The following is a 57,355-nucleotide window of genomic DNA, read 5'->3' as shown; positions in this document are numbered from 1 at the left end:
GCCGATGATCAGATCGAGCGCGCGGTCTTCCATCGCCGGATAGAGCACTTCCTCGACCACCGGATTGAGGCGGTGGATCTCGTCGATGAAGAGGACGTCGCCGCTCTCCAGATTGGTGAGGAGGGCAGCGAGATCGCCCGCCTTGGCAATGACCGGGCCGGAGGTGGCGCGGAAGTTGACCCCCATCTCGCGCGCGATGATGGCGGCGAGCGTCGTCTTGCCGAGACCGGGCGGGCCATAGAACAGCACATGGTCCATCGCCTCGCCGCGCTGCTTGGCGCTTTCGATGAAGACATGCAGGTTTTCGCGCGCGGCTTCCTGCCCGACGAATTCAGCGAGCGACTTCGGGCGCAGCGCGGCGTCGGGGTCTTCCGTCTGGCGGCGGGGGGTGAGGATGGGGTTGTCGGTCATGGCTCACCCTTGCCGAGCGGCTCGGTCCGCCTTGAGGAATGGAGGATGCGCTGGATGGAAACGATATCGGCCTCAAAGCGATAGAGCACGAGGTAGGGTGCGCGCAGGCAGCTGCGGACGTTGCGGCCGTATTCCGGGCGCACTCTCCCGACGAGCGGATACATCTTCAGCCTGGCGAAAATGTCGTCGAAGCCTGCCATGAAGGCGCGCGTGGTGGGGGCTCCGAACTCGGTCAGGCTGCGCAACTGGATTTCTTCAAGATCAGCCTGCGCCTGCCGCGAAATCCGAACTTCATGCATCAGGCAGTTTCGCCATGATCTCCCTGAGCACGTCGCGCGGATCAGCATCCAGATAGCCCGATGCCTCACCCTCCGCCAGCCGCGCCCGGACCCATGCGGCATCCTCGTCCGCCTCGGCCAGATCGCGCCGGATGAGATCGCGCAGGTACTCGGCGGCATCAAGATAACCGCCATCGGCGATGCGCTGGTCGATGCGGCTTTGCAGCGCGGTGGGGAGGGGGAAACTGAGGTCGGTCATACTCCGATTATCCTCCAACAGGGCGGGGGCGGCAAGCGGGTTCGCGGACTGGCGCTCGGTGGCGAGAAGGAAGTTATCTGACAATCTCATCAAACTCTACATGCGTCGGATGTACGCTCGAGCACGCCATTATCAACGCACATTTCCCGTGGAGCATCGCGACATCTGCCGCTCCAAAGCCTGTAGAACCGACAGAAAAGCTGGTTGCTGGCCCTTGCCCTGCTCTGACTAAAAGCGATGTGCCATCGGCAAAGATCAATTTCATAACCGACCTGAAATCTTTGCCTGCAGGCATAAAATTCAAGGATTTTTTTGTAATCTGGCTAAACAGCATGATCTTTTTCACGCCCTTTGCAAGGCGAAGTCTATTTTTAAATTGAATCAATTCGCCTTCAATATTCATCAATTGATTTGGAGGAATTTTAAACCAATGGTAGAATGACTTCCATGAATCAATCACATACCAAGAACATGCTGCAGACATCGCGAATCCTAGTAACGAGCGTTCAGCAATGGCCGCGACCGCCAGAATTGCAGTTGTCAACGCGTAAATCGCCAGCAGGACTAGGCCGGTCCTAAAGCCTGGGCCGGGGTAGAGATGCATCACCCCGTCGCCCGCTTTAGCGCGACGCGCACCAGATCATTGAGCGGCGCATCGTCGCCCAGTTCCTTGACCGCCGCCGCGACGGCCATGCTGGCGGTGGCGGGTTTGAAGCCGAGGTTCTGGAGCGCGGAGATCGCATCGGCGCTGGTGGAGCCGGCGGGGGCGGCGGCGAGGCCTTCGAGCGGCGGGGTGCCGGGACCGGCGGCGATGGGGCCGAGGCCGCCGGCCTTGTCCTTGAGTTCGTTGACGATGCGGCTGGCGAGTTTCGGGCCGACGCCCTGCGCGCGGGCGACCATCGCGGCATCGCCGCTGGCGCAGGCGCGTTGCAGGTCTTCGACCGAGAGCGCCGAGAGGATGGCGAGCGCGACCTTGCTGCCGACCCCCTGCACCGCGGTCAGCAGGCGGAACCAGCCGCGTTCGGCGGCGCTGGTGAAGCCGATCAGGCGCTGGTCGTTTTCCGAGACCTGAAGCTCGGTGTGGATGACCACCTTGTCGCCGCGGATGCCGAGCCGGTCGAGCGTCTTGGCCGAGCAGTGGACGAGGTAGCCGACGCCGTTCACGTCGATGATCGCCCAGTCGGGGCCGAAATCGTCGAGCAGGCCGGTGAGCTTTGCGATCATGGTTTGTTCTATGGCAGGCCTGCGTTTGGTGAGCAAGCTTGCGCGAGCATCCTTCGACAGGCTCAGGATGAGCGGGCTTTGTTCATCCTTCGAAACCCCGCTCAGGCTGAGCTTGTCGAAGCATCGACACCGCGTTGGCCCTAGCGGTGGCTGCCCATCATGTTGGCGTGGGTGATGGCGACGGCGAGGGCATCGGCGGCGTCCGCGCCCGTGAGCGCAACACCGGGGAGCAGGACCTTGAGCATGGCCTGGATCTGCACCTTCTCTGCGCCGCCGGTGCCGACGAGCGCCTTCTTGATGACCTTGGTCGGATACTCGGCGACCGGCAGGCCTGCGCGCGCCACGGCCAGCAGGGCGACGCCGCGCGCCTGACCAAGCTTGAGCGTCGACTGCGGGTTGACGTTGACGAAGACTTCCTCGACCGCGCCCGCATCGGGGTGGTGCTGCGCGATCACGGCGGCGAGGCCAGCGTCGAGTTCGACGAGCCGCTCGGCCATGCCGGCCTTGGCATCGGTACGGATCTGGCCGTTGGCGACGTGGCTGAGGCGGCTGCCGGACTTGGAGACAATGCCCCAGCCGGTGCAGGTGAGGCCGGGATCGATGCCGAGGATGATCATCGTCCGTCCGTGCCCTTCCACCATCCTGCGGATGGTCCCCCTCCCCGGTCCGGGGAGGAACGAAGGATCAACCCAGCTTCTCCATCACGTCGTCGGGGATTTCGTAGTTGCCCCAGACGGTCTGGACGTCGTCGTCATCCTCGAGCACGTCGATCAGCTTGAGCAGCGTCGCGGCGGTATCGGCATCGACGGTGGTCGTCATGTTGGGCTTCCATGCGAGCTTGACGCCCTCGGCTTCACCCAGCACCTTTTCGAGTTCGCGCGCGACGGGATGGAGCTGCTCGATGGCGACCCATATCTGGTGGCTGCCGGGGTTCTCGTCGCCGTCGCCGGGATCGCTCTCGACGTCTTCGGCGCCCGCTTCGATCGCGGCTTCGAGGACCTTTTCCTCATCGCCGACCTTGCCGGGATATTCGATCAGACCAAGCCGCTCGAACCCGTGGCTCACCGCGCCCGAGGCGCCGAGGTTGCCGCCGTTCTTGGCAAAGGCGGTGCGCACGTTGGTGGCGGTGCGGTTGCGATTGTCGGTGAGCGCCTCGACGATGATCGCGACGCCGCCCGGGCCGTAGCCTTCGTAGCGCACTTCCTCGTAGTTATCGCCTTCGCCCTTGCTGGCCTTGTCGATCGCGCGCGCGATATTGTCCTTGGGCATCGACTGCGCCTTTGCGGCGTTGACGGCGGCGCGCAGGCGCGGGTTCATGTCCGGATCGGGCATGCCCATCTTGGCCGCGACGGTGATTTCGCGGGAGAGCTTGGAAAACATCGCCGAGCGCTTTTTGTCCTGCGCGCCCTTGCGGTGCATGATGTTCTTGAATTTGGAATGGCCTGCCATGGTGTGCTGCTCGAAGGCTTGGGTTTGCTTTGGCGGCTCCCCTAGCGGACAGACGGGCATGGGGCAATCCTGCGCCCCGCTCCCGCTACTGCCCACCCCCGACCCCTCCCGCGTGCGGGAGGGGAGAACCGGCAAGCGCACACCCCGTCTTAACCGGCAGTGGAGCATCACGCGTGCGATGAAAACGCTCTATCAAGACTTCGCCGACTGGCTGGCCCGGCCGCACATGCTGAGGCCTTCAGGCCTGCGCGCGCCGTATGCCGCGCAGGCCTTGGGGTATATGCTGGCGCTGCACCTTGTCGTGCTGCTGCTGGTGCTGCTGCCGTTGCTGGGGCTGTGGCAGGCGGCGATGGGGCTGCCTTCGCCGGAAGCCTTCGATCAGGTCTCCAAGGCGATGCTGGTGCCCTTCGTGGTGCTGCTGGCGCCGGTGGCGGAGGAACTGGCGTTTCGCGGCTGGCTGACGGGCCGGGTGCGCGCGGTGTGGCTGGTCGGCTGCGGCTTTGCGGCGGCCGGGTTCCTCGCGATGGTGAGCTATCATGTCTACGAGGTGCCCGCGAGCTTTGCCGTGCTGGGCATGGGGATCGTTGCACCGGCGGGCTGGTGGTGGCTGCGGCGGCGAGGGGTGGTGCCGGGCTTCGAGCGCGCGTTTCCGGTGCTGGTGTGGCTTTCGATCCTGGTCTTCGGGCTCTCGCACCTCAGCAACTATCCCAGCTTTTCGTGGGCGCTGCTGCCGATGGTGCTGCCGCAGGTGTGGGCGGGGATGACGCTGAGCTATACGCGCATGCGGATCGGCATTTTCGGTTCGATGCTGATCCATGCGGCGGCCAACGGCATTTCGGTGAGCCTCGCGCTGCTTGGGGTCTGACGAAAAATAGGTACTGTGCCTATTTTTTAGAGCACCCGCTGCCACCAGCCGACATCGCGCCACGCGCCCATTTTCCAGCCGACTTCGCGGTACACGCCAACGGGGGTGAAACCGCAGGCCTCGTGCAAGGCGACGCTGGCGGGATTGGGCTGCGCGATGCCGGCAAAGGCGGCGTGAAAGCCTTTCGCTTTCAGCCGGGCGAGCAGTCCGCCATAGAGCGCGCGGCCGATGCCGGAGCGCGGGGCGGCGGCGCTGACATAGATCGCGACGTCGCAGGAGGAGGCATAGGCCGCGCGGGTGCGGTGCGGGCTGCCATAGGCATAGCCGAGTAGCTCGCCATCACGTTCCGCCACCAGCCAGGCGTGGCTGGCGCCATAATCGGCAATCCGGCGGGCCATTTCGGCCGCGTCAGGGGCTTCGAGTTCGAAGCTGACCCAGCTGCCGGTCACATGCGGTGCGTAGATCGCGGCGCAGGCCGCCGCGTCTTCCGGGCGGGCGTCGCGGATCGTCAGCGCGTCCGCCATGGGGTCACTGCTTTACCACGGTGCCGCGCTTCATCACGAAATCGACGTGTTCGAGACGGGTGACGTCGGTGAGCGGATCGCCGTGGACCGCGATGATATCGGCCGGCATGCCCGGAGCGATGCGGCCCACGCTGTCGCTGCGGCCCAGCGCTTCGGCGGCGTTCACGGTGGCGGCAGCGATGGCGGCGGCGGGGGTCATCCCGGCCTTGACCATCAGCGCGAACTCGCGGGCGTTGTCGCCGTGCTTCGAGACGCCGGTGTCCGTCCCGAACGCGATCTTGACGCCCATGCGGATCGCGAGTTCGTGCGACTTGCGTTCGGCGGCAGCGGCAGTTTCGGCCTTGGGGATCGTCGCGGGCGGTAGCAGCCCGGCGCGGGCCTGCGCGAGCGCGGCGACGGGCGCGAGCATGGTCGGCACGAGCCAGGTGCCATGCGAGAGCATCGCCTTGATCGTCAGCTCGTCGAGGAAGGTGCCGTGGTCGATCGTGTCGACCCCGGCATTGACCGCCGCCATCGTGCCTGCCGCGGCATGGCTGTGCGCCGCCACCTTGCGGCCGAAGCTGTGCGCGGTGTCGATGACAGCCTTCATTTCCTCGTCGGTCATCTGCTGGCCGAGCCCGCCCGCGACGTTCGAGAGCACGCCGCCGGTCGCGGCGAACTTGATGACCTGTGCGCCGAGCCGGATCTGTTCGCGCACAGCGCGGCGGCAATCGTCGGCGCCGTTGCAGAGGTTGTTGTAGTCATGCGGGAAGAAGGCGCCGTAGCTTTCCTCATTCAGACCACCGCCATCGCCATGACCGCCGGAGACCGAGATCATCGTCCCGGCGTTGATGATCGTGGGCCCGGGCACTTCGCCTGCGTCGATCGCATCGCGCAGCGCGCGGATGCCGCGCGGCGGGGCGCCGAGATCGCGCACCGTGGTGAAGCCGGCTTCCAGCGTCTGCCGGGCATGCTGCGCGGCGAGATAGGCATAGTCCTCGCGGTCGCGGGTCGATTGCTCAAGCCGCTCGCGCAGCGGATCGCCATCGCTGAACAAGTGGACGTGCATGTCGGTGAGCCCGGGCAGCACGAAGGCGTCGCCGAGTTCGACCGTGGTGGCACCGGCGGGGGCGGGCAGCGTGCCATCGCTGACGCTGGTGACGACGCCATCGGTGATCACCACGGTGGAGGCACCGCGGGGCGGCTTGCCGGGCTGGTCGAGCAGGCGTCCGGCGTGGAGATAGGTGATCTTGGGTTGCGGCTTGGCCGGGGTGTCCGCTGCGGCAGCGGGTGAGGCGACTGCAATCAGGGCAGCGAAACCGGCAAGCAAGGCGGGGCGGGCAAGACGCATCAGGGAAACTCCGGCAGCAACGTTTCGTCGCAGCCTAGCGCCTCTCCGCCCCGCGTCCAGTCCTGCTACTCGATGCCGAGCGCGTTCTTGTAGGTATCCAGAATCATTTCCATTTCGCGGCGATCGTCGGGCTTCAATTTCCGCAGGCGGACGATCTGGCGCATGATCTTGGGATCGTAGCCGACCGCCTTGGCTTCGGCGTAGACGTCCTTGATATCGTCGCCGATGCCCTTCTTTTCTTCCTCGAGGCGTTCGATGCGCTCGATCAGGAGGCGCAGGCGGTCGTCGGCGGCTTCGGCCATGGTCAGAAATCTCCGGTCAGAAAGGGTTGCCGACGCGTTAGGGCGCTCGCCCCGATTCGCGCAAAACCCTGCCTGTGGAAATGTTGTTCGGGATCGCCGCCTTGGAGGCAGCGCGTGTTCCCCTCTCCCAACCCTCTCCCCTCGAGGGGAGAGGGCTATGGGGTGGGTTCGATATCAGCGCGCCCCTTGAAACCTTGGGCGATCACGTACCACTCGGACGAGTCCTTGCGGCTCGCGGGGGGCTTGGCGTGCTTCACCGTCCTGAAGTTGCGCTTGAGGATGGTGAGGAGGTCGCCGTCGGTGCCGCCGGCGAAGACCTTGGCGACGAAGGCGCCGCCGGGGGCGAGCGTCTGCACCGCGAAATCGACCGCGGTTTCGACGAGGCCCATGGTGCGCAGATGGTCGGTCGCCTTGTGGCCGACGGTGTTGGCGGCCATGTCCGAGATGACGAGATCGGGCGCGCCGCCGAGCGCGCCGGTGAGCGCGGCGGGAGCCTCGTCGGCCATGAAGTCCATCTGGAAGATCGTCACGCCCTCGATGGGATCGACGGGCAGCAGGTCGATGCCGACGACTTCGGCCTGCGGGGCCTGCTTGCGCACCACTTGCGCCCAGCCGCCCGGCGCGATGCCGAGATCGACGACGCGGCGCGCGCCCTTGAGCAGGCCGAAGCGGGTGTCGAGCTCGATCAGCTTGAACGCGGCGCGGCTGCGCCAGCCTTCGGCCTTGGCCTGCTTGACGTAAGGATCGTTGAGCTGGCGCGCGAGCCAGCGGTTGGACGAGGCGGTGCGTCCCCGCGCCGTCTTGACCCGTGTGCCCGGGTCGCGGCCGCTTCTGCTCATGACCTGGGGCTCATGCCTGGGCGCCCTTGGCTTCCGCCGCCCGCCGGTCGCCCAGCCCGCCCGCCGCCATCAGGCTGCGCAGGATGCCTTCGCGGATGCCGCGATCGGCGATGCCGAGCCGTTCGGCGGGCCAGATATCGAAGATCGATTCGAGGATCGCGCAGCCCGCGACGACCAGATCGGCGCGCTCGCGGCCGATGCAGGGCACGGCGACGCGCTCGGCCGGGGAAATCTGGGCGAGGCGCTGGCTGATCTCGCGCATCGAGGCGGTGGGCACGATCAGGCCGTCGACCGCGCTGCGATCGTATTGCGGCAGGCCAAGGTGGAGGCTGGCGAGCGTGGTGACCGTGCCGCTGGTCCCGAGCAGGCGGAGGCCGCCCTGCTGGTCAGCGGCTTCGCGCGCGGGGGCGACGCGTTCGGCAAACCGCGCGAAGCCTTCGGTGATGCGGCGGCGCATTTCCCTGTAGGCGGCGGCGCGGGCTTCGGCGGTGAGCTCGATGGCGCCGATGCTTTCGGTGAGCGAGACGACGCCCCAGGGCACCGATTGCCAATCGAGAATGCGCGGCACCGCGTCGCTGGTATCGACGAGCACCATTTCGGTCGAGCCGCCGCCGATATCGAAGATCATCGCCGGGCCGCAGCCGGGTTCGAGCAGGATGTGGCAGCCGAGCACGGCGAGGCGGGCTTCTTCCTCGGCGGTGATGATGTTGAGCCGGATGCCCGTCTCGCGGTGGACGCGCTCAATAAAGGCCTCGCCATTGGTGGCGCGGCGGCAGGCTTCGGTCGCGACCGAGCGGGCGAGATGGACGCCGCGCTTGCGCAGCTTGTCGGCGCAGATGTGAAGGGCACCGAGCGCACGGTCCATCGCCGCGTCGGACAGGCGGCCCGATTGCGCAAGCCCTTCACCAAGGCGGACGACGCGGCTGAAGGCATCGATCACCATGAAATGATCGCCAGAAGGGCGCGCGATAAGGAGGCGGCAGTTGTTGGTGCCGAGATCGATCGCGGCATAGGCCTGGCGGTGGAACGGCAGCGACTTCTGCCACGGCGCGCGCGAGGCTTCGACGGGCTGGGGCGGTTCGGAAACCGTGGGCGAGGGCGCGCTCATGGCCAGGTTGGCTGCCAGCTTCGGCTCGGGCCGAGCGGCTGGCTCGGCAGGGGTGCTGGCCGACGCTGCAGAGGCCGGACGGGCCCCTCTGGACTTGCCGCGGGACGCCGATTTGCGTCCGCGCCGCTTGCCTGGCCGCGTCTTGCGCTGCTGCGCCGGCGGATCGAATTCCGCCATGTCTACCAATCGCTTATGTTTTCCCGCCAAGGGCATACCCGGCAGGTACTTGACATGCACTCTAGCGTTCCTGCGGCTCTGGAGCAAGTACGGCGCCGGAATGGGTCTGCTCGCCTTGACTCGGGCCAAACCCGCGCTTAAAGGCGCGCGCTCATTGCCCCGTCGTCTAACGGCAAGACTACGGATTCTGATTCCGTCTATCGAGGTTCGAATCCTCGCGGGGCATCCATTTTCTGATAAATAATCGTTCTAGATCAGATTCTTGTGGTCCAAGATCGGTTCTTTTTCCCACAGAACTCCCAACAATTAATGCCGGACGGTAGTTTACGCGAGCGGACGAGTACGGCGTAGTTGGCAGGTGTGACAATCGACTTGCCTGCTTGGCCGAGTAGGCGGTCCGATCCATGAGGCCTTCGGCGGTCATTTGCGCAATCCGAGAAACCTCTGGCATTTATGGGAAACGGTCCTGCCAAGGGTGCGAAGTGGGACGAAGCTGCCCTTTAGGTTCAGCCCGCCAAATGTCGGCTTCAGCCGAAAGCAGCCTTCGTGCAGGCTACGTCGGTTGGGATCACCGTGTCTGCTGTCAATAGAAATGAAACTGGATTCATTTTCATTGACAGGGATGACCTGGTAGGATTAGTCCCAGCGCATGCAGAGCGCCGAATCTCCTCCCACTCCTATTGGCACCAAGGCCGAACGCACGCGCCGCCGTCTTCTCGATGCGGCGCTGACGTTGCTGGAGCACCACGGCTACCACGACCTCAAGGTCACCGACGTAGCCAAGACGGCGGGTGTGGCAGCCGGCGTTTTCTACATCTACTTCAAGGACAAGAACGCGCTGGTGCTCGATCTGCTCGACGAGCTGAGCGAAGCCAATGTCGAGGCCGTATTCGGCGGCCCGCGTGCAGATGACCCCTTCGAGGCGGTGCTTGCCGCCAATCGTGCCTACGTGCACCGCTTTGTCGGTGGCGGTGGGCTCAATCGGGCGCTGGCGCAAATCGTCGATGCTTTGCCCGAAGCGCGGCAGCGCTGGCAGGTGGTGAATGCGCGGGTGGCGCAGCGCATCGCGGCCGGCATAGCGCGCCGCGCGCCGGACTCCACCGCCCACGAAAGTGCGCGCGTGTTCGCGGCGCTGGCGCTGCAGGCCATGCTCGATACCGTGCTGCTGCAGACCTTCGCCTACCAGTTTCCCGATCTTGCGGACTTGCGTGGCGATCCCGAACGGCTGGCGCAGGCCATCTCCATCCTGTGGTACCGGGCCCTGTTCGGCTCCAGTCCCCGCGCCGAGCAGGTCCCGCGGGCGACGGATTTTCTCACCTTCAACCTCGAACCTTCCGGATTGCCGCAATGAACCAGCCCCCGGTCCCGCCCCATGAGCCTGGCACCGAACTCGGTGTGTCGCCCTGGCATGTGATCACGCAGGACGACATAGATCTCTTCGCCCGTGCCACCCACGATCATGATCCGATGCACGTCGATCCGGACTGGTGCGCCCGGAAGGGGCCCTTTCCCACGACCATTGCGTTCGGCTTCCTGTCGCTGGGGCTGACCACGCATCTCAGCCACGAGGCCGGCATCTGGCCGCCCGATGCCTATGCGCTCAATTACGGGTTTGACCGCGTGCGCTTCGTGGCGCCGGTTCCAGTCGGAGCCCGCGTGCGTGGCCGCTTCACCTTCCTCGGCGCAACCCCGCGCGTGGATGGCACGGTGCTGACCCGCACCGGCGTGGTGATCGAGATCGAAGGCGAGGAGCGTCCTGCTGTATCCGGCGAGTGGCTGGGCCTGATGTTCCCCCCGGAAGCACAGCGCCGACTGGTCGCCTGAGAAGTGGATACACTCTTCGGGATAGTGCTCGACTGGGCGCGGCGGGACGGCGGGCGCGAGGCGCTGGTGGATGGACCGCTACGGCTCACCTATGCGCAGCTCGCGGAGCGCATTAATGCGCTCGCTGAGGTCCTGTCACAGCAGGGACTGCGCGCCGGGGACCGGGTCGCCTTCCTCGGCGCACCCGGCGCAGCTTTCCTGATCAGCGAACTTGCGACCCACAAGGCAGGTGGCGTCTGGCTGGGACTCAATCCACGCTACACGGCGCGTGAGCTGCTGCATGTGGTTGCCGATTCCCGCCCTGCGCTCATCGTCGCGGAGGGCGCAAACGATCTGACGGCGCTGCATAGCGCATTGGACGACGTCGCCGATCTGCCTTCGCTTCAGATCATCGCCTCGGCCGATGATCTGCCGCAGGTGTCGCGGCTTTGCGCAAGCGCGCAGCTGCTCGATCCGCGCATCGCCTTGCTGGTCTACACCTCCGGCACCACCGGCGTGCCGAAGGGCGCGATGCTGACGCATGAAGGCACGGTTGCGGCGGCGCGGCTTTATGCGGCGCGGTATGGGCACGAAGGCCTGCGCACGCTGCTCAATCTGCCGATCAACCATGTCGGAGCGCTGATCGATCTCGTCTCGCCCGCGCTGGCCTGCGGCGGCACGCTGGTCACCATGCCCACGTTCGATCCGGCCGGCATCCCGGCCATACTGGAGGCCGAACGGATCAGCATCCTCGGGCAAGTCCCCGCTATGCATCTCGCGATCGATGCGGCCGGGGGATACGATCTCGCTCGCCTGCCGCACCTGCGCCATCTGGTCTGGTCGGGCGCGGCCATGCCGCGCAGCTGGATCGAGGCGCGGATGAGTGCACCGGTCGAGCTTTCGACCTGCTACGGCCAGACCGAATGCACCGGCTCGATCACGTTCACCCGGCCCGGCGCGTCAGTCGAGGAACTGGCGGACACGGTCGGCGCGCCGGCCGAACCTGGCGATCTGCGCGTGGTTCTGAGCGACGGGTCCGCAGCGCCGAGCGGTGAAGTCGGCGAGATCCAGCTACGCGGGCCGCTCCTGATGGCAGGGTACGCCGGGCTTGACGCGGCAACGCGCGAGACCATCACGCCGGAAGGCTGGCTGCGCACGGGCGACCTCGGCTGCCTTGATGAGGAAGGACGCCTGCGCCTCGTCGGCCGGCTCAAGGAAATGTACAAGTCCGGCGGGCACAACGTCTACCCACGCGAGGTCGAGACCGTGCTGGAGGGGCATCCGGCCGTCGCCGCCGCGGCCGTGATCGCGATGCCGGATGCGCGCTGGCAGGAAGTGGGCTGGGCCTTCATTATTGCGCGCGCCGAAGTCACCGCGGACGAGCTACTCGCCCATGCGCGCGAACGCCTTGCCAATTACAAGGTCCCCAAGCAGATCGTGGTGCGCCCCGAACTGCCGATGCTGCCGATCGGCAAGATCGACAAGCGCGCGCTGCGGCAGGCAGCCGAGCAGGGCCTCTATGCCTGAGCGGGCGGATGCTGGCGAAGCGCGCCACAAAAATGAATATGAAGCCATATTTCGCGATAATCCGCGTGTGCCGCCACTTATCCTGCTGCTCTTTGCGGGCGGATCGTTTGGAGCGGCATCATTCATCGTCGCCCCCCAATTGCTGCTCCTGTTCTTCATGACAGAACAGCTAGGGATCCCGCCGGTCTGGGCCGGAGCGGCGCTGTTCGTGCCCAAACTCTGGGAACTCGTGCTCGATCCGGTGATCGGCGTGTGGTCGGATGCGACATCGAGCCGCTGGGGGCGCCGCCGTCCATTCCTGCTCGCGGGACTGGTCCTGCTTCCCCTCGGTCTTGCCCTGCTGTTCGCGGTGCCATCCTTTGCCGCATGGCCGATGCGGCTAGCCTGGGTCAGCCTTGCCTTCCTTGTCGCGACCACCGGCTATTCCTTGTTTGCCGTCCCCTATGTGGCGCTGCCCGGCGAACTCGCGCCCGATCCGGTGGAGCGGACCCGGCTGATCGCCTGCCGCATGGTCTTCGTCGCCCTGGGTATCCTTGCCGCAGGAGCGGGCGCTCCTCTGCTGATCGAAGCGCTTGGTGGCGGGCGCGCCGCCTATGCCGTGACCGGCGGCATCTTCGCGGTGCTGGCGGGCCTCTCGCTGTTCGGCTCGTTCATCGCCGCCGGCCACGCGCCGATCGAGCAAGGTCGGCGCGAAATGGGCGTGCTGGCCAGCCTGCCGGGCGCCACCTTGCGGGCTGTGGAGTTCCGGGCCTTGCTGGTCACCTATGGCCTTCAGATGGTCGCGAGTGGCCTCAACGCCGCGATGCTCGCCTATGCCGTGCGCTACCTCCTGCATGCGACGGAGAGCCTGACTGGGCTGATCTTCGGTCTCTTCACCCTCGCAAGCCTTGGCGTGACGCCAGTGGCAGCATGGTTTGGCGGCAGGATCGGCAAGCGCCGGGCGCTGGTGCTGTTCTCGCTGATCTATGCCGCCGGGCTGGCGCTGTTCTGGTTCTCCGCACCGAGCAGGCTTGGCGCGCTCTGGCTCGCAGCAGTGCTGTCGGGCGCAGGCAATGCCGGAACGCAGGTCTTCGCCTTTGCCTTGCTGCCCGACGTGCTCGAGCGCGAGCGCGCGCGGACCGGAGAGGACCGCACCGCCGCATTCACGGGCATCTGGACATCGTGCGAGAAGCTGGGGCTCGCGGCGGGCGGCGCCATCGGCGGCGTAGGGCTGTCGATCGCGGGGTTTGTCGAAGGTGCCAGCGAGCAGAACGCGGCGACACAAACCCTGATCGCCGTTCTCCTCTCGCTCGCCCCGGCAGCGCTCATGCTCGTCAGTCTGCCGCTGCTTGGCGCGGTCGAATCTCGCCGTCTTCATGGGAGGTTTGTATGAAAACGGGTGCCAAAGTGCTCCTGCTCGGAGCGGGTACGGTTGGCCATGCGGCGGCGCGGTTCGCGGCGGAACTGGATGGCATCGGCCAGTTGGTCGTAGCGGACCGCACTCTGGATCAGGCCCGCCGCGTCGCTGGCGAGCAGGCCGAGGCAATCGCTCTTGATGTGACCGACCGTGCCGCACTGGATGCGGCAATGCAGAGCGCGGACTTCGTCCTCAACTGCGTCGGCCCGTTCTTCCGCTTTGGCCCGCCGGTCCTCGCCGCCGCGATCGAGGCCGGTTGTGCCTATCTCGACATCTGCGACGATCCCGAACCCACGCTTGCCATGCTCGAACTCGATGCCCGCGCGCGGGCAGCCGGGGTCACCGCCGTGGTCGGACAAGGTGCGAGCCCTGGCAGTTCGAACCTTCTCGCCATGATGGTCGCCGCGGTCGTGCCAGGTTGCAACAACCTGATCACCGGCTGGAGCCTTGATGACGATCCCGGTGATGCGGGCGGCGCGGCGAACGAACACTGGATCGAGCAGGCCACCGGCCAGATCCTCGTCTGGCGCGAAGGGCGGCAGATCTCCGAAAGGCCGCTGACCGAATTCGAAGTAGCCTTGCCCGGCTTCCCGTCGCGCCCGGCGCTGACCATCGGCCATCCCGAAGCGGTGACCTTGCCGCGCGTGATCGGCGGGCTCGAAACCTGCGTCAACGTCATGACGCTGCCCTCGGCCCTGGCTGCAACGCTCAAGCGAGCGGCGAGGGCCGTGGCGGTCGAAGGTCTCGCGCCAATGGAAGCCTCGCGCCGCGAACTGGCCCGGCACCGGCCCGGCAGCGGTGAGCCGGTGCCTGAGTATCCTGGCGTCTGGGCGCTCTCGCGGGGGCCTGATGGTTCCGCCGGGGCCTATATTCCCGACTATGGCCGCATGACCGACATGGCGACGACGACCGCCGCGCCGCTGGTCGCCGGGCTCGCGCTGCTCATGGCGGGCAAGGCGGCGCGCACGGGTGTGCTGGCGCCTGAAGAAGCGTTCAACCCCGCCGACTATTTCGCCGCGCTATCGCGCATCGCGGGCGTCGAGGGCGAATTCGTCCGGCTGGTGCGCGCGTGAACGAGGGCGAGGCGATCATCGCTGGCCTTGTCGGACGCTGGGAGGAGCAGGCCGGTCCGCCGTTGGCCACGGAGCCGGGCAATGATCCGTTCGGCGCCGTTGTCTGCGCGTTCGATCTGCCGCCTACCGCCACGGGCCCGCTTACCGGCAAGACACTGGCCGTGAAAGACAACATCGCCGTGGGCGGGGTTCCGTCGGCGCTGGGTACCGGGCAGGCAGGGTTCATTCCGGCGGCGGACGCGGCCGTTGTCGCCCGCGCGCGGCGTGCCGGGGCCCGGATCATCGCCAAGGCGCAGTGCGAGGCCTTCCTGCTTGGCGCCAACAGCTTTTCCAGCCGTCCGCGGCCCGTGCGCAATCCGCATGACGTCACCCGGTCGGCGGGCGGTTCGTCGTCCGGCTCGGCAGCGATGGTCGCAGGCGGTCTCGCTGACCTTGCGCTGGGTACGGATTCAGGCGGCTCAATCCGGGTTCCGGCAGCCTATTGCGGGCTTGTGGGATTCAAGCCGAGCCGAGGGCGCGTCTCCTATACCGGCATTGCCCTGCTCGAACCGTTTCTCGAACATGCAGGTCCCATCGCACGCAATGTGACCGATGCGGCCGCGCTGTTTGCGGCGCTGGACGGACCCGATCCTGTCGATGTCCGCACCGCATGGCGCAGGGAAATCGTGGCGCCGACACAAGCGCCACAACGCCCCTTGCGCCTCGGCATCCTGACCGGCGCGGTGGCGATGGCCGATGCGGCGGTTGGCAAGGTCATGGGCACGGCCCTCGATCGGCTCGCCGGCGGCGGTACCGAACTGGTGCCCATTGACTGGCCTGCTCTGCTCGAGGCCGGCGAGCTGCACCTCGTGCTGTACGGCATTGGTCAGGCGCTCATCGCCGGAACCGCAGGCGCGGTTCCCGGCCTCGCGGCCTCGCTGCCTTCCGGCTGGGTGCAGTGGCGCAGGGCGATAGCCGAAATCCCGCATGTCCTGCAGGAAGCCATCGCGCTGGGCCAGGCGCTCGCCGCCGCGGACCCGGAGCTATATGCGCGCGGTGTGCGGCGCGCTCTGGCGCTCGGCGATGCGCTCGATGCAGTGCTCGCTGGGGTGGATGGGCTGGTCCTCCCCACCACGCGCAGCTTGGCGCCCCCGATCCCCAAGGGAGCGCCAACCGCTGAAGAGATCTACGGCGACACCGCGTTCACCGCGCCGTTCAATCTCACCGGCTCTCCCGCGCTGTCGCTGCCTGCAGGAACGTCCGGCGGCCTCCCGGTCGGCCTGCAACTGGTCGGCCGCCGTGGTGACGATGCCGCCCTGCTCGCCGCCGCGCTGCGCGTCGAAGCGATCCTTTCTTCCTCCTGTCAGGAGCCCCTGCCATGACCGCCCGCATTGCCCCCCTGCCGCCCCGCGATGCCGCACCGGCTGCTGCCGCGCACCTCGATACGGCCAAGCGCAAGACGGGGATGGTACCCAACGCCTACCGCGTCATGGCCCATTCACCGGCCCTCCTCGGCGGCTATCTGGCTCTCGCGGAATCGCTTGACGGGGGCGCTCTCCCGCGTCGCCTGCGGGAGCAGATCGCGCTCGCCATCGCGGCCAGCAATGCCTGCGACTATTGCCTTGCCGCGCACCGCATCGGCGGCCGCTTCGCGCGCCTTTCCGCAGCGGAAATTGCCGCTGCCGAGGCCGGTCAGGCAAGCGATGCGCGCGGAGCAGTTGCCCTGCGGCTGGCTCTCGCCCTGCGCGAACGCGTCGGCGATGTCGACGATGCCTTGCTCGAAGAGGCGCGCGCGGCCGGGTTCAGCGATGCCGATCTGGTCGAGATCGCCGGGCATGTCGCGCTCAATGTCCTCACCAACACCATCAACCGGTTCGCACGCACCCCCAACGATTTCGAGAGCCGCACGCTGAAAGTGGCCACCGAAGTCATGGTCCGTCTGGGAGCAAAAGGATGATCCGCCTGCCCTGCAAGTCCGCCCTCCATGGCCTCACCCTTGCCGCCGCGCTTCATGGCGGAACGGCAGCCGCGCAGGAGGCTGCCGCCGATCAGCCCGAGGCCGGACAGCTCGAAGAGATCGTCGTCACCGCGCAGAAGCGGGCGCAGACGCTGGCCGATGTGCCGATTGCCGTGGCTGTCTTTGGCGAGAGCTTCATCACCCGCAACCGCAGCGCCAATGTCTCGGACCTCGTCGCCTTCACGCCGGGCGTTTCAGGAACCGCGGTCGCTGCAACCACACCGCGCATCACCGTGCGCGGGGTGAGCACCGAGGACTTCGGCGTCGGGTCGGATCCCGCGCTCGGCATCTATGTCGACGACGTCTACCTTGGCCGCGGGGTGAGTTCGATCATCGACCTGTTCGACATTGCCCGTGTCGAAGTCGTGCGCGGGCCGCAGGGCACGCTGTTCGGCCGCAACACGACGGCGGGCGCGATCAGCATTTCGACCAACAAGCCCTCACCGGCGCAATTCGCCGCCAATGGCGAACTCACCGTGGGCGATTACGGACTGGTCTTCGCCCGCGCGGCGGTCAATCTGCCTATCGGCGGGGATTGGGCGCTGCGCATCGCCGGGGTGAGCCGCCAGCGCGACGGTTATGTCCGCAACACACTGGGCGGCCGGATCGGCGCCTTCGAGAGCCGCGCAGGACGCGCCACGCTGGGCTATGACGGGGCCGGGCTCAAGGCCTACCTCAGCGGCGAGTACCGCCGCACGCGCGCCCAGCCCGGGCCTTACATCAGCCCTGTACTCGTTGGCACGGACCCCTATGGCCCCGTCTCCTCCGATCTGATCGACGGCACCGCCGATGCCGCACGCGACAATATCGACACCTACCGCGCCACGCTGCGCATCGAGGCGGACCTTGGCGAAACGACCAGGCTCACTTCGACAACCGCGTACAACGGCTTCCGCAATCACTACCTCGAAGACACCGACGCCTCGCCGGAGACCTATCTACACTTCGGTACGGACGGTTATCAGGACAGCTATAGCCAGGAACTGCGCCTCAATGGTCGCACCGGGCGGCTGACGTGGTTTGTCGGGGCCAGCGCGGCGCGCGATGACATCGGCTCGAACCAGTTCGCGCTTTACGCTGAGGAGGCCTATTGCGGCGTGCTGTTCGGCAGCGATTGCACCACAGCGCTCGGCGCACCGGGTGCCGACCGGGTGCGCGAGAGCTCGCTCGGCAGGAGCAGCAACACGAGCTACGCCGCTTACGGCGAAGCCACCTACGCGCTCACCCCGCGTCTCAACCTCACCACTGGCCTGCGCTGGAGCCGCGATCTCAAGCGCTTCGAGGTCCGCTTCCCGGCGGCCGGCAATCTGCTTGGCCCGGTCGTCCTCGTGCCACCAAGCCTCGCGCTGCTTGCGACCTACGGAACCGTCGCCGCCGATGGCACCTTGCGCCAGCGCTACGCCACCTCGAGCTGGCAGCCCCGGTTCGTGGTCGATTACAAGCTGACGAAGGGTCTCTCCACGTACCTTTCCGCCTCGCGCGGTTACAAGGCAGGCGGCTTCAACCAGCTGTCGCCGGGCCCTGCGTTTCGCCCGGAGACGATCTGGAACTACGAGTTCGGCATCAAGGGTGAAACGCCTGACCGCCGCCTGCGCTTCGATCTCGCCGCGTTCCATTTCAAGTACGATGATCTGCAGGTGCTGGTCGATTTCGGCCCCTCAGTCATCACGCGCAATGCCGCTACGGCATCGGGCGAGGGTATCGAGGCTTCGCTGACCGCCCTGCCGGTTCGGGGCTTGACCCTCTCCGGCGGCTTCTCGTGGCAGGACGTGAAGTACGGCCGCTTCATCGCGAGCGGTGGTCAGGACTATTCCGGCAACCGCCTGCCGCGCGCGCCGCGTTTCTCCGCGTTCGGGATCGTCGACGGCGAACTGCCGCTCACCGCTTCGCTGAAGGCACTCGGCCGCATCGAGTTCAGCTATCGTTCCAGCCAGTACTTCAATCCGTCGAACCGGCCGTTCCAGCTCCAGGGCGGCTACTCGCTCACCAACGTGAGCGCAGGGCTGGGCATAGGCGATCATCTGCAGGTCAAAGGGTGGGTGCAGAACCTGTTTGGCGCCCGCTATCTGGTCGATGCGAACATCACGGTGCCGGGCTTCCTCGAGTACACCCAGCGCGGCGATCCGAGGACATGGGGGCTCCAGCTCACGGCGCAGTTCTGACGCGGATTCGATCCGCTTCAACAAGCAAATCGATTGCGATTGCCGGATTGGGGAACGACGGTTTTTGGCGGACAGCGGACGTTCCTTGGAGATACTGAGGGCGTCTTGATCTGCTCGCAAGCAGCCGCGCAAACGAGAGGATCGACGACTACGCCTGCAAGCCGTACCTCAAAGGGACGGGGCAACGAAGCGCCCCAAAGCTTCCATAAGGATGCGCCGCATATCTCTCAGATCACTGCGCAGATAAGCCTGCTCGGTTGCTGTGCCGACGCGGTGTGCCAGGGCCATCTCCGCGACCATCGGTGGAATAGTCGGCATCCTCTCGGCAGCCGAATCCCGAAATGATGAACGGAAGCCATGCACGGTTTCGGACCGGCCTGCGCACCGCAACGCCTTCGTGAGTGACATGTCCGACAACGGCCCGCCCCGCATCCCGAGGAAGATTAGGCCCTCGCGCAACTCCTTGGGAGCATAGGCATCAAGCAGTGCAATCGCCGCATCGGACAAGGTGACCACGTGCCCCTCCTTCATCTTCATGAGCGATGCAGGGCGCGTCCAAGTTCGAGCATCAAGGTCGATTTGCTCCCATCTCGCCCCGCGGACTTCGGCTGATCGCGCACACGTGAGGATCGCGAACAACACGGCGTATCGGCCGGCGCTTGCTCCCTTGGCAAGCTCGGCTGCTGCAAAGGCCGGTACTTCTGGAAATGGCATCGCTGCGAAGTTACCGCCGCGTGCTTGCTGCGAAAGGCCGGTGCGTAGTTCGCGTGCATCGGGGAGCGCTTCCGCACGCCGGCCTCGTGCCTTGGCAAAGGCGAGGACCTGTCCGATCCGGGTGCGCACCTTTCGGGCCATGACCGGCTTGTCGGTCCAAATGGGGGCGAGCGCCGTGATAACGTCCGCGCTGCCGATCGCATTCACCTTCAGCGCGCCCAGCTTAGGCTTCGCCAGGCATCCATTTCCAGATTTCTTATGCTTTTAGATCAAGCGTTAGCGGAGAATTCCGCTTTCTTTCCCCGCTTTCCCCCCAGGTGACGCGGAGTGTGCGCGCGGGGCGGGTCTTTGCGCGTTCGATCGGTGGGGAGACACCTTGCTGCCGGGTAGCGCAGTTCCTCCTCCCCAAGCGCCAGACCTGATGCACGCAACGGTCAGAATTTGCTCCCTGCTTGTCCAGTCCCGCCAAGTAGTCGGCATTTCCGGGCGCGACCGATGTACCAAGAGCGCGGCAATCGCCCATCCAAATGGTCCATAATGGAAAGCAACGGCTGGTGGCCAAGTCAAGAATAGCGGATATTGCTGATCCGGGCCTAGCGCCGGTGCCTTTCGGGAGGGGCATGTTTCACTGTGAGTGAAAGGCTGGAATCGGCAAGAGGCAAGGGCAGGCATGCCTTGCCCGTCGCGCCCACGCCGTTCTTGCGGCTGAGCACGTCCGACGGGTCGGCAAAGGACCGCTTCGAGCGCTGGCGCAGCCTCCATACCAGCATCGCAATCGAGGTTGCCGAGCGCGGCGATGCGCTGCGTTTCGAGGGCGAGATGCGCGCGGTGACCGGAGCGCAGGGCGTCATTTTCGGGGTATCGCGCTATACCGCAAATCTGTGCCGGTTCGGTGAGCACAAGCAGGACATGCTGCTGATTTCGTTGACGCGCGAGGGTTCGATCGGCCTTTTGCGCAAGGGCCACACCAAGGAGTTGGTGAAACCGGCAGACGGCCTCGTTCTGGTCCGCGGCGATGCCGGCACTTGTTCGGTGACCGAGGGGCATGGGCATATCTATCTCAGCCTGCCGATGGAGCTGGCCCGGCAAGCCGTCGGCGGCGATCCGGTGCGGCATGACGAGGCGCTGCGCCGGATCGGCGATGCGCCGCTGGTGCCGTTCCTGACGGCGCAGCTGGAGCAGTTGGAAACTCATCTTGCGGCGCTGGACGGCCCGGCGGCGGAAACCGCGATTGCGACGGCGACCGACCTTTCCTTGGCGCTGCTGCGCAGCCTCGGCGCGGACCGACATCCGCTGGCGAGCATGGCCGACCGTTCGCTGTTCGATGCGGCAACGCTGCTGATCCAACAGCGTCACGGTGATCCCGAACTGACCGCTACCAGCATCGCGGCGGCGCTGGGCTGTTCGCGCACGCATCTTTACGGCGTGTTCGCGCGGCTTGGCCATGCGGTGGCGGACCATGTGCGCACGATCCGCATGGACAATGCGCGCCGCCTGCTGCGCGGCACTATCCTGCCGGTTTCGGTGATCGCGTTCCGCGTCGGATACGACAGCGACACCGCCTTTTCGCGCGCGTTCCGGGCGCTCCACGGCGAAAGCCCGCGCGACTATCGCCTCCGCTTCCGGTGCGAAGAGACCTGATCAGCATAAGGCGGCGGACAGGCGGCTAGGCAGTCCTGAACGTTCTGCGCGGGGCAGACTGCTAACCCGTTTGGTGATCGCGCGTCCCGGCGTGTGGTCCTTGAACCGCAGCGCTCGTCAACGATGCTGAGCGCTACGTGTCGGTATCGACCGGGCGCAACGGTGGTGATGCCAGAGTGCGTCACAAGACGGGGGACGACATGTCAGTTAATCTCACTATCGGTACCGGATATCCAACACAAACATTCTCAACCGATGAGAATGATGTGTTCTTGGGATTCCTTGACGCAGATACATTGATAAAATCTGGCGTTATATTTACAATTACAGGTGGAGATGACGCTAGCCTTTTTAAGATAGCTGGAGGCGGACGGGGCAATCCATATTTAATTTCGAAAGATACATTTGATTATGAAAACAAAATTGACGCAAATCGGGATGGTATCTATGAGGTAACAGTCGGATATGGATACAGTCCGGATATTATTCTTAGCAATACAAAATTGTTTGTTAAGATAAACGATGTTGATGATCCGCCTCAATTTGTTGATCCCATACTTTATGCCCGCGAAAACACATTGGTTGCATCGCCGGTTGTGGCCTTCGATCAGGATGCCGGCACTGTACTCACTTATCGCATCACGCAACCATTCGGCGGTGATCCTTGGCTTGCGGACGGCGACAAGTTTACGATCGATCCCGTTACGGGTCGTTTGAGCTTCATCAACGCCCCAAATTTCGAGGCGCCGGGCGATGCGAACGGTGACAACGTCTATAACTTGCAGATTGTCGTCAGTGACGGTGTTTTTGCGCCGATAAGGGAGTTTTTTCAGGTCAAAGTTGTCGACGTAAACGAGACGCCGATCATCACTTCCTTCGGCGGGGCTACTGCGGCGAGTCTGGTGGTTCCTGAAGTCAATAGCGTTACGACCATTACAGCAGTGGATGACGATCCGGGCACAACGTTGATCTATTCGATTGTCGGCGGTGCGGATGCTTCGGCGTTTTTCATCAATCCAAGTACCGGCAGGCTCCAATTCATCACGAGGCCCAACTTTGCCGCACCGACCGACGTCGGCCGCAACAATGTCTATGACGTGATCGTCCAGGCGTCGGATGGCAATTCGGCCGACCAGCAGGCTCTGGCTGTTCGGGTGACGGCAAACATTCCGCCGGCGATCATCGAGCCGGGCGGTGGCACGACTGCAGCCGTTTCAGTTCCCGAGAACAGTGCCAACGCGGCGACCGTTCTGGCGGTCGACGATCCGGGAGCGCAGTTGCGCTACAGCATCATTGGCGGCGCCGACGCTTCAAAGTTCACCATCAACGCCGCCACCGGTCTACTTTCGTTCGTGACCCGGCCAAACTTCGAATTGCCCACCGACAATGGCGGCAACAACGTTTACGATGTGGTCGTCCAAGTCTCGGATGGCGAGCTCACCGATCAGCAGGCCATCGCCGTTTCGGTCACCGACGCAATCGATGCGCCAGTGATCGTGTCGGGCGGAGGCGGCCCGGCCGCATCGTTTTCGATTGCTGAGAATACTCTTGGTCTACCCCGGGTTGCGACGGACACGGCCGCATCGTTGGTTGTCTATTCCATTGCGGGCGGCGCAGATGCCGCACAGTTTAGAATTAATCAGGACGGAACACTATACTTCCGCAACGCCCCCAATTTTGAGGCTCCGACCGACGTTGGTGCCGATAATGTCTACAACGTCGTTGTTCGCGCCAGCAATGCCGCTGACGGGACCAAGTATACCGAACAGGCCATCGCTATTGCTGTTACAAATGACAATGACCCGCCGAAATTTGTAACACAGAATCCTCTTATAATTCCTGAAAATACGCGCTCATTCAATATTAGTGCTTCTGATGAAGATGGTCAGGCAGTAAATTATTCTCTTCCGCAATATCTATTGTCAATTACCACCTTTACTGGCCAGCTGATTCTTGGGGATCCAGCAGGTAGACTTGATCCTGGGACCATACAATACCAACAACTCAACATTCCAGCCTACGATAATTCAAACTTTGTCTACAATTCCAATACACGTGAAATTCGGTTCAAAAATCCACCAGACTATGAGAGTGGGGAAAAAGATTATAAGGTCTACATCAGGGCGTCCGATGGCATAGATACTACAGTTGAGGTGTATACGATCAAAATTACGGACGTTAATGACAATCCGCCTGTCATCACTTCCAATGGTGGCAATACTCTTGCCAACCTCACAGTCTCCGAGAATGCGACCGCGGTTACCACGGTAACAGCGACCGATGCCGACGAGACGTCGGTGGTCACCTATGCGATCAGCGGGGGCAACGATGCCGCACGCTTCAGCATCGATTCCGCGACCGGAGCGCTCAGCTTCATCAAGGCGCCCGATTTTGAGGCACCGGGCAGTGCTGCGGGCACCAATTCCTATGTCGTCAACGTCACGGCCAGTGACGGCACGTTCTCCGACGTCCAGACGCTGGTTGTTGCCGTCACCGACGCCAACGATGCCCCGGTCATCGCCTCGAACGGCGGCGGCGCCAATGCGGCAGTCACGGTCGCCGAGAACAGCACAGCCGTCACGACCGTCACCGCTTTCGATCAGGATCCGGGCACCAGCCTGCGCTATTCGATCAGCGGGGGTGCGGATGCCGCGAAGTTTGCGATCAACGCCACCACCGGGGCGCTGACGTTCCTCACCGCGCCGAACTTTGAAGCGCCCACCGATGTCGGGGCGAACAATGTCTATGATGTCGTTGTCCGGGCCAGCGACGGCACCCTGACCGATGATCAGGCGTTGGCGGTCACTGTCACCGACGTCAACGAATTCGCGCCGAGGTTCCCGACCACCAATCTCGTCACGGTCACCGTCGACGAGAACAGGACCGCCGTCACCACGCTCACCGCGACTGATGCCGATGGCAGCGCGGTCCTTGCCTATTCGATCAGCGGGGGTGATGACGCGGCCCGGTTCGCCATCGACGCCAGCAGCGGCGCACTGCGCTTCATCACTGCGCCGGACTACGAACAGCCTGCGGACGCCAATGCCAACAACGGCTATGTCGTCATCGTGCGTGCCAGCGACGGCACCCTGTCCGCTCAGCAAATCCTGTCCGTCGTCATCAACGACGTCAATGACAATGCGCCGGTCATCTCGTCCAACGGCGGCGGGGTCACGGCCTCGATCTCGGTCGCCGAAAACTTGGCCGGGGTCACCACCGTCACCGCAACCGATGCCGATGCAAACACGAATATCGTCTATTCGATCATCGGCGGTGCCGATGCGGCACGCTTCGGCATCGATGCCCGTGTCGGGACCTTGTTCTTCCTTGCCGCACCGGACTTCGAAGCGCCGGGCGATGCGGACGGCAACAACATCTATCAGGTCCAGGTCCGCGCCAGTGACGGCACCCTGTTCGATGATCAGCTGCTGTCGGTCGCGGTCACCAACCGGAATGACAATGCGCCAGTGATCACCACGAACGGCGGTGGTGCCAGCGCGGCGCTTTCGCTGGCTGAGAACAGCACGGCCGTCACCACGGTCGGGGCAACCGACGCCGACGCCGGCACGACCATCGTCTATTCGATCGCCGGCGGCAGCGATGCGAGCAAATTCACCATCAACCCCAGCACCGGCGCGCTATCGTTCGTGACGGCGCCGGACTTCGATGCACCGACCGATGTCGGCCGCGACAATATCTACAATGTCACGGTGCGGGCCAGTGACGGAACATTGTTCGACAATCAGGCGCTGGCGGTCACGGTCACCAACCTGAACGACAACACGCCGGTGATCACCTCGAATGGCGGCGGCGCTCTTGCGCAGGTCTCGATTGCCGAGAACACGCGGGCCGTCACCACCGTCACCGCGACCGATGCCGACGCCGGGACGACGTTGGCCTATGCGATCTCCGGCGGCGCCGATGCGGGCAAATTCACCATCAATGCCGCCACCGGGGCCCTGTCGTTGATCACCGCGCCCGACTTCGAGAATCCGACCGATGTGGGCGGCGACAACATCTACGACGTTCGCGTCAGCGCCAGCGACGGCGTCCGGAGCGTGAATCAGGACATCGCTGTCACCGTCACCAACGTGAACGACAACACGCCGTTGATCGGCTCGGGCACAACGGCCAGTTTCGCGGAAAATGCCACCGGCACGGCCTATCAGGTGATCGCCTCGGACAATGATCCCGGCACGACCCTGACCTTCACCTTGTCGGGGGCCGATGCAGCGCTGTTCAACATCACGGCGGTCCCGTCGATCACCAATCCCAAGTTCAGCTTTGGCAACATCACCTTCAAGACCGCCCCCAATTTCGAAGCGCCCGGCGATGTCGGCCGCGACAATGTCTATGATCTGACGGTCCGTGTCAGTGACGGCACGCTGTTCAGCACGCAGGCGGTCAAGATCACCGTCACCGACGTAAACGAGTTCGCGCCGGTCATCGGCTCGAACGGCGGCGGTAGCACGGCGGCCATCTCGATTGCCGAGAACAGCACTGCGGTCACCACTCTGACAGCGACCGATGCCGATGGCAGCGCGGTGGTGACCTACGCCATCACCGGCGGCGCCGATGCAGCGAAATTCGCGATCAACGCCGCGACCGGTGTGCTGACCTTCGTCTCTGCCCCCGATTTTGAAGCCCCGACCGACGTTGGTGGCGACAATGTCTACAACGTGACAGTGACCGCCAGCGACGGTCTCCGCACCGATGACCAGGCCATTGCCGTCACTGTCACCAATGTGAATGACAACGCCCCGTTCAGCGCATTTGCCCCGTCGGCCAACTTTGCCGAAAATGGCACCGGTCCAGCCTATCAGGTGATCGTCTCCGATGCCGATCCGGGCACGACGCTGTCGGTCACGCTATCCGGCCCCGACGCTGCCTTGTTCAATGTGGCACTCGTCCCGACGACCGATCCCCGGTTCAGCACGGCCCGGCTCACCTTCAAGGCATCGCCCGATTTCGAAGCGCCTGCCGATGTTGGACGCGACAATGTCTACGACGTCACGCTGCGCGTCAGCGATGGCACATTGTTCAGCGCCCAGGCGGCCAAGATCATCGTCACCAATGTCAACGAGGCACCGGTCATCACCTCCAACGGTGGCGGGATCTCGGCGCTGGTCTCGCTTGCCGAGAACAACACGGCGGTCACCACCGTTACCGCGACCGATCCCGATGCCGGCACCGGTTTGATCTATTCCATCATTGGCGGTGCCGATGCGGCACAATTCGACATCGATGCATCGACTGGCCGGCTGTCTTTCCGCAATGCACCGGATTTCGATTTCCCGACCGATGCGGATGGGAACAACAGCTATCTGGTCCAGGTGCGGGCGAACGATGGCGTACTGTTCGACGATCAGACCCTGACAATCGCGGTCACCGGCGTGAACGAATCGGCGCCCAGCATCACCTCGAACGGCGGCAGCGCTGCGGCGGCCCTCTCGGTTGCTGAAAACAGCGCCGCCGTCACCACCCTGGCGGCGACCGATGCCGACCGGGGCACTGTCCTTGTCTATTCGATCAGCGGCGGTGCCGATGCGGCACTGTTCGCCATCGATGCTGGCACCGGGGCGCTGTCGTTCGTGAGCGCGCCTGACTTCGAGACGCCGACCGACTCGGGCGCGGACAATGTCTACGATGTGATCGTGCAGGTCAGCGACGGCTCGTTCGTGGATACCCAGGCGCTGGCTGTCACGGTGACCAATGTCAACGACGCCCCGGTCATAACATCGAACGGCGGCGGGCCTGCCGCCGCCATCAGCCTGGCGGAGAACACGGCGGCGGTGACCGCGGTGACATCGACCGATCCCGATGCGGGTTCGAGCGCTGTCTATGCGATCAGCGGCGGCGCCGATGCCGCGCTCTTTACCATCGACGCGGCGACGGGCGCGCTGGCCTTCATCGCCGCGCCGGATTTCGAGGCACCGCGCGATGCAGGCGGCGACAACGTCTATGATGTGTCCGTCCGCGTCTCGGACGGAAGCTTGTTCAGCGATCAGGCGATCTCGGTGACGGTCACCGACGCGACAGATACCTTCATCGGCACGCCCCGCAAGGATATGATCACCGGAACGAACGGCGATGATGTCCTCAATGGCCTTGGCGACAGGGACACGCTCGAGGGGCTCGACGGCAACGACAGGCTCGACGGCGGCACGGGCAACGATGTCATGAAGGGCGGGCAGGGCGACGACACCTACATCGTCGACTCGAACGCGGACAAAGTCGTCGAACTTGCCGATCAGGGAACCGATACGGTCCTGACCGCGCTCGCTTTCTACAAGCTGAGCGACAATGTCGAAAACCTCACGTTCACATACACCGAGGGTGCGGGAAGCAAGGGACTGGGCAACGCACTGTCCAATGTGCTGACCGGCGCTGCGAGTGCCGATACGCTGGTGAGCTACGACGGCGATGACACGCTGCTGGGCCTGGGCGGCAACGACACGCTGACCGGCGGTGCAGGTGCTGACCTGCTCGATGGAGGCACCGGGGCCGATACACTCATCGGCGGATCGGGCGATGATCTGTACATCGTCGACAATGCCGGCGATGTGGTGCGGGAAGGCCTCGACGGCGGCTATGACACGGTCCAGGCCTCGGTGTCATTCACGCTCGGGGCCAATATCGAGGCCCTTCTGCTGACCGGGACCGATGCGATAAATGGCACCGGCAACAGGCTTGACAACTGGCTGGATGGCAATGGAGCCGACAATATCCTGCTCGGCGGCGCCGGTAACGACGCACTGTATGGCGAGGACGGCAACGACACGCTCGAAGGCGGGGCGGGACGGGATGACCTCTACGGGGGAGCTGGGGCCGACACGTTCCTGTTCGCATCGAAATTGACCCCGGCGCAGGGCAGCGCAGCCGATTTCGTGTTCGACTTCAACAGCTTCGAGGGGGACAAGTTGGCGTTCAGCAAGGCGGTGTTCACCGGCCTCAGCGCGCTCGGCGTGCTGGACGAGGACGCGTTCCATGCAGGGACCAGCGCGAACGATGCGTCCGACCGGGTGATCTATGATGCCACCACCGGCAACCTCTATTATGATGTCGACGGCATTGGCCGACGCCCGCAAGTGCTTGTGGCGACTGTCGGTGCCTGGGAGCACCCTGCGCTGACTTCCGCTGACGTCCTGATCGTCGCCTGAACGTGGGGCAGCCCGTCGCTCACCAAGACAATGCAGAAAAAATGGGGGGCGCCGGCTAGCGCTCCCCAAGTCGGATCAGTGCCGTTATCGTAAGGCGGTCGCTGCTGGACCATGAGCCGGCGATGTTACCGCAGTGCAGGCAGTTCGCCGGATAGACAACGAGCCGGTTGAAGCGCAGGTCGGCGGTGCCGATGCGTTCGAAGGTGGGCGTGTCCGCTTCGTGATAGCGCATGGGCGGCAGGCCGTGGCGCTGCCCGTCGGCGACAAGGGCCTGCCGCCAGAGCGGTGCGCGCGCCGGGGTGATGCGCTCGAAACCGGTGGCGTGGTGGCGGTGGAAGCTGGTGCCCTGGTGCGGTGCGTCGCAGAGATAGTGCAGCACGGCGTGGACCGCCGGGTCGGTCGTGTCGAAATGGGGGATGCGCTGGACCGGGGTCAGCCGGGCGGGATCCTGGCAGGCGATGGCGAAGTCGGCGCGGAGGACTTCGGTGGTGGCAAATTCGGGCCAAACGGACAGCGCGTCCGTCAGCCATTCGCCCCACGCCGCCGGAGCGGGGGCGCGTACGCCGGGATAGAGATCGTCCTCGACGGGGACGAGCGCAGCCGCGCGCGCGGCAGCCAGCAGGCTTTCAGGATCGGGGTGCGCTTCGTCCGCTATCCACAGCGGCACCGCCTCGCGACCGAGATGGGTGACGGGGTGCGCCTGCAAGGGCTCAGCCGCCCGGAGTGAACCACGCCGATTGCGCTTCGATCCGCGCGTTCTTGCGGCGGACGAGCGCGGCGACCTTGTCGAGCGAGAGCGCCATCGCGGCGAGGATCATCAGGTCGTCGAACGCGGCGATCTTCTCGCGCGCGCGGCCGAGCGCGACTTCGTCGATGCCGTAGAGCCCGGTGAGCAGGCTGGTGCTGCCATCGTGGAAGGCAAGGTCGAGCTTGATCTCGCGCACCACCTTGGTTTCCAGCATCATGTCGACGAGGCGGCGGGTTTCCTCGCGGCCCTGCAGCAGGCGCCCGAGGATGGTCTGGACGGAGCGGAAGTATTCGGTCTCCGCGCCCTCGGCATCGACGATGGTGCAGGTGCCTTGCGGGCCGATCGCTGGGCTCGCTTCATCGATGGCGATGGCGGCTTCCGTGTCTTCGCCGACGACGAAGAAGGGCAGGCGCAGCAGGTTGAGCGGGAGGACATCGGCTTCGAGCGCGGCCCCGTTCCAGAACAGGTTCTCCTGCGGCTCCAGTCCCATCAGCGCGGCGGGGTAGAACTGGCCGGTCTCGGCATCCTTGGCGAGGAAGACGGGGAACTGCCCGGCGACCTGGCGAATCTCGCTCGCCACCAGTGGGACGAGGTGGACGGCGGCGGCAGCCTCCGCCGCGCGGGCGGGATCGATGCGCAGGCCGGAATGGGCGGCGCGGTTCAAGGGAACGATGGTCATGGCGGCCTTCACAGCGGAGGGAAGCGGTATTGCGCGAGCCGGGTGAGCAGCGCGCGATTGCTGGGCATCGTGGCGGTGAGCTTGCGCTTCAGCGCGGCGGTGCGGTCGAAGGCGTCCTGCGCGGCATCGGCGTTGCTCAGGCGGCCGGGGCGCGGGCGGGTGCGGAAGCCCATGCCGTAGAGCACGTATTGGTAGCTCGCAGCGGGGAACATCTCGTGCGCGCTCGAAAAATCGTGTTCGCCGGGCGGGCTGTCGCGCCAGAGTTCGAGCTGGTCCTGGAGGTCCTGCGGGATCGTCGCGGGGTCGCGGTTGTCGCGCCAGAACGCGCTGTCCTCGCGTTCGGAGAGGACATAGTGGAGCTTCAGGAATTCGATGATCCGGTCCCAGCGGTAGCGCGTCATCGTGTTGAAGCGGCGCGCGACGAAATCCATCGCGCTGCGGCTGGCGGGCATGCTGGTCGCGATATAGTCCGCCGAAAGCTCGATCAGCACCAGCGCGGAGGCCTCGAGCGGCTCGAGGAAGCCGGCGGAGAGGCCGACCGCGACGACGTTGTTCTTCCAGAACTGCGCGCGGTGGCCCGAGCGGATGGTAATCTCGCGCGGGGAGAGCTTGGCGAAATCGGGGCCGACATAGGCGGCGAGTTCTTCCTCGACGCGCTCGTTCCCGGCGTGGCGGCTCGACCAGACATAGCCGATGCCGCGCCGGGTCGGGAGGCCGATGTCCCAGATCCAGCCGTGGCGCTGCGCGGTGGAGATGGTGTGCGAGGCGATCGAGCTGTCTTCCTCGACGGGGAGCTGGACGGCCAGCGCGCGGTCGACGAACAGCACGTCGGAGCGGTCGATGAAGGGGACGCCAAGCGCTTCGCCGAGGAGGCGCGAGGCAAAGCCGGTGCAATCGACGTAGAGGTCGGCTTGAATCGCGCCGTGGCGTTCGCCGACGACGGCGGTGACATCGCCATTTTCGGTGAGGCGGACGTCGATGATGTCGTCGTCGATGTGGTGCACGCCGAGCTTGCCGGTGCAGTGCTCGGCCAGCAGTTCGCCGAGGCGCACCGCATCGAGGTGATAGGCGTAGTTGGCGACGCCGACATAATCGGGCGACGTCATCAGCTTGGGGGCGAGCGAAGCCTCGCACAGCGCTTCCTGGAAGCAGACGGCGTCGGAGAAGCTCTGCTGCGGATCGGCGTTCCAGTAGGGCGCGAGATCGAGATCGGGGAAGCCTTCGGGCAGGACGAGCGGGTGGTAATAGAAATCGTCCGCCGCGCCGGTGCGCCAGCGGGCGAACTTGGCGCCCTGCTTGAACGAGGCGTGCGTGGCGCGCATGAAATCGGTTTCGGAAAGGCCGATCTTGCGCAGCGTGTTGCGCATGGTGGGCCAGGTGCCTTCGCCGACGCCAATGGTGCCCCGCCGTACGCTTTCGACGAGCGTGACCTTGAGGTCAGCGCCGTGGCGGGCCGCGATGAGCCCTGCGGTCAGCCACCCGGCCGAGCCGCCGCCGACAATGCAAACCGAACGAATTGCGCCGTTTTCGGCCATGCGCCTTTCCTGTTCCCGTCCCGGCCTGACTCGTCTTGGTCAGGTTCTACGCAAAACGGGGCGTGCACCGCAATGCACGCCCCGGACTTGGTCTTATGCAGGCTTAGAAGTTTACTCGCGCGCCCAGCTTGAAGCGCCGTCCGGTATCCTCCGCATAGAGGAACTGGTTGGGATAATAGGCGTATTTCAGGGTGCGCGAGTTGGTGAGGTTGGCCACTTCCCCGAAGACCGAGAACTGCGGGGTGATGTGGTAGTTCACGCTCGCATCGACTTGGGAGTAGGGCCGCACTTGCGTGACTGCCTGGCCCGCGCCGTTGAGCGGCGGCGGGGCGAGGTACTGCAGGAAGTTGTCGCGCCAGTTGTAGGCGATGCGCGCTTCGATGCCGTTCTTGTCGTAGAACAGCACCGCGTTGGCCGAGTTGGACAGGCCGGTCAGCGCGAACTTGTTGGCAAGATTGCGCGGATCGAGCTTGCGGTTGGAGCCGACGAGGGTGCCGTTCACCTGGAAGCCGAAGCCGGTATCGCCGATCGAGTACTGCCAAGCGGCCTCGATGCCGCGAACGGTTGCGTCCTGCCCGTTGACCGGCGCGGTGACGGTGAACTGCGCGGGCAGGCCCGTACCCGGATCGATCAGCGCGCCGCCATTGGCATCGGCCACCGTGCCGGTGGTCTGGTTGAGCACGATGAAGTTGTTGACGTTCTTGAGGTAGGCGCCGACCGAAACATAGCTGCCCGGCGCGTAGTAGTACTCCAGCGAAATATCGAGGTTGTTCGACTTGAACGGCTTGAGGTCCGGATTGCCCCGGCTCGCCGCGAAATTGCCCGGACGCAGCGTGACGAGCGTGGTGACCGGCGAAAGCTGCTCGAGCGTGGGCCGGGTGATCGTCTGCGATGCAGCGAAGCGCACGGTGAACTTGTCGGTCACCTGCCATTTGATCGCTACGTTGGGCAGGATATCGAGGTAGTGCGTCTTGCCGACCGTGCGCGTCGTGCCGGACGAGGCCGAGCCGTACTGCGTCTGGTCGTTCGCCAACCGGACCAGCGCGGTATAGGCGGTGGCGAGGCCGTTCACGTTGGTCTGCGTGTCCTCGAAGCGGACGCCGCCGACGAGGCTGATCGGTGCACCGGCGATTTCGCCTTTGAACTCGGTCTCGAGATAGGCGCCGAGCACGCGCTCGGTCACGATCGTGTCATTCACCAGCGGCGGAGCGAAGGTGAAGTTGGGGTTCGTGGCACGCTGCTGCTGAGTGATCGCATCGAACAGCGCCGGGCCGCTGAAGGTCAGCCACTGCGTCGGCAGACGCTGCGAGCCGCTGATCCCGGAGAGGAAGCCGCTGCCTGCATTGTAGGTGCTGATCGTCACGCCCGGAGGCGAGGGCAGGTTGTAGCCGCAGGTGGTGCAGCCGGTGCCGCCATCGTTCGAGAAAAGCGAAGTGCGCTTCTGGTCGCGCGAATAGTAGAAACCGAGGTTGGCGTTCACCAGACCGACGTCGGAATCGCCCTTGTAGGCAAGGTCGGCGCGGCCCTGGTAGACTTCGTCGCGGGTGCCGTAACCGCGCAGCAGCATCACGTGCTGGCAAAGCGGCTGGCCGGCCCCGACCACATTGGGATCGGCGGGCCTTCCGGAATCGGTCACTGCGCTGCCGCAAGGGCTGGCCGGGTTGGCGAAGGTGGGGAGCGTTTCGGTCTGGTAGGGCAGGATCGAGCCGTCCGACTGGTAGCGCGAGGAGCCGGTCAGGTAGCCGAGCAGCGAAAGATAGGCCTGCCGCCCGCCGTTGGGGTCCTGCTTCGCCAGCGAGTAGGTGCCGTCGATCCTGGCAGTGAGGTTGGGTGAGACATTCCATTCCACATTGAGGCCGAATTCGCGGGTGTTGGTCCGCTTGTCGAACTTCTTGTCGTGGAAGTCGGTCGCGATGCCGGTGGCCTGGGTCATGTCGGTCACCGTGCCATTGGCGTCGGTGGTCACGTCGGTGAGGTTCGAGGCGGTGAACCAGTGGCCATAGGAACGGGCGTCGGTCGTGTTGGTGAACTTCGAATAGAGCGCGTCGGCGGTCACCGTCACGTCATCCGAAGGACGGTATTGCAGCACGATCGTGCCGCCGATGCGTTCGCGGTCTTCGCGGGTGACCTTGGTATCGAAGTTCTGCGGCACGAAGATGTTGCCGGCGGGATTGCTGCTGCTGACCGTGCCGTTGCCGCCGTTGACTTCGGCAGCGGGGACGGCCGGATTGACCAGCCAGCCGTCGGTCTGGGCCTGCTTCAGCAGGGTATAGCGGCGCTGATAGGTGCCCGAGACGAGCAGGCCCAGCTTGCCGTCGGCAAAGGTGTCGGCGAACAGGAACGTGGCGTCCGGCGCGGCCTTCCGGGAGTTCTGGTCGTAGTTGACGTCGAACGAGGCGGCGATCTTGCGTTCCTTGTAATCGAACGGACGCGCGATCTTGATGTTCACCGTCGAGCCGACGCCGCCCGACTGATAGACGGCGGTCGCGGACTTGTAGACCTCGACGCCGGAAACGAGTTCGGAGGCAAGCGTATCGAACGAGAAGGCGCGGCCCGAGGCCTGGCTGGGATCGGTCGGCGTGGCGATCTGGCGGCCGTTGATGAGGACGGTGTTGAATTCGGGGCCGAAGCCGCGGACGGTGATGAATGCGCCTTCACCGCCGGAGCGGTCGATCGAGACACCGCTGACGCGCTGGAGCGATTCCGCAAGGTTGGCGTCGGGCAGCTTGCCGATGTCCTTGGTGGAGATCGCATCGACGATGCCCGAGGAGGCGCGCTTGATGCTGCGCGCGTTGTCAAGGCTGCCGCGCAGGCCGGTGACGACGATCGGCTGGGGTTCGGGTTCCGGTTCAGCCGCTCTGGCAGGCCCCGCGGGCTGGGGTTCGGCGGCCTGGGCCGCGAGTGCCACCGGCGCGGCGCTGGCGATCTGGCGCGCGGCGAGCGGGCGGCCGACGACGGCGAACGTACCCGGTCCGGTCTGGCGGGCGGCAAGGCCGGTGCCGGCGAGCAGACGGTCGAGCGCTTCGCTGACGGTCAGGCGGCCGCGCACTTCATTGGTGCGCACGGCATGGGTCAGCTTGCGCGAGGCGATGATCTGGACATTGGCCTGATGGCCCAGAAGCCCGATCGCGGATTCGGCAGGCTGGGCGGGAATGGAGAATTGCCGCAGTTCAGCGTTGGCCTGCGCCACAGCGGGCATCGATGCCACGGAAACAACGCTGACGGACGCAAATAGCATGCCACGTAAAGTGGTCGTCCTCACTAATCCCTCCCAAAAGGATATCATCTCGTTTCAGACCTTTTCTGGTCTGCATTCCCCTAGAGACGTGGGTGTTGGATTTCCTTCCGCACTTTTTCGATTTATTTCTGTAGTTCCGCTTCAGTTGAACGCGCAATGCGGATCGTGCTGGGATCGCTGGTGTCGATTGCCACCGGCAGCGTGACTTTCAAGGTCTGGGCAAAGCCCATGGGATCATCGAGCTTGAACAAGCCGTCGAACTGTTCGCCCGCGATGCCGGGATCGGAAATCACGATCTGGCGCTGGTTGTAGCGGTTGAACTCGTCCGCCGCCTCGCGCAGCGTGGTGCCGTTGAGGTCGATCATGCCGTTGCGCCAGGCGAGCGCGCGGTCGACCGGGGTGTTGTCGCCCTCGCGGTAGTGGACCAGCGCCCATTCCTTGATCACCGCGCGCTCGCCCGCAGTCACGGTGAGGCGGCGGCTGGCATCCTGATCGGACCATGTCTCGACCACGCCTTCGGTCACCAGCACTTCGACGCCTTCGTCGCGCTTGCGCACGGAGAAGGCCGTGCCGACGGCCTTGGCGCGGACCGGGCCGGAGGCGACGATGAAGGGCCGCTCGGCATCCTTGGCGACATCGAACCATGCTTCGCCTTGCAAGAGCTGGATCTCGCGGGCGCGGGGGGACAGGCTGACCTTGAGTTCGGAGCCCGAGTTGATCGTCATGATCGAGCCGTCGTCGAGCGGCACGCGGCGAATTTCGCCCACCCGCGTGACGAATTCGGCATCGCGCGAGAAGCCGGTGCGCACGGTGACGAAGGCGGCAACGCTCGCTGCGGCCATGCCGCCGAGCACCCCGCGCCGCATCCACTTGCTGCGTGTGTCGTTTGCGGGTTCGGGTGCTTCGACGACATCCGGCTCGCGCATCGCATCGGGCAGCATCCACGCGGCCTGTGTCTGCAGCAGCAGCCCCTGGCGGCGCGGATCGGCGGCAAGCCAGGCCTGCAGCACAGCCTCGTCGGCCTCGCTCCAGTTGCCTGAATCCATCCGGGCGACCCAGTCGGCGGCCTGATCGCGGTCAGACATGGGTGTCTCGTCCGTGGCCATGGCTATACCACCCGCCGGCTGTCGCCGGTCGTTTCGGGTTCGCGGTCGATCGCATCCCAGCCGCTGCGGATGGCGCGTACGCCGACCCAGACCTGCTTTTCGACCGCCTTCTCGGTGATGCCGAGATGATCGGCGATCTCGCGCTGCGACCAGCCTTCGATCTTGCGCAGCTCGACAATGCGCCGGCAGCGTTCGGGCAGGTCCGCGAGGAGGGCACGCACGCGTTCGGACGCCAAGCGTGTGGCGACCTGCTCTTCGGGTGTGGGCGTGCCAGTATCACGGTAGCTCTCGATCTCGCTGATCGCGTCGAAGGGGGCGATCTGCTGCCGTTTGAGCCTCCGCGCGAGGAGGTTGCGACAGATCGAGAAGAAGTAGGCGTGGGCGCACTCGATGTGATCGACCGTCTCGAGCATGACCACGCGGCAATATGCGTCCTGGACCAGTTCATCGACCACGTCGTGCGCGATCCGCCGCTTCACGAACCAGGCGCGGATGCGCGGTTCGTGCGGCATGATCTCGCGCGCCACCCACTGCGCAAGCGCGCGGCGGCGTTCGAGCGTGGCTCGCAAATCCGGTCCCGTCCCATCCTCCATAAGTTCGTGGAGTTTCTTTCCGTTACTGGCCTAGAGTCAGGACCACGCGATTTCCTTCCGGGGTGCCGCAAAAAAATTCTGCTGTGAAGCCGGGCGTCCACAGAGCTGCGATGGATGCCATGACGAAATGGCCGGCCTGCTTTCGATGCAGGCCGGCCATCCCTCGGGGGAGGGACCGTCAGTCCTGGTTGCGGCGGCACCGCAACCCGGGCTGTCTTTGCGGCCGTGCTGGCCAAACTCCTTGCGCGGTCCTTGCGAACCTCTGCGTATTGCCCCTCAGTCCGTTGAAACTTCTTGTTAGGACCGGGTTGCCAAGCGTGGTGGATTTTTCCCTAAACAGCGTCTTTCGGACCATGGGATCGGCCCGAAAGGCGGCTTTGCTGCGGTGGCGCAATGCCCTTAATATGCCCGGTTCGGGCCATTCTTTGCGGCGCTGAGTGTTAAAGTCGAGGCATCACCCATTGCGCATCGGGGTGGCACTTGCGACATCCCGGACATGACCGAAGAAGAAATCGCCCACGAGCTCACGCGCCGGAAATTCTACAAGGCCGAGCAGGAAGCCGAATTCGTCGAATCGCACGAATGCGTCACTCCGCAGCAGCAGGATCCCGCCTATCGGCTCGCCTTCCGCGACACCGATTTCCTCCTGCGCGAGGAACTGCGCCCGATTCGTTTCCAGCTGGAATTGCTGAAGCCCGAAATGCTGCTGGACGAGGCCGGGATCGGTTCGACGCTGGTAATGTATGGCTCCGCGCGCATCCCCTCGCCGGAGGAGGCGGCCACGGTTCGCGCTGCGGCGACGACGCCGGAGAAGCAGGCGGTGGCCGAGCGGCTGATCGCCAAGTCGCGCTACTACGACGAGGCGCGCGCGCTCGCGCAGATCGCCAGCCGCAGTGCCGTGGTGGAAGATGGCAAGCGCCACTTCGTGATCTGCTCGGGCGGCGGGCCATCGATCATGGAAGCAGCCAATCGCGGCGCGGCGGATGTCGGCGCGGAATCGATCGGGCTCAACATCACCTTGCGGCATGAGCACACGCCCAATGCCTATGTGACGCCGCACCTCTCGTTCCAGTTCCACTATTTCGCGCTGCGCAAGATGCATTTCCTGTTGCGCGCGCGGGCGGTGGCGGCGTTTCCGGGCGGGTTCGGCACGTTCGACGAGCTGTTCGAGCTCCTGACCCTGATCCAGACGGGCAAGATGCAGCCGATCCCGATCCTGCTGTTCGGCGGGGAGTTCTGGAGCCGGGTGGTGAACTTCCAGGCGCTCGCCGAGGAAGGCGTGATTAGCCCGGGCGACCTTGACCTGTTCCATATCGTTGAAACGGCGGAGGAAGCCTGGGGGCATATCACCGCGTTCTACGGGCTGGATCTGAACTGAGCGGTCATGGCCGTTCTCAGGACCGAGCGGCTGCTGCTGAGGCCCGTGCGGGCCGATGATATTGATGCGCTGCATGCGATCATGCGCCAGCCACAGGCGATGGCCTACTGGTCGACGCCGCCGCATAGCACTCTGGCCGAGACTGCCGACTTACTGGATGCCATGATCTCTATCCCGTCCGGCGAGGGCGAGGACTTCGTAATAGAGTTCAAAGGTCGCCTGATCGGGAAGGCGGGGCTCTATCGATTTCCTGACATCGGCTATTTGCTCGATCCCGCATTTTGGGGGCGCGGTCTTGCGACCGAGGCACTGCGGGCGGTCATCTCGCGGGCGTTCGAGGTGCACAGGCTGCCGCGCATTCAGGCCGACGTCGACCCGCGCAACGCTGCATCGCTGCGATTGCTGGCGCGGCTGGGCTTTCGCGAGACCCACCGGCAGGCGCGGACCTGGCTGGTGGGCGGGGAATGGTGCGACAGTGTCTATCTAGCGCTTGATCAGCCTGATTGTTCGGCGGTCCGCACCACAGCATAGTGCCCCATCGGCCCATACCCAGCGCCAAGGCCGGGCGCAGCTAGCAAGGCAGCGCGGACAAACTGACGAGCCTGCGCCACCGCGTCAGCGAGGGACATCCCGCGCGCGAGGTGGGTGGCGATGGCGCTGGATAGCGTGCAGCCGGTGCCGTGGGTATGGCGCGTGTGGATGCGGGGGGCTGTCCAGACGACATCTTCCACGCCGGGGACGGCAAGCCGATCCGTCACGTCCGGCCCTTCGGCATCGCCGCCCTTGCCGAGCCATGCGACGCCGCGGGCCCTGAGCGCTGCCTCGCCGCCGAGTGCCGCGAGTTCGGGAACGTTGGGGGTGGTGAGGGTGGCGAGTGCTATCAGCCGTTCGAACGCGGCGATGGTGGCCGCATCAGCGAGCGCGGCACCGCTGGTGGCGATCATCACCGGGTCGAACACCACCGGGACGGCCAGACGTTCGAGCCGATCAGCAACAACGGCAGCAATCTCGGGCGAGCCGAGCATGCCGATCTTGACCGCATCGACGCCGAGATCGCCGGTGCAGGCATCGATCTGTGCGGCGACCATCGCGGGGCTGGCGGCCTCGACCATCGTGACGCCGCAAGTGTTCTGCGCGGTGAGCGCGGTGACGGCGGTCATCGCATAGCCGCCGAGCATGGTGATGGTCTTGATATCGGCCTGGATGCCTGCGCCACCGCCGGAATCCGAGCCGGCGATAGACAGCACGCGCGGTGGTTTCATCCCTTGAATTTCCGCACCGTGGAGGGCGGATACTTCGCGTGGAGCGCCTTGGCACGGCTGGGGCGGTCCATCAGTTCGCCGCCGCAATTGGGGCAGCGGTCATCGAGCGCTTCGGCGCATTCGGCGCAGAAGGTGCACTCGAACGAGCAGATGAACGCGCCCGGAGCCTCAGCCGGAAGATCGGTGCCGCAGCGTTCGCAATCGGGGCGCATTTCGAGCATGGCGGCTCTCCTCAGGCGGCCTTGCGCACCGCGTCGCAGATCGAATCGACCACTTGCGTCACTTCGCGTGCATCGTCGGCCTCGGCCATGACGCGGATGACGTGTTCGGTGCCCGAGGGGCGGATGACAAGACGGCCGCGCCCGGCAAGCTGCGCCTCGGCAGCGGCGATGGCGGTCTTGACGCTCTCGGCCTCCAGCGGCTTGCCGCCTGCAAAGCGCACGTTCTTGAGGAGCTGCGGGACGGGGTCGAACAGATGCAGTGTTTCGCTCGCGGGCTTGCCCGAGGCGACCAGCGCGGCAAGCACCTGCAGCGCGGCGACCGTGCCATCGCCTGTCGTGCCATGGTCGGTCAGGATCATGTGCCCCGATTGCTCGCCGCCGACGTTGTAGCCGCCCTCGCGCATTTTCTCGAGCACGTAGCGGTCGCCCACGGCGGTGCGCGCGAGTTCGAGGCCGAGGCCATTGAGGTAGCGTTCGAGGCCAAGGTTCGACATGACCGTCGCCACCACGCCGCCGCCGCGCAGCTTGCCCTGCGCATGCAGTCGACCGCCGATCAGCGCCATGATCTGGTCGCCGTCGACCGTCTGGCCTTTCTCGTCGACCACGATCAGCCGGTCCGCATCGCCATCGAGCGCGATGCCGATATCGGCGCGCACTTCGCGCACGCGGGCTTTCAGCGCATCGAGATGAGTCGAGCCGACGCCTGCGTTGATGTTCTTGCCATTGGGTTCGACCCCGATGGCGATCACTTCGGCGCCGAGTTCCCACAGCGCCGAGGGGGCGACATGATAGGCCGCGCCGTTCGCGCAATCGACGACGATGCGCAGACCATCGAGGCGGACGTTGTGGGGGAGCGAACCCTTGACCGCATGGATATAGCGGCCGCGGGCATCCTCGATGCGGCGGGCGCGGCCGACATCGCCGGACTCGGCGAGGGGCAGGTCCTGCTCCAGCATGGCCTCGATGGCGAGCTCGTCCTCGTCCGAAAGCTTGAAGCCATCGGGGCCGAACAGCTTGATCCCGTTGTCCTCGAACGGGTTGTGGCTCGCGGAGATCATCACGCCGACATCGGCGCGCATCTCGCGGGTGAGGAGGGCAACCGCAGGCGTCGGCATCGGCCCGAGCAGCACCACGTCCATGCCGACGCTGGTGAAGCCGGCGGTCATCGCGTTTTCGAGCATGTAGCCCGAAAGGCGCGTGTCCTTGCCGATCACCACGCGGTGGCGATGATCGCCGCGCAGGAAATAGGTGCCGGCGGCCTGCCCGACCTTCATCGCGGTGGCTGCCGTCATGACCCCGGCGTTGGTCCGGCCCCGGATTCCGTCGGTGCCGAAGAATTTGCGTGCCATAGCCTGAAATGAATCCTTGTCCGCTGCGCCGATCGGCGCGGATTGCCATATGTCCCTACACGCTTAATGTCACCGCCCCATGAACGAAGCGATTAACGATACGTCATCAAGGGCGCCGAGCCCCCTGCCCGAGATCACCAAGGTGCCCACCTTGTGGACCTTCATCGGCTTGATCGGCGGCCTTGGCCTTGGCCTGCTCATGGTCATGCGCGCGCCCGGGGCCTTGGCACCGCTGCTCGCGGTGGCGGAGCCTGTGGGTGACATGTGGCTGAGGGCGCTGCGGGCGACGATCATTCCGCTGGTCGTGTCGCTGCTGTTCATGGGCGTGGTGCAGACTGTGGCAGCCGCGCGCGCCGGAGCGATGGCGCGGCGGGCGCTTGGGTGGTTCTACCTGATCCTCGCAGGCGGCTCGGCGATGGCGGGTTTTCTCGTGCCCACGCTGCTCGCGCTGATCCCCAGCCCGCCGGGGGCAATCGAAGCGCTGCGGGCAAGCATCGCTGCGGCCGATGCGAAGGCGGCGGGGCCGCTGCCGGGGGTGGGCGATTTCGTCGCCTCGTTCGTGCCGGCCAATGTGTTTGCCGCCGCGGCCAATGACCAGATCCTGCCGCTGCTCCTCTTTACCGCGATCTTCGCCGTCGCGGCGGCGCGGCTTGCCAATCGCCAGCGCGAGAGCCTGCTGACCTTCTTCGAGGCCGTGGGCGGGGCAACGCTGGTGGTGGTCGGCTGGATCCTGTGGGTCGCGCCTGCAGGCGTTTTCGCACTGAGCTTTGCAGTCGCGGCGCATACCGGTGCTGCGGCCATCGGTGCGCTGGCGCACTATGTGCTGATCGTGACGCTGACGGGGACCGTGATGTTCCTCTCGGCCTATCCCATCGCGGTGCTGTTCGGGCGCCAGCCGCTGGGTGCCTTCGCCCGCGCGGTGATTCCGGCGCAGGCGCTGGCGCTTTCGACGCAATCCTCGCTCGCCTCGCTGCCGGCCATGCTGGGCGCCTGCCGCCAGCTGGGCATCCGCGACCGCGCGGCCGAGTTCACCCTGCCGCTGGCGGTCGCGCTGTTTCGCGGAACCGGCCCGGCGATGAACTTCGCGGTGGCGCTCTACCTCGCGCACTGGCTCGGGGTGCCGGTCGATGGCTGGCACATGGTGGCGGGCTTCGCGGTCGCCTCGGTGATGAGCTTCGGCGCGGTGAGCCTCCCCGGCGCGATCAGCCTCGTCACCTCATGCGGGCCGATCGCGCTGGCGATGGGCGTGCCGGTGGGGCCGTTGGCGCTGTTGGTCGCGGTGGAAGTGTTGCCTGATCTGATGCGCACGCTGGGCAACGTGACGCTCGATGTCGCGGTGACGGCCGTGATCGACGCGATGCCGGGGCTGGACGAGGAAAAGGCTAGCGAGTGACCACTTGTGCGGGCCGGAACAGCGGCTCTCCCAGCAGGAAGCCGATGACGTTGGGGCGCCCCAGATTGTCGAGCATCGCCTCGATGATCAGCAGGATCGGCACCGAAAGTAGCGCGCCGGGCACGCCCCAGATCCATGAGAAATAGCTGATCGCGACCAGGATCGAGACCGGGCTGACGGTGAGCCGCGCGCCGAGGATCGCGGGGGTCACGAAGTTCGCCTCGATCGCGTGGAGGGCGAGGAAGGCAAACACCGGCACGATACCCACGGCCATCGAACTCGCCGTGCCGAGACCGACGAGCCCGAGCAGCGCCATCATCGCCAGCGGGCCAAGGTAGGGCAGGAAGTTGAACACGAAGGCGAGGCCGCCCCACATGATCGGTGCGCTGAGCCCGAAGGCATAGGCTCCGCAGGCGACGATCACGCCGACGCCGAGGTTGATCAGCGCGACCGTGAGCAGATAGCCCGCCACCCGGTCCTGCACGTCGCGCATCACGCGGGCGATGCGGACCGAGGCGTTGACGCTTTCGCCATCGCGAGCGAGGCGGCGGCGGACGCGCAGGCGCGTCTCGATCATGAAGAAGGTCATCAGCATGGTGACCAGCGTCTCCAGCACGAGGCTGGGCGTTGCGAAGGCGACCTGCTCGATGACCGAAGGGCTGGCGAGCACCACCTCGCGCGGGCTGTGGCCCAAGAGGCGCGCGAGCTGGCGGTTGAAATCGTTGATCCACGCGAGGTTGCCGCGCAGCTCCGCAAACCGGCGGCTGACCACGGTGAGCATGTCCGGCACCTGATCGACCATGGCGAAGGCCGGCTGCAGGATCAGCGCGAGCGCGAGGACGATCACCCCGGCCATCGTCAGCATCGCGAAGAGCGCGGCCAGCATGTCTGGCAGGCCGAGGCGGCACATGCGGTCAGCCAGCGGGGCGAGGATGATCGTGATGACGACGGCGGTGACCGGGGGCAGGAACACCACCGAACCGATCGAGAGCACGAAGGGCAGCGCGAGGAACAGGCCCGCCATCAGCAGCAGCACGATGGCCGATTGCAGCCGCGCGCGCGTATCGCCCACCCATTCGTCGGGCAGGCGGGGCAGGGCGGTACCAGCGTCCAGTTCCGGATCGGGCATGTCGGCCATATGTTCGTCTTGTGGACCCCGCGTGTGGCCGGATCAAGGCGGGTGGATACGCGTTAACGCATATGTCCTAGCCGGCCAATTCCTTCCCGTAGATCACGTATTCCTTGTTGACCTTGCTCTCGATGGCATCGGCGATGGCGACCATCCCCTGGTTGTCATCGAGGATCCAGCCGATCTCGCCGCGGCTGGCGCCGTAGTTCGCGACCGAATTGCGGCGGATGTACTCGATCATCATGAAGGCCAGCTGACTGGCGAGGCGCGAGGCCTGCAGACGCTTGCGCACGCCCATCAGCGGCACGCGCATGGTGCGCACGCGGGGCTTTCTGAGCCACAGGAGGAGCTTGGCCCAATTGAACGGGAACAGCGAGCCGCCCATGGGTTTCAGCACTTCGTTGAGGTCCGGCAGCGTCATCATGAAGGCCACCGGCTCGCCGTCGTACTCGGCGATCATGATGAGGTCTTCGCGCACGATCGGTTTGAACTTCTTGCCCGCGTAGGCGATCTCGGTGTCGGTGAAGGGGACGAAGCCCCAGTTGTCCGACCAGGCATCGTTGAGGATGTCGAGGATCAGCTTGGCTTCGGAATCGAACTTGCTCTTGTCCACGCCGCGGATGCGGATGCGCGGGTTCTTCTCGCCCGAGGCGACGATGCGCTGGATCAGCGGCGGGAACTCCTTGCTGATATCGAGCTCGTAGGTGAGCAGCGACTTGGCCGGGGTGTAGCCCATGCCCTCGATATAGGCGGGATAGCGCTTGCTCTGGTGGCCCATCATGACGGTCGGCGACTGTTCGAATCCGCGCACGAGCTGGCCCGGTTCCTCCCAGATCGACATCGAGATCGGCGCGAGCACGCGGGTCATGCCCTTTTCGCGCAGCCAGTCCTCGGCGCGGGCGATCAGGGCCTTGGCGACGGCTTCGTCTTCCGCTTCGAGCAGGCCCCAGTTGCCGGTGCCGGGGCCCATGCCCTGCACCGGGTCCATCGCGACGGCGAGGTGGTCGATATGCGCGGAGATGCGGCCCACGATCGTGCCGCCGCCCGCTCCATTGCGGCGCGCGAGAAACAGCTGGACGTCGGCGTGTTCGAAGAACGGGTTCTTGCCCGGGGTGACGAGTTCGACCGCTTCCATGTGCAGCGGCGGCACCCAGGCTGGATCATTCGCGTTGATGCGATAGGCATAGTCCACAAAGGCAGTCCGGTCGGCCTTGCTGGAAACCGGGGTGATGACTACTTCGCCGCTAGTGTCTGGAGTTCCGGCCACGATCTTGCCTTTGTTTGGAAGTATTGCAGAAAAATGCAGGGCTTGCCTGCGTTGGCCCGGGCCGGATTGTCAAGCCGAACGCAGCACTAGAACTCTCGGGTCAATCAGGAAACGTCGCATGCTTGCCTCTCCCCAGCTCAATCCGGCGCTCGAAACGGCTCCGCAGCCTCCGGCCGCCGCGCCGGAAGCCGCTGCGATCCTCGCGCGCACGCCGGACGACAAGGCGATGCTGCGCGCGGCGGTCGAGCTGACGCGCGATCTGGGCGAGGCGAAGCCGTCGATCTTCTGGCCGGACATGCTGGCCTCGGCGCTGACGGGTTATGCCGCGCTGGCCGGGGCGATCCTTTCGACCAACATGTGGGTCGCAGTGGCCTGCGGGGTGGTCTCGGCACTGGCGTTCTACCGCGCGCTGCTGTTCATCCACGAGCTTTCGCATATCCACCGCAACGCGCTGCCGGGCTTCCGCTTCGTATGGAATGTCCTGGTCGGCATTCCGATGCTCACGCCCTCGTTCATGTATGAGGGTGTCCATCCGCTGCACCATGCGCGCACGCGCTACGGCACGGCGGAAGACCCGGAATACCTCCCGCTCGCGCTGATGAAGCCGTGGTCGTTGCCGGTGTTCCTGCTGACCGCGATCTTGCTGCCCGTTGCCTTGCTGGTGCGCTGCGCGGTGCTGACGCCGCTGGGCGTGATCGTGCCGCCCCTGCGCGAGCTGGTGTGGGAGCGGGCTTCGGCGCTTGCGATCAACCCTTCGTTCAAGCGCCGTCTGCCCGAGGGTGAGTTCGCACGAATGGTGTTCTGGCAGGAACTGGGCGCGACGGCCTGGGCGTGGTTCCTGCTCGGCTGGTCGGCCATGCACGGCTGGCGGCCGCTGCTGATCGGCATTGCGGTGATCGCACTCGGCGCCGTGCTCAATCAGGCGCGCACGCTTGTTGCCCACCTTTGGGAGAATGAGGGCGAGACGATGACGGTGACCGGGCAGTACCTCGATTCGGTCAACGTGCCGCCGCCGGGCTGGGTGACGGTGCTCTGGGCCCCGGTCGGCCTGCGCTATCACGCGCTGCACCACTTGCTGCCGAGCGTGCCCTATCACGCGCTGGGTGAGGCGCACCGGCGGCTGACGGCCGATCTGGGTGCAGGTTCGACCTACCAGAAGTCGAGCTATGCCGGATTGTTTCCTCTGCTCGGGCGGCTGGTGCGCAGCACGATGGGGCAGCGTTCCGGGGCTCAGCGCCCCAGCGCGACGTAGACGCCGACGGCGATCACCAGCACGGCGAAGGCTTTCTCCACAAGGCCGCGATGCGACGCAAGCGCTGCGGTGCCCTTGATCCCGAGCGCCGCGCCGACTGCGCCGCCGATGGCGAGCACGCCGACCAGCGGCCAATCGACATAGCCGGAGAGCGCGTAAGACGTTGCCGTCGTCGTCCCCAGCGCTGCGACGATCACCAGCGAGGTGCCCGAGGCGAAGCGCATCGGCATCGCGGTCGCGGCGATCAGGCCGGGGACGATGAGGAAGCCGCCGCCGATTCCGAAAAACCCTGCAAGCAGGCCCGTGCCGAGGCCGATGGGGATCAGGCGCGGGAGCAGCCGCCCGGCGCTGGCGGCGTTGAGTTCCACGTCGGCGCGCTCTTCGCCCCGGCGGGGGCGCAGCATCGCGAGGCCGACGACGACCATCAGCAGGCCGAACAGCATGAGCAACCGCTTGCCATCAAGTGCTTTGCCCAATTCGGCACCGAGCGTGGCACCGAACACGCCGGCGAGGGCGAAGACTCCGGCGCAGCGCCACTTGACCGTCCCGGCGCGGGCATGTCCGGCGAGGCCGACCAGCGCATTGAGCGTGACGGCTACCGCGCTGGTCCCTACCGCTGCGTGCGCCGAGGACACGCCGACCATGTAGACCAGCAGCGGCGTCATCAGAATCGATCCCCCCGCCCCAAGCCCGGCGAGGATCAGCCCGATCACCGCACCCGAGCCCAAAGCGGCGAGGATCATCGCCAGCGGCATGGCGTCAGGCCGCCGATTTCCGGTTCCACGGCATCGCTGCCAGCAGCTTGGCCATGCCGCACCATCCCGTTGTGCCCGCGAACATCAGGCCCGCGCCGACAAAGGCGGAAAGGCCGAAGAAGGCAGGTTGGAACAGCACGCCCAGCACCACCCCCAGCACAACGAGCGCACCGGCTGTGATCTGGACCTGACGCATGATTTCCAGCGGTGCCTTGCGGTTCTCCGCAAGGGGCAGGCCTGCTGCGCGCCATGCATCGAGGCCGCCTTCAAGGAGGTAGGCCGGACAATCGCTGGCCGCACCAAGCCGGGAGGCGTTGGCGGATGTGCGCATGCCGCTGCGGCAGTGATAGACTACTGCCGGAGCATCGCCGACGCGGCCCAGCGCGTCGATCGGGCGGTTCTCGGAGCCGGGAATGCGGACGCGATCAAACTCATCAGGCGAGCGGATGTCGATCAGCCGCGCGCCGCCGGCCATCAACCGGCGTGTTTCGGCAGGGGAGATCAGGGGCAGTGTCATGGCCTTATTCCTCGGTACAATAGAGCTGGTAGAGCGTGGCGAGCAGCGCCTCGATCCGCGCGTCGGCGATCCGGTAGCGCAGCACTTGCGCGTCGCGCGTGAAGGCGACGAGGCCTTCCTCGCGCAGGCGGGCGAGGTGCTGCGAGAGCGCCGATTGCGAGAGCCCGATGCGCTCGGCGATGTCCCCCACCTTCATTTCGCCCGCCTCGACCAGCGAACACAGCACCATCAGCCGGTGCGGGTTCGCCAGCTCGCGCAGGATGGACGCGACCGCAGTGGCGTTTGCTTCGAACGTGGCATGATCGAGGGGAGGGTGGATCTGCATGGATCCTATATATCAGCACTTGCTAATTTAGCAATACCTAATATAAAGGGTGCCCGAAAGGACCCGACCATGGACTCAAAGCCCGAGATTCTCGCCTTCTTCGATGAGCCGACCTTCACCGTGACCTACCTTGTTGCCGATCCGGCCACCGGCGCGGCGGCGGTGATCGATCCGGTGCTCGACTATGATCAGGCCTCGGCGCGGATCGGTGCCGCATCGGTGGAGGCGCTGCTGGCGGCGGCGGCCGAGCGCGGCTGGAGGATCGAGATGGTGCTCGAAACGCACGCGCATGCCGATCACCTCAGCGGCGCGAAACTGATCGCCGCGCGCACCGGCGCATGGATCGGGATTGGCGCATTGATCACCCAAGTGCAGGCAACCTTTGTGCCGATGTTCGGGGCAGATGACGTTCTGCCGGAGGGGCGCGATTTTGACCACTTGCTCCATGACGACGAGGTTCTGCCGCTCGGCAATCTGGCCTTCACCGTGATGCATACCCCGGGGCATACGGCAGCCTGCATCAGCTTCCGCATTGCCGACGCGGTCTTCGTTGGCGACACCGTGTTCATGCCCGATTACGGCACCGCGCGGACCGATTTTCCGGGCGGCAATGCCTCTGCGCTCTATGCCTCGATCCGGCGGATACTTTCACTTCCGGACGAGACGCGGCTGTTCCTTTGCCACGACTACAAGGGGCCGGGCCGGTCCGAGTTTGCATGGGAAACGACCGTCGGCGAGCAGCGCCGCACCAATGTGCAGGCGCACGACGGGATCGACGAGGCCACTTTCGTCGCACAGCGTCAGGCACGCGATGCCACACTCGCGCCGCCGCGCCTCCTGTTGCCGTCGATCCAGGTGAACATCCGCGGCGGGCGTTTGCCGCCGGCCGATGCGCAGGGCTTGCGCGCACTGCGGCTGCCGCTGCGCGCGGGCGACGAGGGTGCGGCTACTCTTCTGTCCTGACCAGCACCGTCTCGCCGATCAGCAAGAACAAGAAGAACGGCGCCCACGCGGCGAGCAGCGGCGGGTAGCCGCCGAAGTTGCCCATCGCCAGCGCGGCGTTGTCGACCACGAAGTAGGCAAATCCGAGCGCCATGCCGATCACCGCGCGGACGAACAGCATGCCCGAGCGCGCAAGGCCGAACGCGGCGACCGCGCCGAGCAGCGGCATGAGCAGCGCCGAAAGCGGGCCGGAAAGCTTGTGCCACCATTTGCCTTCGAGTTCGCTGGTGCGATAGCCCGCGCTGCGGATGGCCGCGATGGAGTTCGACAGCTGGCCGATCGATTCCCCATCTGCGTCGGCCTTGCGGATCACCACTTGTGCGGGATCGACGCTTTTCGCGAAGACCTGATCGGCACTGTAGGTGATGCGCCGTGCGCTCTGCACGTCGAAGCCGGTCGGCTTGGTGAAGTGCCAGCCGGGCCGTGCGTAAGTCGCTTCGGGCGAGCGCACGATCTCCACCACGGCGCTGGACCGGTCGCGGCGGTACCAGCTGACATCGGTCATGCGCGTGGCGGCGCCTTGCCCGGTGACCGCACGCGCGAAGAGAACGTTGTTGCCATCCTGCAGCCACACGTTGCTTTTCACCGCACTGTCGCGTGGAATCGCCTTGTACTCGGCCGCCTGCCACGCCTTGAGCGTCGCGGAGGAGCGTACCACGACGCGCTCGTTGAAGGCGAAAGTGACGAGCGAAGTCAGCGCGGCGACGAGGAACAGCGGCGCCAGCACCTGATGCGCGGAGAGGCCGGCGGCTTTCAGCGCGATGACCTCGCTGTTCTGGTTGAGTGTCATCAATGTGATGATCGTTGCCAGCAGCACCGAATAGGGCAGGAACCGGCTGATCAGCTGCGGCACGCGCAAGGAGGCGTAGGTCAGCAGCTGGCCCTGCCCATTGCCCGGCGCGGCGAGGATCTTGCCGCTTTCGCTCAGGAGATCGAGCATCTGCAACACGAGCACGAGCATCAGCAGCACGGCGATGATCCGCACCGCGAACATGCGACCGATGTAAAGCGTGATCGTGCGCGAGGGGAAGAAATCAAGCTGCATCGATCGCTCCTGCTGCGTCGATGCCGACATTCCTGGCGCGCGGCTGGCGCGCGGCGAACAGCTTCATCACCGAGCGCGCGATCTTGGCAAAGCCGGTCTCCAGCGCGCCGATCGGCTGGCCGCCGGGGACATAGGCAAGGCGCCAGTACATCGAGACAATCAGCGCGGCGAAGAGGACGAACGGCCCCCACAGCGCCAATGTCGGATCGACCCGGCCAAGGCTGGAGACGTCCTGCCCGTATTCGTTGACCTTGTGGTAGGCGACCACCATCACGATCGAGACGAACACGCCGAGTGCCGAACTCGAGCGCTTGGGCGGCACCGCCAGCGCGACGGCCAGCAGCGGCAGCAGAAACATCATCGCCACCTCGACCAGTCGGTAGTTGAGGTTGGCGATGCTCTGCGCGCGCGCCAGCTTGCTTGAATCCTTGCTCCAGCCGATGCGCAGCAGTTCGGGAAGAAAGTACTCGCGGTCCCGTTCGCCGCGGCTGCGGAACTGCTCGATCTTCGGAAGGTCGATCGGCAGGTCATGCGTCGCGAACGTCAGCACGCGCGGCGAGGTGATGCCCGGGCCGTCCTGCACGATCTGGCCTTCGGAAAGGCGCAGGATCACAGTATCCGGGTTTTCCTTGTTGGCGAAGAACTGTCCCTCGCGCGCGGAGATCACGAGGACCTGCCCGTCCTTGGCGGCGATGCGCGCGAAGATGCCGCGCAGGTCGCGCCCTTCGTCGCGGCTCGCATCGACGCGCAGCGCAGTGCGGTCCTGCAGCGTGTTGAACTCGCCCACCTTGATAGAGGCTCCCAGCGCGCCGGAGCGCAGATCGAACTGGAGTTGCTCGTAGTAATAGCGCGAGAGCGGCTGGAGATAGCCGACAATAAGGAGGTTGAGCGCGGCGAGGACCACGGTGAACAGGTAGGGTACGCGCAGCAAGCGGGTGTAGGAGAGGCCCACCGCGCGCATCACGTCGAGCTCTGACGAGGTGGCGAGGCGGCGGAAGGCGAGCAGGATGCCCAGCATCAGCCCCAGCGGAATCGCCAGGCTGGCGTATTCGGGCAGGAGGTTGGCCAGCATCTTGAACACGACGCTGACCGGTCCGCCTTCGGTCGCCACGAAGTCGAACAGCTTGAGCATCTTGTCGAGCACGAGCAGCGATGCCGCGATCACGAAAACCGCGCACATCGGCACGAACACGAGCCGGGCGATGTACCTGTCTGTGGCGGTGAGAAAGGGCAAGGGCGGGGCGGCTCGCTGGGACCGAATGAACAGTTCCGGTTAGCCCGGTTCAGGGACGGGCGGAAGGCGGAAACACCGAGGTCCCAACGCATTTTGTCGACGCAAAAGGGCGATCAGACGCGAATCAGGCCTTCTCCAGCGTGCACTGCAGCGGATGCTGGTTCTGCCGGGCGAAATCCATCACCTGGTTCACCTTGGTTTCGGCGATCTCGTAGGGGAATATCCCGCAGACGCCGACGCCCTTCTGGTGGACATGGAGCATGACCCGCGTCGCCTGCTCGAGATCCATGTGGAAGAAGCGCTTCAAGACCATCACAACAAATTCCATCGGCGTGTAATCGTCGTTCAGCATCAGCACCTTGAACATGCTGGGCTTCTTGGGCCGCGTGCGCGTTTTGGTCGCGATGCCGACCTGATCGTCACCACCGCCACCGGGGCCCTTGGTTTCGTCGTCGGCGGCGCGCACGGGGATACGCACCGTCGAAGCGGCAGTGCCTTCGGGGGCGCCGGGGTTGGATTTCATGGTCATGGCGTAGGAGGAATATCGCATCGCACGCCGCTGCGTACAAGAGGCGGGTAAACACTTGACCTCAAAGTCCAGCATCGAGGCCGCATTTCTGCTGCCAGCAACGACACGGCAGATACGACAACGGGCCGGAGGTAAATCCCGTCCGACCCGCTTTCGTGTTCAGGCCCGGCCAGCGCGGTTGCGCGGGCCGGAAGTGCCGATCAGGCGGCCTGCTTCATCTTTTCGACCGCGAGGCTGACGCGGTTCGAGATCGGCTGGAACGCTTCGCTGGCGAGCTTGAGCATCGCTTCGCTGTTCTTCGAGGTCGCGGCGACCGCGGCGTCGAACTGCTTGCGCAGCAGGGCGTTCTGCTTTTCGAAGAACTCGGCCGGCGACTTGACGGCAGCGAGTTCCTTGATTTCGGCCTGCATCGTCTCGACCACGGTCTTGGTCTCGGCGGCGTAGCCCTTGGTCATTTCCTGCAGGCCCGCAGCAAGGATCTTGGTCGATTCGACGACGGCTTCGACGTTGCCCTTGGTGAAGGCGCCCATATCGCCCAGCGCAGCCTGGCTCTTTTCGAGCGCGGCCTTGGCCTTCTCGGCGGCTTCCTTCATCGCGGTCTGGATGGTCTCGGTCATTTCGGTGGTGGCGGCGTTCATGGTGAAGTCCTTCTGCTTGGCGACCGCGCTCTTCACGGAGACGGTCTCGTTCTTGTGGGTCTTGGGCGTGCTGGTCTTCGCGGTGGGCTTCGGTACAGACTTGACCGTGGTTACAGTCAGCTTTGCCGGAGCCTTCCGAACCGGCTTTGCAGCCGGAGCTACCGGCGCATCCGCAGTCGCATCGAGAACAGGCGCGGCGACCTTGCGGGGACGACCGGGCTTGCCCTTGAGTTTGGGAGCTGGTGTGGCTGCGGGGGCCGGGGCGGCTTCCGCAGCAAGCTCTTCCGACTGCGCGGGCAGCTCGGCCGGGGCGATCTCAGCCTCGACAGCCGGCGCCGCAATTGCTGCGTCTGCGATGTCCTTGACTTCGTCTTCCATAACCTGACTACTCCTGCATCGGACACGCTCCATTAACATAATCCAACGAGTTGGATGCGCAGTGGACCGTGTTGCAGTGCACAAAATAGGCAGGTGGCGGGGTCAGGTCAAGGACTTTTGTGCACTGCACCATGAAGAGAAGTGCCCAGATTGGCGGCGTTTCGACCGTTTCTGGCAGAATTCAGCGGGTCTTGACGTAGCGACCGGGTGCATCCTCGATCACCGCATCGCCGCGCCCGCCCGGCACGCGCTTGCCCTTGGCGGGAATCATGGCGCCATCCGACTCGCGAATCCACGCAATCCAGTCGGGCCACCAGCTGCCCTTGGTCTCGCGCGCACCCGCCACGAACTCGGCGAGCGTGGTGGCTGGACCATCATTGCGCCAATACTGGTACTTGTGCGCGTCCGGCGGATTGACCACCCCGGCGATATGGCCTGACCCCGCGAGCAGGAACCGCCAGGGACCGGACAGCAGCCGCGTGAGCTTCCACACGCTCTCGGCGGGCGCGATATGGTCCTCCCGCCCGGCCTGGATGTAGCAGGGCGTGGCGATCAGCCTGAGGTCGATCGGTGTGCCGTCGATTTCCAGCGAGTCCGGCATGACCAGCCGGTTGTCGCGATAGAGATCTTCGAGATAGGCCTTGTGCCACTTGGCCGGCAGGTTGGTGGTATCGCCGTTCCAGTGGAGCAGGTCGAAGGCCGGATAGTCCTCGCCCAGCAAGTAGTTGCTGACGACGTAGTTCCAGATGAGGTCCGTCCCGCGCAGCAGGTTGAACGTTGCGGCCATGTAGCGCCCGTCGAGATAGCCGTCGGTGGCAAGGCCCTCGAGCATCTTGATCTGGCTGTCATCGATGAACGACTTGAGATCGCCCGCCTTTTCGAAATCGACCTGCGCGGTGAAGAAGGTGGCCGAGCGCACCGTGTCCGCCTCGCCGCGCCGCGCCATCAGCGCGAGGGTTGCGGCGAGGGTGGTGCCCGCGACGCAATAGCCGATCGCGTGGACCTGCGGTACGTCCAGCCGCTCGCGGACCACGTCGATGGCTTCGACTTGCGCCAACACATAGTCGTCCCAGACGATGTCGGCCAGCGAGGCATCGGCCGATTTCCACGAGACGATGAACACCGTCAGCCCCTGCTCGACCGCCCAGCGGATGAAGCTTTTCTTGGGGTTCAAATCGAGGATGTAGAAGCGGTTGATCCACGGCGGGAAGATCAGCAGCGGCACCGCCAGCACGTCGGGGGTCGCGGGGCTGTACTGGATCAGCTGGTAGAGCGGGGTCTCGTAGACCACCTTGCCCGGGGTGATCGCGATATTGCGTCCAAGCTCGAAAGCTTCGGGATCGGTGTGGGTGAGTTGGCCCTTGCGGATGTCGGCGAGCAGGTGCTCGGCGCCCTTGACGAGGTTCTCGCCGTGGGTCTCCAGCGTGCGCTCGATCACGATGGGATTGGTCATCGGGAAATTCGCCGGGCTCAGCGCATCGACCACCATCTTCGTGAAGAACTGCACCTGATGCTGGCGCTCGGGCGGCAGGCCCTTCACCTCGGCGGCCATGGCGGTGAGCTTTTCGGCGAGCAGCAGGTAGGTCTGGTGGAGCAGCGCGAACCACGGCTGATCGGCCCAGCGCGGATCGGCAAAACGGCGGTCCTTGCGCGGCAGCGGCGCATCCTCCGGCTGCTTCGTGCCCGGTCCGATGCCGTAGCGGCCGAGCACCTGCGTCCACAGTTCGAGCCCATCCTCCCACAGCTTGGCCTGCGTCTCGGCCTGCGAGATCGGCAACGCGGCGTACCAGTCGGTGAACATGGCGGTCCAGCGGGCGGGATCGGCCATGCGCGCCATCATGGGCTCGACCTGTCCCGCCTGTTCGGCGCCGAAATCGAGCCACATTTTCTGCAACTTTGCGGCGGACATCGCCCAGTGCTGCATTCCGGCGGGATCGGACGCCAGATTGGGCAGGGGGGTAGAAGCAGTGGGCAGGAACGGCGCGAACAGGGCCTGCACTGCCTCACCCTGCTGGCGCATCAGATCCTCGATCACGCCAGCATCCATCGGCGTATCGAGCGGATTTTCCGGCGGCGTTGCGGCGTCAGCCATAGTGGTCCCAGTCCCAGTTGCGCTTGGGGGTCCTATAGCGCCGATTCGGGCGCTTGTGATCCCTTCCGGTTCCCAGAGGCTTGCGATTGTCGTAAGGTGCATGCTGGCCGGGTGCTTTTGCCGGGCCAAAGGAGTGCGAGAAACCACCGTGACCGAAGAATTCTACCGCATGAAGCGCCTGCCGCCCTACGTCATCGCCGAAGTGAACGCGATGCGGGCCGCCGCTCGCGCCCGCGGGCAGGACATCATCGATCTCGGCATGGGCAACCCCGATCTCCCGCCGCCTGCGCATGTCATCGATAAGCTCTGCGAAGTGGCGATGAAGCCCGATGCGCACGGCTATTCGGCGTCCAAGGGCATTCCCGGCGTGCGCAAGGCGCAGGCCAATTATTATGCCCGCCGCTTCAATGTGGAACTCGATCCCGAGAGCGAAGTGGTGATGACCATGGGTTCGAAGGAAGGGCTCGCCAGCCTCGCCACCGCGATCACCGCGCCCGGCGATGTGGTGCTGGCGCCCAACCCGAGCTATCCGATCCACACCTTCGGCTTCATCATCGCCGGGGCGACGATCCGTTCAGTGCCGACGACGCCCGACGAACGCTACTGGGAATCGCTCGACCGCGCGATGCGCTACAGCGTGCCGCGTCCCTCGGTGGTCATCGTCAACTACCCTTCGAACCCGACGGCGGAGACGGTCGATCTCTCGTTCTACGAGCGCCTCGTCGCGTGGGCGAAGGAGAACAAGGTCTGGGTGCTGTCCGACCTTGCCTACTCCGAGCTCTATTTCGACGGCAACCCGACGCGATCGATCCTCGAAGTGCCGGGTGCGAAGGATGTCGCGGTCGAATTCACCTCGATGTCCAAGACGTTCTCGATGGCGGGCTGGCGCGTGGGCTTTGCGGTGGGCAACAAGCAGCTGATCGCGGCGCTGACCCGCGTGAAGTCCTACCTCGATTACGGCGCGTTCACCCCGATCCAGGCGGCGACATGTGCCGCGCTCAATGGCCCGCAAGACATCGTCGAGCAGAACCGCCTGCTGTATCAAAAGCGCCGCGACGTGATGGTCGAGGCGTTCGGCCGTGCCGGGTGGGAAATCCCGAGCCCGCGCGCCTCGATGTTCGCCTGGGCGCCGCTGCCGCCGGCGCTGCGCGAGATGGGCAGCCTCGAGTTTTCCAAGCAGCTGCTCACCCACGCCGAAGTCGCGGTCGCGCCCGGCGTCGGCTATGGCGAGGACGGCGAGGGCTATGTCCGCATTGCCATGGTCGAGAACGAACAGCGCCTGCGCCAGGCCGCGCGCAATATCCGCCGTTACTTGACCAGCATGGGCGTCAACGCCAGCGCAGCATAACAACGACAAAACCGGAGCAGGACCACAATGAAGTTCCACGATCGCGTCAGCGTCACTATCGAAGACCACGTCGCTTATGTCCTGCTCGACCGGGCGGACAAGATGAACGCGCTCGACGATGCGATGTTCGAGGGGATCGTGGCGGCGGGGAGCCATCTGCACACCGCCAAGGGCGTGCGCAGCGTGGTCCTTTCCGGCGCGGGGCGGTCGTTCTGCGCCGGGCTCGATCTTTCGAGCATGGGCAACACGGATCGGTGGGGCAGCGGCGGCAGCCTCACCGACCGCACCCACGGCAATGCCAACCGCGCGCAGCAGGCGGCGATGGTCTGGCGCAAGCTGCCGATGCCGGTGATCGCGGCAGTTCACGGCGTGTGCTTCGGCGGTGGGCTTCAGGTCATGAGCGGGGCCGATATCCGCATCGTGGCTCCCGATGCCCGTCTGGCCGTGATGGAAGTGAAGTGGGGCCTCGTGCCCGACATGGGCGGCTATGCGCTGTGGCGCGGCAATGTGCGCGACGATGTGCTGCGCGAGCTGACGTACACCCACCGCGAGTTCAACGGCACCGAGGCCGCGGCTCTCGGCTTTGCCACCCATGCCGATGCCGATCCGCTCGGCCGCGCGATGGCCTTGGCGAAGGAGATCGCCAGCAAGAGCCCGCATGCCGTGCGCGGCGCCAAGCTGCTCACCAACCGCACCGTCTATATGGACGAGGACGCGATCCTCATGGCCGAGAGCGTCGCGCAGCACGAACTCATGTATTCGCGCAACCAGATCGAGGCGGTGAAGGCCGGAATGGAGAAGCGCGTCGCCGATTTCGTCGATCCCTGAAGGGGAGGGCGCAAGAATCCCGTTGCGGCTCCGGCGAGGCTCGGCTAACCGCGCCGTTCCACGCTGATGCGCATCGAGGCCCGATGGCGGAGTGGTTACGCACCGGACTGCAAATCCGTTTACGCCGGTTCGATTCCGGCTCGGGCCTCCATTTCACCATTTGAAGACGTCCGATAACGTCCAGTAAATGGCTGTTTTACGCCACTTTTTCTGATATAGTTCTCCGCATCAGTGCGGGTCGATCCGACCGCATCCGGGACCATTGATGGTACAGGTGATGGATCACAGCCCGATGCTGGACGTGGAGGTCCATCAATGTCGGAAGGTGTAAAACGCAAATCTGGGCTGACCGCCAACGCCGTGAAGCATGCCAAGCCTAGGCCGAAGGCGTACAAGCTGTCCGACCGCGATGGACTTTACCTGCTCGTGATGCCCACCGGCATCCGATACTGGCGGATGAACTACCGTTTCGGTGGACAGCAGCGCACGCTGTCGTTCGGACGCTGGCCGGAAATACTGCTCGGGGATGCGCGCGAAATGCTGCTCGAGGCCCGCAGATTGCTGGCAAAGGGCATTGATCCACTGGAGCAAGCCAAACTCGAAAAGATCGCCAAGTCGATCGCTGCAAGCAACAGCTTCCAGGCCGTGGCGGAGGAGTGGCTTGAAAAGATCGAGAAGGAAGGCTTGGCCGCAATTACGCTCAAAAAGGCGAGGTGGCTGCTTGCGCAGACCTATCCGGCATTGGGGAAGCGCCCCATCTCAGAGATCACCGCACACGAGCTTCTGCTTGTCCTCAAGAAAGTCGAAGGCACCAAGCGGTATGACACCGCGAACCGCATCCGCAGCACCTGCAGCCAGGTTTTCCGATATGCCATCGCCACAGCCCGGGCCAATCGGGACGTCTGTGCGGACTTGCGCGGCGCGCTAGTCACCCCGCGCACCAATCACCGGGCCGCCATCACAACGCCCACGGAGGCCAGCGGACTCCTTCGTGCAATCGAGGACTACGATGGTCACCCTTTGACGCAGATTGCACTTCGGCTTCTGCCGCACCTGTTCGTCCGTCCCGGCGAACTGCGCTGGGCGGAATGGAGTGAGTTTGATTTCGACAAACGTGTCTGGACCATACCGGACCACAAGATGAAGATGCGCCGCCCTCACGCCGTGCCCCTTTCACTGCAGGCAATGTCGATCATCGAGGAGATCGAGCACGATGCCGGTGACCTGCCACGGGACTTTCATCCAGCTCTGATTAGAGCCTCGACGGTTGTGGTTA

51 protein-coding genes and 2 tRNA genes (1 of these 53 cut by a window edge) are annotated in these 57,355 nt (G+C 65.1%); 21 read left to right on the top strand and 32 right to left on the bottom strand.

What is annotated here, in order from left to right; genetic code table 11:
- From ruvB to IP83_RS17510, 7 genes are all read right to left on the bottom strand, one after another.
- On the bottom strand, nt 1-411 hold the 5' portion of the coding sequence (gene ruvB / locus IP83_RS17535; RefSeq protein WP_054123529.1) for a Holliday junction branch migration DNA helicase RuvB. Its footprint begins 621 nt before the window's first position; only the first 411 of its 1,032 coding nucleotides appear in the window; its start codon is at nt 409-411; its stop codon lies beyond the left edge, outside the window.
- Entirely contained in the window at nt 408-710 is a 303-nt protein-coding gene (locus tag IP83_RS20745; protein ID WP_054123528.1) for a type II toxin-antitoxin system RelE/ParE family toxin, read from the bottom strand. The genes ruvB and IP83_RS20745 overlap by 4 nt, the downstream gene beginning before the upstream one ends.
- Nucleotides 703-948, bottom strand: a complete 246-nt coding sequence (locus tag IP83_RS20740; RefSeq protein WP_054123527.1) for a hypothetical protein — start codon at nt 946-948, stop codon at nt 703-705. The genes IP83_RS20745 and IP83_RS20740 overlap by 8 nt, the downstream gene beginning before the upstream one ends.
- Before the next feature lie 73 nt (nt 949-1,021).
- A complete protein-coding gene (locus tag IP83_RS20375) occupies nt 1,022-1,552 on the bottom strand; it encodes a hypothetical protein (RefSeq protein WP_156309830.1) in 531 nt (176 codons plus the stop codon).
- Nucleotides 1,552-2,172, bottom strand: coding sequence for a Holliday junction branch migration protein RuvA (gene ruvA, locus IP83_RS17520; protein ID WP_054123526.1), 621 nt, complete (start codon nt 2,170-2,172; stop codon nt 1,552-1,554). The genes IP83_RS20375 and ruvA overlap by 1 nt, the downstream gene beginning before the upstream one ends.
- A gap of 140 nt (nt 2,173-2,312) precedes the next feature.
- Nucleotides 2,313-2,789 (bottom strand): crossover junction endodeoxyribonuclease RuvC, encoded by a 477-nt coding sequence (gene ruvC / locus IP83_RS17515; protein ID WP_054123525.1) that lies wholly within the window; start codon nt 2,787-2,789, stop codon nt 2,313-2,315.
- 67 nt (nt 2,790-2,856) lie between these two features.
- Nucleotides 2,857-3,621, bottom strand: a complete 765-nt coding sequence (locus IP83_RS17510; protein ID WP_054123524.1) for a YebC/PmpR family DNA-binding transcriptional regulator — start codon at nt 3,619-3,621, stop codon at nt 2,857-2,859.
- 178 nt (nt 3,622-3,799) lie between these two features.
- On the opposite strand from IP83_RS17510, the gene IP83_RS17505 reads away from it, so the two are divergent.
- On the top strand, nt 3,800-4,486 hold the full coding sequence (locus IP83_RS17505) for a type II CAAX prenyl endopeptidase Rce1 family protein (RefSeq protein WP_054123523.1): 687 nt from the start codon (nt 3,800-3,802) through the stop codon (nt 4,484-4,486).
- 26 nt (nt 4,487-4,512) lie between these two features.
- On the opposite strand, the gene IP83_RS17500 is transcribed toward IP83_RS17505, so the two are convergent.
- From IP83_RS17500 to IP83_RS17480, 5 genes are all read right to left on the bottom strand, one after another.
- Nucleotides 4,513-5,010: an arsinothricin resistance N-acetyltransferase ArsN1 family B gene (locus IP83_RS17500; protein WP_054123522.1), complete on the bottom strand. Its 498-nt coding sequence runs from the start codon at nt 5,008-5,010 to the stop codon at nt 4,513-4,515.
- 4 nt (nt 5,011-5,014) lie between these two features.
- Nucleotides 5,015-6,340, bottom strand: a complete 1,326-nt coding sequence (locus tag IP83_RS17495) for an amidohydrolase family protein (protein ID WP_054123521.1) — start codon at nt 6,338-6,340, stop codon at nt 5,015-5,017.
- A 65-nt stretch (nt 6,341-6,405) separates the two neighbouring features.
- The gene (locus IP83_RS17490; protein WP_054123520.1) at nt 6,406-6,642 is read right to left on the bottom strand and encodes a DUF2312 domain-containing protein; all 237 of its coding nucleotides are present in this window, start codon (nt 6,640-6,642) and stop codon (nt 6,406-6,408) included.
- A 155-nt stretch (nt 6,643-6,797) separates the two neighbouring features.
- Nucleotides 6,798-7,481 (bottom strand): RlmE family RNA methyltransferase, encoded by a 684-nt coding sequence (locus IP83_RS17485; RefSeq protein ID WP_054123519.1) that lies wholly within the window; start codon nt 7,479-7,481, stop codon nt 6,798-6,800.
- A 10-nt stretch (nt 7,482-7,491) separates the two neighbouring features.
- Nucleotides 7,492-8,766, bottom strand: a complete 1,275-nt coding sequence (locus IP83_RS17480) for a Ppx/GppA phosphatase family protein (RefSeq protein WP_054123518.1) — start codon at nt 8,764-8,766, stop codon at nt 7,492-7,494.
- A gap of 155 nt (nt 8,767-8,921) precedes the next feature.
- Between IP83_RS17480 and IP83_RS17475 the strand changes: the two genes are divergently transcribed.
- The 9 genes from IP83_RS17475 to IP83_RS17435 all read left to right on the top strand — a co-directional run bounded on the left by IP83_RS17475 (nt 8,922) and on the right by IP83_RS17435 (nt 18,723).
- Nucleotides 8,922-8,995, top strand: a tRNA-Gln gene (locus IP83_RS17475).
- Nucleotides 8,996-9,415: 420 nt separating this feature from the next.
- Entirely contained in the window at nt 9,416-10,117 is a 702-nt protein-coding gene (locus IP83_RS17470; RefSeq protein ID WP_054123517.1) for a TetR/AcrR family transcriptional regulator, read from the top strand.
- On the top strand, nt 10,114-10,590 hold the full coding sequence (locus IP83_RS17465; protein ID WP_054123516.1) for a MaoC family dehydratase: 477 nt from the start codon (nt 10,114-10,116) through the stop codon (nt 10,588-10,590). Before IP83_RS17470 ends, IP83_RS17465 begins: the two co-directional genes overlap by 4 nt.
- Before the next feature lie 3 nt (nt 10,591-10,593).
- A complete protein-coding gene (locus tag IP83_RS17460; protein ID WP_054123515.1) occupies nt 10,594-12,096 on the top strand; it encodes a class I adenylate-forming enzyme family protein in 1,503 nt (500 codons plus the stop codon).
- Nucleotides 12,089-13,468, top strand: coding sequence for an MFS transporter (locus IP83_RS17455; RefSeq protein WP_054123514.1), 1,380 nt, complete (start codon nt 12,089-12,091; stop codon nt 13,466-13,468). Before IP83_RS17460 ends, IP83_RS17455 begins: the two co-directional genes overlap by 8 nt.
- Nucleotides 13,465-14,565: a saccharopine dehydrogenase family protein gene (locus IP83_RS17450; RefSeq protein WP_054123513.1), complete on the top strand. Its 1,101-nt coding sequence runs from the start codon at nt 13,465-13,467 to the stop codon at nt 14,563-14,565. Before IP83_RS17455 ends, IP83_RS17450 begins: the two co-directional genes overlap by 4 nt.
- A complete protein-coding gene (locus tag IP83_RS17445; RefSeq protein ID WP_054123512.1) occupies nt 14,562-15,926 on the top strand; it encodes an amidase family protein in 1,365 nt (454 codons plus the stop codon). The genes IP83_RS17450 and IP83_RS17445 overlap by 4 nt, the downstream gene beginning before the upstream one ends.
- Complete coding sequence (locus IP83_RS17440; protein WP_082364806.1) at nt 15,923-16,501, top strand: carboxymuconolactone decarboxylase family protein; 579 nt, start codon at nt 15,923-15,925, stop codon at nt 16,499-16,501. The genes IP83_RS17445 and IP83_RS17440 overlap by 4 nt, the downstream gene beginning before the upstream one ends.
- Entirely contained in the window at nt 16,498-18,723 is a 2,226-nt protein-coding gene (locus IP83_RS17435) for a TonB-dependent receptor (RefSeq protein ID WP_054123511.1), read from the top strand. The genes IP83_RS17440 and IP83_RS17435 overlap by 4 nt, the downstream gene beginning before the upstream one ends.
- 168 nt (nt 18,724-18,891) lie before the next feature.
- Here the strand turns inward: IP83_RS17435 and IP83_RS17430 are convergent, their stop codons facing one another.
- Nucleotides 18,892-19,644: a site-specific integrase gene (locus IP83_RS17430; protein WP_054123510.1), complete on the bottom strand. Its 753-nt coding sequence runs from the start codon at nt 19,642-19,644 to the stop codon at nt 18,892-18,894.
- 468 nt (nt 19,645-20,112) lie between these two features.
- Between IP83_RS17430 and IP83_RS17425 the strand changes: the two genes are divergently transcribed.
- Both IP83_RS17425 and IP83_RS21055 read left to right on the top strand, forming a co-directional pair.
- Nucleotides 20,113-21,078 carry an AraC family transcriptional regulator gene (locus IP83_RS17425; RefSeq protein ID WP_054123509.1) on the top strand — a complete coding sequence of 322 codons (966 nt, stop codon included), beginning with the start codon at nt 20,113-20,115 and terminating at the stop codon, nt 21,076-21,078.
- Nucleotides 21,079-21,215: 137 nt separating this feature from the next.
- Entirely contained in the window at nt 21,216-28,238 is a 7,023-nt protein-coding gene (locus IP83_RS21055) for a cadherin domain-containing protein (RefSeq protein ID WP_156309826.1), read from the top strand.
- A 55-nt stretch (nt 28,239-28,293) separates the two neighbouring features.
- Here the strand turns inward: IP83_RS21055 and IP83_RS17415 are convergent, their stop codons facing one another.
- From IP83_RS17415 to IP83_RS17390, 6 genes are all read right to left on the bottom strand, one after another.
- The gene (locus IP83_RS17415; RefSeq protein WP_054123507.1) at nt 28,294-28,944 is read right to left on the bottom strand and encodes a DUF6445 family protein; all 651 of its coding nucleotides are present in this window, start codon (nt 28,942-28,944) and stop codon (nt 28,294-28,296) included.
- Between the two features lie 4 nt (nt 28,945-28,948).
- Nucleotides 28,949-29,665 carry a SapC family protein gene (locus tag IP83_RS17410; protein ID WP_054123551.1) on the bottom strand — a complete coding sequence of 239 codons (717 nt, stop codon included), beginning with the start codon at nt 29,663-29,665 and terminating at the stop codon, nt 28,949-28,951.
- Nucleotides 29,666-29,673: 8 nt separating this feature from the next.
- On the bottom strand, nt 29,674-31,200 hold the full coding sequence (locus IP83_RS17405; protein ID WP_054123506.1) for a tryptophan halogenase family protein: 1,527 nt from the start codon (nt 31,198-31,200) through the stop codon (nt 29,674-29,676).
- 103 nt (nt 31,201-31,303) lie between these two features.
- On the bottom strand, nt 31,304-34,399 hold the full coding sequence (locus IP83_RS17400; RefSeq protein ID WP_231625109.1) for a TonB-dependent receptor: 3,096 nt from the start codon (nt 34,397-34,399) through the stop codon (nt 31,304-31,306).
- A gap of 161 nt (nt 34,400-34,560) precedes the next feature.
- Nucleotides 34,561-35,523 carry a FecR domain-containing protein gene (locus IP83_RS17395; RefSeq protein ID WP_156309824.1) on the bottom strand — a complete coding sequence of 321 codons (963 nt, stop codon included), beginning with the start codon at nt 35,521-35,523 and terminating at the stop codon, nt 34,561-34,563.
- A gap of 23 nt (nt 35,524-35,546) precedes the next feature.
- Nucleotides 35,547-36,113 (bottom strand): RNA polymerase sigma factor, encoded by a 567-nt coding sequence (locus IP83_RS17390; protein ID WP_231625105.1) that lies wholly within the window; start codon nt 36,111-36,113, stop codon nt 35,547-35,549.
- Between the two features lie 520 nt (nt 36,114-36,633).
- On the opposite strand from IP83_RS17390, the gene IP83_RS17385 reads away from it, so the two are divergent.
- Nucleotides 36,634-37,515, top strand: coding sequence for an LOG family protein (locus IP83_RS17385; protein WP_054123503.1), 882 nt, complete (start codon nt 36,634-36,636; stop codon nt 37,513-37,515).
- 6 nt (nt 37,516-37,521) lie between these two features.
- Nucleotides 37,522-38,046: a GNAT family N-acetyltransferase gene (locus IP83_RS17380; protein ID WP_054123502.1), complete on the top strand. Its 525-nt coding sequence runs from the start codon at nt 37,522-37,524 to the stop codon at nt 38,044-38,046.
- Here the strand turns inward: IP83_RS17380 and thiD are convergent.
- Genes thiD through glmM form a run of 3 tightly spaced genes read right to left on the bottom strand, consistent with a single transcriptional unit; the run spans nt 38,010 to nt 40,347 of the window.
- Entirely contained in the window at nt 38,010-38,777 is a 768-nt protein-coding gene (gene thiD / locus IP83_RS17375; protein ID WP_054123501.1) for a bifunctional hydroxymethylpyrimidine kinase/phosphomethylpyrimidine kinase, read from the bottom strand. The genes IP83_RS17380 and thiD overlap by 37 nt on opposite strands.
- Nucleotides 38,774-38,998 (bottom strand): DUF1272 domain-containing protein, encoded by a 225-nt coding sequence (locus IP83_RS17370; protein ID WP_054123500.1) that lies wholly within the window; start codon nt 38,996-38,998, stop codon nt 38,774-38,776. The genes thiD and IP83_RS17370 overlap by 4 nt, the downstream gene beginning before the upstream one ends.
- A gap of 11 nt (nt 38,999-39,009) precedes the next feature.
- Nucleotides 39,010-40,347: a phosphoglucosamine mutase gene (gene glmM, locus IP83_RS17365; RefSeq protein ID WP_054123499.1), complete on the bottom strand. Its 1,338-nt coding sequence runs from the start codon at nt 40,345-40,347 to the stop codon at nt 39,010-39,012.
- 79 nt (nt 40,348-40,426) lie between these two features.
- Between glmM and IP83_RS17360 the strand changes: the two genes are divergently transcribed.
- A complete protein-coding gene (locus tag IP83_RS17360; protein WP_054123498.1) occupies nt 40,427-41,740 on the top strand; it encodes a dicarboxylate/amino acid:cation symporter in 1,314 nt (437 codons plus the stop codon).
- Here IP83_RS17360 and IP83_RS17355 read toward each other — a convergent pair.
- The gene (locus IP83_RS17355; protein WP_054123497.1) at nt 41,730-42,878 is read right to left on the bottom strand and encodes an AI-2E family transporter; all 1,149 of its coding nucleotides are present in this window, start codon (nt 42,876-42,878) and stop codon (nt 41,730-41,732) included. The genes IP83_RS17360 and IP83_RS17355 overlap by 11 nt on opposite strands.
- A 67-nt stretch (nt 42,879-42,945) precedes the next feature.
- A complete protein-coding gene (locus tag IP83_RS17350) occupies nt 42,946-44,136 on the bottom strand; it encodes a hypothetical protein (RefSeq protein ID WP_054123496.1) in 1,191 nt (396 codons plus the stop codon).
- 118 nt (nt 44,137-44,254) lie between these two features.
- On the opposite strand from IP83_RS17350, the gene IP83_RS17345 reads away from it, so the two are divergent.
- Entirely contained in the window at nt 44,255-45,388 is a 1,134-nt protein-coding gene (locus IP83_RS17345; RefSeq protein ID WP_054123495.1) for a fatty acid desaturase, read from the top strand.
- Here IP83_RS17345 and IP83_RS17340 read toward each other — a convergent pair.
- Genes IP83_RS17340 through IP83_RS17330 form a run of 3 tightly spaced genes read right to left on the bottom strand, consistent with a single transcriptional unit; the run spans nt 45,367 to nt 46,985 of the window.
- Nucleotides 45,367-46,143, bottom strand: a complete 777-nt coding sequence (locus IP83_RS17340; protein WP_054123494.1) for a sulfite exporter TauE/SafE family protein — start codon at nt 46,141-46,143, stop codon at nt 45,367-45,369. The genes IP83_RS17345 and IP83_RS17340 overlap by 22 nt on opposite strands.
- Nucleotides 46,144-46,147: 4 nt before the next feature.
- Nucleotides 46,148-46,660 carry a rhodanese-like domain-containing protein gene (locus IP83_RS17335; protein ID WP_054123493.1) on the bottom strand — a complete coding sequence of 171 codons (513 nt, stop codon included), beginning with the start codon at nt 46,658-46,660 and terminating at the stop codon, nt 46,148-46,150.
- Between the two features lie 4 nt (nt 46,661-46,664).
- Nucleotides 46,665-46,985, bottom strand: coding sequence for a helix-turn-helix transcriptional regulator (locus IP83_RS17330; protein WP_054123492.1), 321 nt, complete (start codon nt 46,983-46,985; stop codon nt 46,665-46,667).
- 69 nt (nt 46,986-47,054) lie between these two features.
- On the opposite strand from IP83_RS17330, the gene IP83_RS17325 reads away from it, so the two are divergent.
- Nucleotides 47,055-47,948 carry an MBL fold metallo-hydrolase gene (locus IP83_RS17325; RefSeq protein WP_054123491.1) on the top strand — a complete coding sequence of 298 codons (894 nt, stop codon included), beginning with the start codon at nt 47,055-47,057 and terminating at the stop codon, nt 47,946-47,948.
- Here the strand turns inward: IP83_RS17325 and lptG are convergent.
- The 5 genes from lptG to IP83_RS17300 form a co-directional block, all read right to left on the bottom strand.
- The gene (gene lptG, locus IP83_RS17320) at nt 47,932-49,032 is read right to left on the bottom strand and encodes an LPS export ABC transporter permease LptG (protein WP_054123490.1); all 1,101 of its coding nucleotides are present in this window, start codon (nt 49,030-49,032) and stop codon (nt 47,932-47,934) included. The two genes, IP83_RS17325 and lptG, sit on opposite strands and share 17 nt — an antisense overlap.
- The gene (gene lptF / locus IP83_RS17315; RefSeq protein WP_054123489.1) at nt 49,022-50,266 is read right to left on the bottom strand and encodes an LPS export ABC transporter permease LptF; all 1,245 of its coding nucleotides are present in this window, start codon (nt 50,264-50,266) and stop codon (nt 49,022-49,024) included. The genes lptG and lptF overlap by 11 nt, the downstream gene beginning before the upstream one ends.
- 124 nt (nt 50,267-50,390) lie before the next feature.
- A complete protein-coding gene (gene clpS / locus IP83_RS17310) occupies nt 50,391-50,789 on the bottom strand; it encodes an ATP-dependent Clp protease adapter ClpS (protein WP_231625108.1) in 399 nt (132 codons plus the stop codon).
- A 206-nt stretch (nt 50,790-50,995) separates the two neighbouring features.
- The gene (locus tag IP83_RS17305; protein ID WP_054123488.1) at nt 50,996-51,811 is read right to left on the bottom strand and encodes a phasin family protein; all 816 of its coding nucleotides are present in this window, start codon (nt 51,809-51,811) and stop codon (nt 50,996-50,998) included.
- 181 nt (nt 51,812-51,992) lie between these two features.
- Nucleotides 51,993-53,903 carry an alpha/beta hydrolase gene (locus IP83_RS17300; RefSeq protein WP_054123487.1) on the bottom strand — a complete coding sequence of 637 codons (1,911 nt, stop codon included), beginning with the start codon at nt 53,901-53,903 and terminating at the stop codon, nt 51,993-51,995.
- Between the two features lie 148 nt (nt 53,904-54,051).
- Between IP83_RS17300 and IP83_RS17295 the strand changes: the two genes are divergently transcribed.
- The 4 genes from IP83_RS17295 to IP83_RS17280 form a co-directional block, all read left to right on the top strand.
- Nucleotides 54,052-55,251, top strand: coding sequence for an LL-diaminopimelate aminotransferase (locus IP83_RS17295; RefSeq protein WP_054123486.1), 1,200 nt, complete (start codon nt 54,052-54,054; stop codon nt 55,249-55,251).
- 27 nt (nt 55,252-55,278) lie between these two features.
- The gene (locus tag IP83_RS17290; RefSeq protein ID WP_054123485.1) at nt 55,279-56,079 is read left to right on the top strand and encodes a crotonase/enoyl-CoA hydratase family protein; all 801 of its coding nucleotides are present in this window, start codon (nt 55,279-55,281) and stop codon (nt 56,077-56,079) included.
- 77 nt (nt 56,080-56,156) lie between these two features.
- A tRNA-Cys gene (locus tag IP83_RS17285) sits at nt 56,157-56,230 on the top strand.
- A gap of 164 nt (nt 56,231-56,394) precedes the next feature.
- Nucleotides 56,395-57,355 (top strand): integrase arm-type DNA-binding domain-containing protein (locus tag IP83_RS17280; protein ID WP_156309822.1); only part of this gene is annotated, 961 nt, incomplete at its 3' end.

The sequence above is a fragment of the Novosphingobium sp. AAP93 genome (genome assembly GCF_001296055.1).
Classification (GTDB): Bacteria; Pseudomonadota; Alphaproteobacteria; order Sphingomonadales; family Sphingomonadaceae; genus Novosphingobium.
Note: the sequence above shows the minus strand (reverse complement) of the source record. Positions and strands in the feature narration are given on the sequence as shown.

Excerpts from the sequence above, each read along its gene's own strand:
- IP83_RS17485 (WP_054123519.1), bottom strand. The coding sequence starts at position 7,481 with ATGAGCAGAAGCGGCCGCGACCCGGGCACACGGGTCAAGACGGCGCGG.
- IP83_RS17330 (WP_054123492.1), bottom strand. The coding sequence starts at position 46,985 with ATGCAGATCCACCCTCCCCTCGATCATGCCACGTTCGAAGCAAACGCC.
- IP83_RS17385 (WP_054123503.1), top strand. The coding sequence starts at position 36,634 with ATGACCGAAGAAGAAATCGCCCACGAGCTCACGCGCCGGAAATTCTAC.
- ruvA (WP_054123526.1), bottom strand. The coding sequence starts at position 2,172 with ATGATCGCAAAGCTCACCGGCCTGCTCGACGATTTCGGCCCCGACTGG.
- IP83_RS17500 (WP_054123522.1), bottom strand. The coding sequence starts at position 5,010 with ATGGCGGACGCGCTGACGATCCGCGACGCCCGCCCGGAAGACGCGGCG.
- IP83_RS17395 (WP_156309824.1), bottom strand. The coding sequence starts at position 35,523 with ATGTCTGACCGCGATCAGGCCGCCGACTGGGTCGCCCGGATGGATTCA.
- IP83_RS17440 (WP_082364806.1), top strand. The coding sequence starts at position 15,923 with ATGACCGCCCGCATTGCCCCCCTGCCGCCCCGCGATGCCGCACCGGCT.
- thiD (WP_054123501.1), bottom strand. The coding sequence starts at position 38,777 with ATGAAACCACCGCGCGTGCTGTCTATCGCCGGCTCGGATTCCGGCGGT.
- IP83_RS17335 (WP_054123493.1), bottom strand. The coding sequence starts at position 46,660 with ATGACACTGCCCCTGATCTCCCCTGCCGAAACACGCCGGTTGATGGCC.
- IP83_RS17340 (WP_054123494.1), bottom strand. The coding sequence starts at position 46,143 with ATGCCGCTGGCGATGATCCTCGCCGCTTTGGGCTCGGGTGCGGTGATC.
- IP83_RS17400 (WP_231625109.1), bottom strand. The coding sequence starts at position 34,399 with ATGCCCGCTGTGGCGCAGGCCAACGCTGAACTGCGGCAATTCTCCATT.
- IP83_RS17410 (WP_054123551.1), bottom strand. The coding sequence starts at position 29,665 with ATGACCATCGTTCCCTTGAACCGCGCCGCCCATTCCGGCCTGCGCATC.
- ruvC (WP_054123525.1), bottom strand. The coding sequence starts at position 2,789 with ATGATCATCCTCGGCATCGATCCCGGCCTCACCTGCACCGGCTGGGGC.
- IP83_RS17435 (WP_054123511.1), top strand. The coding sequence starts at position 16,498 with ATGATCCGCCTGCCCTGCAAGTCCGCCCTCCATGGCCTCACCCTTGCC.
- IP83_RS17455 (WP_054123514.1), top strand. The coding sequence starts at position 12,089 with ATGCCTGAGCGGGCGGATGCTGGCGAAGCGCGCCACAAAAATGAATAT.
- IP83_RS17355 (WP_054123497.1), bottom strand. The coding sequence starts at position 42,878 with ATGGCCGACATGCCCGATCCGGAACTGGACGCTGGTACCGCCCTGCCC.
- IP83_RS17305 (WP_054123488.1), bottom strand. The coding sequence starts at position 51,811 with ATGGAAGACGAAGTCAAGGACATCGCAGACGCAGCAATTGCGGCGCCG.
- IP83_RS20745 (WP_054123528.1), bottom strand. The coding sequence starts at position 710 with ATGCATGAAGTTCGGATTTCGCGGCAGGCGCAGGCTGATCTTGAAGAA.
- IP83_RS17505 (WP_054123523.1), top strand. The coding sequence starts at position 3,800 with ATGAAAACGCTCTATCAAGACTTCGCCGACTGGCTGGCCCGGCCGCAC.
- IP83_RS17300 (WP_054123487.1), bottom strand. The coding sequence starts at position 53,903 with ATGGCTGACGCCGCAACGCCGCCGGAAAATCCGCTCGATACGCCGATG.
- IP83_RS17470 (WP_054123517.1), top strand. The coding sequence starts at position 9,416 with ATGCAGAGCGCCGAATCTCCTCCCACTCCTATTGGCACCAAGGCCGAA.
- IP83_RS20375 (WP_156309830.1), bottom strand. The coding sequence starts at position 1,552 with ATGCATCTCTACCCCGGCCCAGGCTTTAGGACCGGCCTAGTCCTGCTG.
- clpS (WP_231625108.1), bottom strand. The coding sequence starts at position 50,789 with ATGAAATCCAACCCCGGCGCCCCCGAAGGCACTGCCGCTTCGACGGTG.
- IP83_RS17290 (WP_054123485.1), top strand. The coding sequence starts at position 55,279 with ATGAAGTTCCACGATCGCGTCAGCGTCACTATCGAAGACCACGTCGCT.
- IP83_RS17345 (WP_054123495.1), top strand. The coding sequence starts at position 44,255 with ATGCTTGCCTCTCCCCAGCTCAATCCGGCGCTCGAAACGGCTCCGCAG.
- lptG (WP_054123490.1), bottom strand. The coding sequence starts at position 49,032 with ATGCAGCTTGATTTCTTCCCCTCGCGCACGATCACGCTTTACATCGGT.
- IP83_RS17510 (WP_054123524.1), bottom strand. The coding sequence starts at position 3,621 with ATGGCAGGCCATTCCAAATTCAAGAACATCATGCACCGCAAGGGCGCG.
- IP83_RS17370 (WP_054123500.1), bottom strand. The coding sequence starts at position 38,998 with ATGCTCGAAATGCGCCCCGATTGCGAACGCTGCGGCACCGATCTTCCG.
- IP83_RS17360 (WP_054123498.1), top strand. The coding sequence starts at position 40,427 with ATGAACGAAGCGATTAACGATACGTCATCAAGGGCGCCGAGCCCCCTG.
- glmM (WP_054123499.1), bottom strand. The coding sequence starts at position 40,347 with ATGGCACGCAAATTCTTCGGCACCGACGGAATCCGGGGCCGGACCAAC.
- IP83_RS17405 (WP_054123506.1), bottom strand. The coding sequence starts at position 31,200 with ATGGCCGAAAACGGCGCAATTCGTTCGGTTTGCATTGTCGGCGGCGGC.
- IP83_RS17480 (WP_054123518.1), bottom strand. The coding sequence starts at position 8,766 with ATGGCGGAATTCGATCCGCCGGCGCAGCAGCGCAAGACGCGGCCAGGC.
- IP83_RS17380 (WP_054123502.1), top strand. The coding sequence starts at position 37,522 with ATGGCCGTTCTCAGGACCGAGCGGCTGCTGCTGAGGCCCGTGCGGGCC.
- IP83_RS20740 (WP_054123527.1), bottom strand. The coding sequence starts at position 948 with ATGACCGACCTCAGTTTCCCCCTCCCCACCGCGCTGCAAAGCCGCATC.
- IP83_RS17465 (WP_054123516.1), top strand. The coding sequence starts at position 10,114 with ATGAACCAGCCCCCGGTCCCGCCCCATGAGCCTGGCACCGAACTCGGT.
- IP83_RS17495 (WP_054123521.1), bottom strand. The coding sequence starts at position 6,340 with ATGCGTCTTGCCCGCCCCGCCTTGCTTGCCGGTTTCGCTGCCCTGATT.
- IP83_RS17490 (WP_054123520.1), bottom strand. The coding sequence starts at position 6,642 with ATGGCCGAAGCCGCCGACGACCGCCTGCGCCTCCTGATCGAGCGCATC.
- IP83_RS17450 (WP_054123513.1), top strand. The coding sequence starts at position 13,465 with ATGAAAACGGGTGCCAAAGTGCTCCTGCTCGGAGCGGGTACGGTTGGC.
- IP83_RS17325 (WP_054123491.1), top strand. The coding sequence starts at position 47,055 with ATGGACTCAAAGCCCGAGATTCTCGCCTTCTTCGATGAGCCGACCTTC.